The organism is [Clostridium] polysaccharolyticum (genome assembly GCF_900111595.1).
Lineage (GTDB): Bacteria > Bacillota > Clostridia > Lachnospirales > Lachnospiraceae > Clostridium_AI > Clostridium_AI polysaccharolyticum.
In genome coordinates this window covers 117,132-174,802 of the sequence record NZ_FOHN01000006.1, presented here as the reverse complement: position 1 = coordinate 174,802, position 57,671 = coordinate 117,132, and the positions used below count along the sequence as shown (strand labels likewise).

Sequence of the window (57,671 nt, the reverse complement as noted above, 5' to 3'; positions counted from 1 at the left end):
AGATCCTCATCTTGCTGTTTGAGTCCGATGTTATCCCAGATTACATATTCAGTCTGATACATGCTTGCATTTTTTAAGCGGGACTCGGATAAGCCTAATGTAGGAAGATGATCCCCATACAAAACTAAAACAGTAGGTTCGTCACTTTCCTGAAGCTGATCTACCAGATTTCCAATCATTTGGTCCATTTCGTGAATCTGGTTTACATAGTATTCAAAAGATATTTTTTTATAGTCATTGCCGCTTATTGTGATGGTTTGGGAAGGATCAATCTGTTCAGAAGGATAACGTCCGTGTCCTTGTACACTTACAGTAAAGACAAAATCACTTTCTTTTGTGGAATCGATACACTTAAAGATTTCATCGGGTAAGCCCTTATCCTTAGCCCAGCCCCTAGGATTTTTCTCTACGTCATACATATATTCAATTGGAGTAAAGGAGTCGAAGCCTAGATTGGCGTATACCTGGTTTCGGCTGTAAAATGTTCCGTCATTGTTGTGAATGGCATGTGACTGATACCCCTGTGAATCAAAAAGGTAAGCCATGCTTTCGCAGGTCTTTTTGGTAAGGATTGTTTTGAAGGGATATTCGCCAGCTCCAAAAAAGCTAGTACTCATACCTGTTAATACTTCAAATTCGGTGTTAGCTGTACCAGCACCCACAGAAGGAACATTAAGGAAACCACTTGTATAATGCTTTTTTAAATTCGTAAAGTATGGAATTGGATTTTCTGAAAATGTAACATCATTTACATAGTTTACATCAAAGAAAGATTCCAGTTGGATAAAGATTACATTAGGTGCTGTCTGCTTGTTTGGACGTTTGGCGGCAGGAGTTTCCAGCTTTCCTGTAATCATTGGTTCTGTAATTTCATTTACTGTTTTCTGGCTATAGTTGGATGGCTTGGAAATACCAACGTCTACAAGGCTGTTGGTAAAACAGTATACAAAACCGTAATTTTTATATGCATAGGATAAATTCTCAAAATTAGAGCTTAATAGTTTCATATTAATATTAATGCGGGTAAAAAGCAGTTCTGCTGCACATACAATTACAATCATGCATATATATTGAACAAAGTTTTTTCTCTTCTCCAGTACAGGAGCTTTACGCCATAGCATGACTAGTGCAAAAACAGCAAGTACAAATCCAATTACAAGAAGAATAACTTCGATTGGAGTAAAGTATAAATTAAATAGTTCCAGCGCATTTTTTATCATAATCGTATCAATTGCAGAAAACGGCGTAGAACGGAAACCTAAAATGATCCAGTTTGTAACACCAAGAATCATCCAGATTAAAAAAATAACGGTAGTTGCAAAAATTCGTCTTTTTACCAGCAAACCAAGTGACAACGTGATAAATACAATAATTGTGTTATACATAAATACAATTGGAGAGTGGAATAAAAACTGAAAACTTTTAAAAACTGAACGGCGGTTCATCATTTCAAGTATTATATTAATTACAAACGAAAGAATGGCATATTGGAATATGTCATTCCTGAATATTTTTTTAAAATTTATGTTTTGTTTCATATACTTACGCTCCTACTTTCAATTTCGTTTTTCATTATAGCAAAATGATTTCGGAATGCAATATGGGAAAAGTATTTTTAAGAAAATAATCATAATTTATTTGGAAAATAAATAAAAGTATGATAGAATGTTTTAGTAGTGTGAAGGAAGGATGGTTTTATGAAAAAGTCAAAGGATATGACTAAGGAAATCATCGGAAGTGGCTGCAGTTTTTCACAAAGTGACAATAAGGATAAGATTAGGACTATTAAGAGATGGGCTGTTTTGGGAGGATTTTTCTTCATACTGAATATCTGCTTTATCGTGGTAATCTGCTGGAATCATAGGATACAGGGATCAGAGGATACTGTGGTTATGGTGCAGGGGCCAGAGAATGAAGTGGAAAATGCCAAGTTAGATGAGACACAAGGGAATTCTCAAGAGAATAAGAAGAATAAGAAGGACAAGAATGACAGGCATTCGGAAAGCGACAATCGGAAAAAGGTATATTTGACTTTTGATGATGGTCCAAGCAAAAATACTGAGAAAATTCTGGATATACTAAAAAGACATAAGGTATCTGCAACTTTCTTTGTAGTAGGCAAAGAGGATGACTTTTCATTATCCATGTATAAACGGATTGTAGATGAGGGACATACTTTGGCAATGCATTCTTATTCTCATGATTATTCAGTAATATACAAATCTAAAAAGGCATTTTTTGAGGATTATAGAAAAATAAAGAAATTATTGTATGAGACAACTGGCGTAAAACCAGTATATTATCGTTTTCCGGGGGGAACTAGCAATACAATAAGCAAAGTTTCTATGAAATCCTTAGCACAGGGACTTATTAAGCGGGGTTCTGTCTACTTCGACTGGAATGCGATGAGCGGTGATGCAAGCGGAAAAAACTTGACAAAGAAGCAAATGATCAATAATGTATTAAAAGATGTAGAGATACATAATACATCCGTAGTGTTGATGCATGATGCTGCAGATAAAGATAAAACCGCGCAGATGTTACCGGAATTATTGAGAAAACTTAAGAAGAGTGATGTTTCTATTTTGGCAATAGATGAGGATACTCCTTTAGTTCAACATGTAAAGGTGGAGAACAGGCAAAACTAGTTGATTGAATTTGTGCACTGTAAGCGCATAATCGATGTATTTGAGGAGTGAAAAACACTTCTCTAAGAAAAATAAATAAAAGTAAGTTAAGGAGTTTTGAAAATGGCAGACTATAAAAGAGTACTATTAAAACTCAGTGGAGAAGCTTTAGCTGGTGAAAAAAGGCATGGTTTTGACGAAGCTACATGTGTAGAAGCAGCAAAACAGGTGAAAGCAGTTGTAGACAAAGGAATGGAAGTCGGGATTGTAATTGGAGGGGGAAACTTCTGGAGAGGAAGAACCAGTGAAACAATTGATAGAACAAAAGCAGATCAGATAGGTATGCTTGCAACAGTAATGAACTGTATTTATACATCTGAGATTTTACGTTCTGTAGGGTTAGAGACAGAGATTTTTACACCTTTTGCATGTGGCAGTATGACAAAACTGTTTTCAAAAGATGCAGTGAATGAAGCATTTAAATGCGGAAAAGCAGTTTTCTTTGCTGGAGGAACAGGACATCCATATTTCTCAACTGATACAGGAGCAGCGCTTCGTGCGATTGAGATAGAAGCAGATGCAATACTGCTTGCAAAAGCTATTGATGGCGTATATGATAGTGATCCAAAGGTTAATGCCAATGCAAAACGCTATGATGAAGTAACGATTCAGGAAGTGCTGGATAAAAAACTTCAGGTGATTGATTTAACTGCAACCATTATGTGCATGGAAAATAAAGTTCCATTATTAGTGTTTGCTTTAAATGATAAAGATAGTATCGTAAATACCTTATATGGTACATTCAACGGGACGAAAGTAACCGTTTAGTTTCAGGAGGAATTAGAAAATGGATGCAAAATTAGAACAATATGAAGGAAAAATGAAAAAAACATTACAGGCATTAAATGATGAGTTTGCTACAATTCGTGCAGGAAGAGCAAACCCTCATATTTTAGATAAACTAAAAGTGGATTATTATGGACAGCCTTCAGGACTTCAGTCTGTTGCAAATATTACTGTTCCAGAGCCACGTGTGATTCAGATTCAGCCTTGGGAAGCAAGCCTTATTAAAGACATTGAAAAAGCAATTCTTGCTTCTGATATTGGCTTGACTCCAAGCAATGATGGGAAAGCGGTTCGTCTTGTTTTCCCTGAATTGACAGAGGAAAGAAGAAAAGAATTAGTAAAGGATGTTAAGAAAAAAGGAGAGAATGCAAAAGTTGCACTACGTAATGTACGTCGAGATGCGAATGATTCTTTCAAGAAAGCAAACAAGGCAAATGAGATTACAGATGATGAATGCAAGTCTTATGAAGATAAAGTACAGAAATTAACAGATAAATATGTAGACCAAGTTGATAAAGCTATCGAAGCAAAATCTGATGAAATTCTTACTGTATAATGCAGTAGGACTGTTTTCGTATTCGCACAGTTGCAGTCACGTTTTGAGAAGCTGTCACGCAACTGTCGAAAAGCAAAGGACGTGTTTTGGTAACAAAATGCGTCTTTATTTTACTTTATGGGACAAAGTGGATTCTTGTAAAGCAAATGCTGGAGGTAAAGAATGGATGAACTGAAAATTCCACAGCATGTTGCTGTCATCTTAGATGGTAACGGCAGGTGGGCAAAGAAACGGCGGATGCCTAGAAAATATGGACATGCACAGGGTGCTAAGGCAGTGGAACAAGTTTGTGAAAATGCATGGAGAATGGGAATAAAATATCTTACAGTGTATGCCTTTTCCACAGAAAACTGGAAAAGGCCTGAAGATGAAATTGATGCTATTATGAAACTGTTTCGGGATTATTTAAAAAACTGTTTGGAAATCAGCAGAAAGAATGATATGCGCGTCCGTATTATTGGTGATAGAAGCTGTCTAAACGAAGATATTATAAAAGTAATAACTCAATTAGAGGAAGAGTCAAAGAACAATCAGGGGCTGAATTTCCAAGTAGCATTAAATTATGGAAGCCGAGATGAAATTACCCGGGCTGTGAAGAAAATTGCCCAAAAGATTGAGAATGGAACTTTACGGTCAGAAGAAATTAATGAAACGATTATATCTGATGAATTAGATACCTGTGATATTCCGGATCCAGATCTGATGATTCGTACAAGTGGTGAACAGAGGCTTTCTAATTATATGTTGTGGCAGCTGGCTTATGCAGAGTTTTATTTTACGGATGTTCTTTGGCCTGATTTTGATAAAAAAGAACTAGAAAAAGCAGTCGCTTTTTATAATAAAAGGGATAGGCGATTTGGCGGAGTTTAGGAGGTTTGCATGTTTGTAACTAGATTAATCAGCGGGGTTGTATTATTAGCAGTTATTCTTGCTGCCATTATCACAGGGGGAAATGTTTTGCTTCTTTTTATTACGGCAATTTCCTTAATCGGGCAGTATGAACTTTACAAAACAGTGAAACTGGAAAAGTCGCCACTTGCCATGATTGGATATTGTGCCAGTGCAGGTTATGAAATTCTGTTATGGTTCCAGTTAAGCGATTATATTATGATTTATAGTGCTGTTTTTCTGATTACAGTATTAGCATTGTATGTTATGTTCTATCCTAAATATGTAACAGAACAAATTAGTCTGGTTTTTTTCGGATTTATTTATGTGACTGTGCTGCTGTCTTATATTTATCAGGTCCGTATGCAGGCTTCAGGAACTTATACGGTATGGCTAATATTTATTGCCGCCTGGGGATCGGACACCTGTGCATATTGTGTAGGAATGCTGATTGGAAAACACAAGCTTCCTTCAAAGCTTAGTCCTAAAAAGACGATAGAAGGCTGTGCTGGTGGTGTGATTGGTGCGGGGCTGTTAGGCCTTTTATATGCAGCAGTCCTAAAAGAAAAACTTATGATGGATTTTACGAATCCCCACATTCTATTTGCTGTAATTGGCTGCTGTGGTTCTGTAATCGCACAATTTGGAGATTTGGCCGCATCGGCGATTAAGAGAAATCATGACATAAAGGATTACGGAAAACTGATCCCAGGTCATGGCGGCATATTAGATCGATTTGATAGTATTTTATTTACAGCACCAGTTGTATATTTATTAGTAGTATTATTTATTTAGATTTATAGTAGGCAAAACGGAGATTCAAAATGAAAAAGATAGCAATTTTAGGTTCAACTGGTTCTATAGGAACACAAACTTTGGATGTGGTTCGAAATAATAGCGATCTGGAAGCAGTTTCACTTGCAGCAGGAAGTAATATAGAGCTGCTCGAACAGCAGATCCTGGAGTTTCGTCCTAATGTAGTTTCAGTCTGGAAGGAAGATAAGGCAAAAGAACTAAAAGAGAAAGTAAAACATCTTAATGTAAAAGTATTAAGTGGTATGGATGGGCTCATTGCCTGTGCGGCAGAAAAAGAAGTTTCCACCGTTCTTACAGCTGTGGTAGGCATGATTGGGATCAGGCCTGTAATTGAAGCTATTAAAGCGGGAAAAGATATTGCGTTAGCCAATAAAGAAACTTTAGTAACAGCAGGTCATCTTATTATTCCTCTGGCAAAGGAATATGGTGTGTCATTACTGCCAGTAGATAGTGAGCATTCTGCTATTTTTCAGTGTTTACAAGGAGAAAGGCAGAATAAAATTGCAAAGATTCTGCTCACTGCGTCGGGTGGCCCTTTCAGGGGAAGAACAAGAGATGAGCTTAAAAATATCCAGGCAGAAGATGCACTAAAGCATCCTAACTGGTCTATGGGACAGAAGATAACCATTGATTCTTCTACAATGGTAAATAAGGGACTTGAAGTAATGGAAGCAAAATGGCTGTTTGATGTGGATTATTCTCAGATTCAGGTTGTGGTACAGCCGCAGAGTATCGTACACTCTATGGTGGAGTTTGAAGATGGAGGAGTGATGGCGCAGCTTGGTACACCAGATATGAGACTGCCAATACAATACGCATTGTACTATCCAGAAAGAAGAACACTTCCAGGGGAAAGGCTTGATTTCTATAAGCTTTCCCAGATAACATTTGAAGAGCCTGATATGGACACCTTTCGTGGTCTTCATCTTGCTTATGAAGCTGGAAAACAAGGGGGAAGTATTCCGACTGTGTACAATGCAGCCAATGAACTTGCTGTTTCCATGTTCTTGAAGAAAAAGATTTCTTATCTGGAAATCGTAGATAGTATCGAATATGCTATGGAGAAGCACAGATTTATTGAGAATCCTAGTGTGGAACAGATACTTGAAGCAGAACAGGAGACATATCATAATTTAGAAGAAAAATGGAAAAGGGAAGAGGAATAGTATGCAAATTATAATCGCTTTGATAGTGTTTAGTGTGATTATTATTATTCACGAACTGGGACACTTTTCATTAGCCAGGAAAAATGGCGTAACGGTAACTGAATTTTCGGTGGGAATGGGACCACGTCTGTTTACTATTGTAAAAGGGGATAACGGACTGTCTATTAAGTTTTTTGCATCCACAGACACCTGTCTTAACCGTGCAGACTGGAAGGAACACACCAAGTATTCATTAAAACTGCTTCCACTTGGCGGTTCCTGCATGATGCTTGGAGAAGATGAAGATGTGCCAGATGTAAATGCATTTAACAATAAAGGGGTATGGGCAAGAATATCCGTTATTTTTGCAGGTCCATTCTTTAATTTCCTGCTTGCTTTTGCATGTGCTTTGTTTATTATCGGAAAAGTTGGTTATGATAAGCCAACAGTGGATGTAGTAGCAAAGGATTTCTATACGGAAGGTGAAGGAATCCAAGTGGGAGATGTTTTGAAAGAAATTAACGGAAGTAAAATCCGTGTTTCTAGAGAAGTAGGTTATTATCTTGCTTTTGAAGGATGCCCAGGTGATAGTTTTACAGCAAAAGTAGACCGTAATGGAAAAATCGTAACGGTAAAATCACCTTACTATAAAAATAAAGAAGGCAAGATTACTTTGCCATTTGATGTTGCATATGGAAGAGTTGGAATTGGACCTTTAAATGTAATCAAATACAGTGCTTATGAGGTGAAGCTTTGGATTGAAATTACAATTAAGAGTGTAGGAAAAATGATTACGGGCCAGGTAAGCAAGGATGAGATATCAGGTCCAGTTGGAATTGTTGATATGATTGGAGATACTTATAAGGAAAGCAGATCAGAAGGGGTTATGCAGGTTATTTTGAATATGCTTTACGTTACGATCTTCCTTAGTGCCAACTTAGGTGTTATGAATCTGCTTCCACTTCCAGCGTTAGATGGGGGAAGGTTAGTATTTCTTTTCATTGAGGCAGTTCGGGGTAAGCCTATTAATAGAGAAAAAGAAGGCATGGTTCATTTAATTGGACTTATTATTTTAATGGGATTTATGTTCTTTATTATGTTTAATGATTTTGCAAAATTATTTCATAGATAAGATTGGAGAATGACATGATTCGAGAGAATACGAAAGTGGCTGTAATAGGAAATCGAGCAATTGGTGGGAAGAATCCTGTTTTGATTCAGTCTATGACCAATACTAAGACAGAGGATGTAGGGAACACTGTAGAACAGATAAAAAGACTTGAAGAAGCAGGCTGTGATATTATCCGTTGTGCAGTTCCAACGGAACAGGCGGCGTATGCATTAAAGGAGATAAAAAGACAAATTTCCATTCCATTAGTAGCAGATATTCATTTTGATTACCGTTTAGCAATACTAGCTATGGAAAATGGTGCAGATAAGATACGTATTAATCCTGGAAACATTGGTTCAGCAGAAAAAATCCAGGCTGTGGTTGATGTTGCCAAGTCTAGAAATATTCCGATTCGTGTTGGTGTAAATAGTGGTTCTTTAGAGAAGAATCTCATTGAAAAATACGGTGGCGTAACAGCAAAAGGAATTGTAGAAAGTGCTTTAGGTAAAGTGAAAATCATAGAAGATATGGGTTATGATAATCTGGTTATCAGTATCAAGTCGTCTGATGTCCGTATGTGCATAGAGGCACATGAACTGCTTGTTAAGGAAACAGATTATCCTTTACATGTAGGAATTACGGAGTCAGGAACCGTTTATTCAGGCAACATCAAATCAGCAGTAGGACTTGGTGCAATTCTTTCACAGGGAATTGGCAATACGATCCGGGTATCACTGACAGGAGATCCGTTAGAAGAAATTAAATCAGCAAAATTAATTTTAAAGACTTTAGGATTACGCAAAGGCGGTATTGAGGTTGTGTCCTGCCCTACCTGTGGCAGAACAAGAATTGACTTAATCCAGCTTGCTAATCAGGTGGAATCTATGGCCGCCAATTATGATCTGGATATAAAGGTGGCTGTAATGGGCTGTGCAGTGAATGGGCCAGGAGAAGCCAAAGAAGCAGATATAGGTGTTGCAGGCGGTGTGAACGAAGGACTTCTGATCAAAAAGGGTGAAATTATAAAAAAAGTTCCTGAAGGGGAATTGTTAGACACATTAAAATGGGAATTAGATCATTGGAAGGATTAGAGAGGGTGGAAAGTATGCTTTTTTTTGAAGCTTTTGACCAGCTAGATGTAAAAGATGACATAAAAGAGGTATTTAAGACTGTCCAAGTCAAGAGAATCTTAATGAGCAAATCCACATGTTCCGTCAGGGTATTTGTTGAAAGTGACCATATCCTGACTTATCAGGTAAGAAGAAAAGTGGAATACGAACTTAGAAAGCAGATATTAGGAGATGCGGTGCGAAATATTCGGATTATCGAATCTTATCAGCTTTCTAAGCAGTATACTCCAGAAAAAATAATGCCAATGTATTTTGACAGTATATTAGCAGAGCTTAAGGAAGAAAGCATTCTAGATTACAATATTGTAAAAGAAGCGAAAATGACTTTTATTCCAGAGGCTGTAAAACTTACGGTTGATGATACATTTATGGTGAAAAAACGTGCTGCATATATAAAAGAAAAGCTGGATGAAATTTATCGTGAACGCTTTTCTTTTTCTGTTGGTGTAATTTTTGAATATGTGGAACCAAAGAAAAAAGAGGTGAAAGAAAAAGAGTACGTAATGGCTCGGCCGGCTTCAATAAAAAAAGAAGAACCTGTCAAAAAGGAAGAAACACCAAAGAGAGAAGAAACGAAGAAACAGGAATACAGTTACCGTCCCAAACACCCAAAATTACCAGAAGATCCTTTTGTTATCTATGGACGCAATTTTGACGGTGATGTTCTTGAAATAAACGATATTCAGGATGAAATTGGAGAAGTTGTTGTACGAGGCAAAGTAATTTTTGTAGAACCAAGAGAACTGCGAAATGAGAAGACGCTTCTGATTTTTGGATTGACGGATTTTACCGATACCATTACCTGTAAGATATTTTTGAAAAATGAGCAGGTACCTGATGTGACTGGAAAGATTAAAAAGGGCAGCTTTCTGAAATTGAAAGGAATGGCACTTCTTGACCGGTACGACAAGGAAATTTCGATCAGCTCAATTGTGGGAGTAAAAGCCATAGAAGACTTTACAGTAACAAGAAAAGATGAGAGTCCTCGAAAGCGTGTGGAACTTCATGCACATACGTTAATGAGCGATATGGATGCGGTTGTAGACGTAAAAGATCTGGTAAAAAGAGCCATGAGATGGGGACATCCTGCTATTGCTATTACCGATCATGGCGTAGTTCAGTCCTTTCCAGAGGCGAACCATTGTATCCAAAAAGGAGACGATTTTAAGATTATCTACGGTATGGAAGCTTATCTGGTAGATGATTTAAAAGAAATCTGCGAGAATATCAAAGGACAGGCAATTTATGATACCTGTGTAGTATTTGATATAGAAACAACAGGGTTTGGACCAGTCAATGACCAGATTATTGAAATTGGTGCCGTGAAAGTGGTAAATGGGCAGATAGTGGACAAATACAGTACATTTATTAATCCAGATGTACCGATTCCGTATCACATTACCCAGCTTACTGGCATTACAGATGAAATGGTTATGGATTCACCAAAGATAGATGTGATTCTGCCAGAGTTTCTTGCGTTTTGTAAAGACGCTATATTAGTTGCTCATAATGCTTCTTTTGATGTTGGATTTCTTAATAAGAAGGCAGAATTTCTTGGAATAGAAACAGATTTTACTGTGGTGGATACAGTAGGAATTGCAAGACTGTTATTGCCACATCTTAGCCGTTTTAAATTAAATGTAGTGGCAAAAGAATTAGGCATTTCTCTGGAAAATCATCATCGTGCAGTTGATGATGCAGGGGCAACTGCTGAAATCTTTGTGAAGTTTATTGAAATGCTGGAAGAAAAAGGAATTCACACATTAGAAGAACTGGAAGCGTTAAATGTTATGACACCAGAAATGATTAAGAAGCTTCCGACATATCATGCCATTATTCTTGCCAAAAATGATACAGGCCGTGTGAATTTATATAAAATGGTGTCAATGTCCCATATAGATTATTATCAGAGAAGACCGAGAATTCCAAAGAGTCTCCTTCAGAAGAATCGAGAAGGCCTGCTTCTTGGAAGTGCTTGTGAAGCAGGTGAATTGTATCAGGCGATTTTAAGAGAGCGGCCACAAGAAGAGATTGACCGGCTTGCCAGATTTTATGATTATTTCGAAATCCAGCCACTTGGAAATAACCAGTTTATGATAGAGGATGACAAGTTTGATATAAAGTCAAAGGAAGATCTGATTGTTCTTAATAAGCGGATTATTGCTTTAGGCGAAGAATATAACAAACTTGTTGTAGGTACCTGTGATGTACATTTCCTTGATCCGGAAGATGAGGTGTTCCGCCGGATTATCATGGCAGGAAAAGGGTTTAAAGATGCAGACAGCCAGCCGCCTCTTTACCTTCGTACCACGGAGGAAATGGTGGAAGAGTTTATGTATTTAGGACGTGAAAAGGCTGAAGAAATAGTAATTGACAATACCAATAAGATTGCAGATATGATTGAAAGGATTTCACCTGTAAGACCAGATAAATGTCCGCCAGTTATTGAAAATTCTGACCAGCAGCTTCGTGATATCTGTTACAGCAAGGCTACTTCCATGTATGGAAAGGATCTTCCAGTACAGGTATCAGAGCGTCTGGAAAAAGAGCTGACTTCTATCATTGGTAATGGATTTGCCGTTATGTATATCATTGCCCAGAAACTAGTCTGGAAATCCAACGAAGATGGATATCTAGTTGGTTCCAGAGGTTCGGTTGGCTCATCTTTTGTTGCAACTATGTCTGGTATTACAGAAGTTAATCCATTGCCAGCTCACTATTACTGTACCAATTGCTTTTATTCGGATTTTGATTCTGAAGAAGTAAGAGCATTTGCAGGAAAATCAGGATGTGATATGCCAGATAAGGCATGCCCGGTTTGTGGAAAACCTTTAAGTAAGGATGGACATGAAATTCCATTTGAAACATTCCTTGGATTCTATGGAGATAAAGAACCGGATATAGACCTTAACTTCTCAGGAGAATATCAGGCAAAAGCCCATGATTATACGGAAGTTATTTTCGGAAAGGGACAGACTTTCCGTGCAGGAACGATTGGTACTCTTGCTGAAAAGACGGCATATGGATTTGTGTTAAAATACAATGAAGAACATGAAGTTCATAAACGGCGTTCTGAAGTAGAAAGAATTGCACAAGGCTGCGTTGGAGTAAGAAGAACTACGGGACAGCATCCAGGTGGTATTGTTGTTCTTCCATTAGGAGAAGAAATTTATTCATTTACACCAGTACAAAGACCAGCCAATGATATGACTACTAAGACGGTTACAACCCATTTTGATTACCATTCCATTGACCATAACTTATTAAAGCTTGATATACTGGGACACGACGATCCGACGATGATACGTTTGTTAGAGGATCTGACTGGGCTTAATGCACAGACCATTCGATTGGATGATGAAAAAGTATTATCGCTGTTTGAAAATTTAAGTGCCTTGAATATTACCAAAGAAGATCTTGGTGGCTGTGATCTTGGCTCATTGGGAATACCAGAGTTTGGTACGGATTTCGTTATGCAGATGCTTCGTGATACAAAGCCGAAGACATTTTCTGATCTGGTGCGAATTTCGGGACTTTCTCATGGAACGGATGTATGGTTAAATAATGCCCAGTACTATATTGCAAAAGGGGATTGTACACTTTCTACTGCTATCTGTACTCGTGATGACATTATGACTTACTTGATTCATACTGGTGTGGAAAATGGCCTTGCATTTAAGATTATGGAAAGTGTCCGTAAGGGAAAAGGCCTGACACCAGATATGGAGTCTGCTATGATAGAGGCAGGCGTGCCAGAGTGGTATATCGAATCCTGTAAGAAAATTAAGTATATGTTCCCGAAAGCTCATGCAGCTGCTTATGTCATGATGGCGTTTCGTATTGCTTATTTTAAAGTGTACTATCCGTTAGCTTATTATTGTGCTTTTTTTAGTATTCGTGCTTCGGCATTTAACTATGAACTGATGTGTCTTGGAAGAGAGCGTCTGGAATTTTATATTGCAGACTATAAAAAACGTTCCAGCGAACTGACAAAAAAGGAACAGGATACTTTAAAAGACATGCGAATTGTTCAGGAAATGTATGCCAGAGGGTTTGATTTTATGCCAATTAACTTGTATACAGCGAAGGCCCATCTGTTCCAGATTATTGATGGAAAGCTTATGCCATCCTTTAGTACCATTGATGGGTTAGGAGACAAAGCGGCAGAGGCTATTGTAGAAGCAGTAAAGCAGGGAAAATTCCTTTCTAGGGATGATTTTAAACAGCGCTGTAAAGTCAGTGGTACAGTTGTAGAGGTTATGGCAGATCTGGGAATTCTGGAGGATATGCCAATTTCCAATCAGATGTCTATTCTGGATTTTATGAATGCTTAAACAGGGTTTTGAAAAAGGTTCTTTTGCGTTTTTTGAGAAATTGCGAAAGAACCTTTGTTTGTTAAAAGAATAAAAGACTAAGACATAAAAATTCCGAACCGTTTTTTTATAGGATATAGCAGTGCTACTCCTTTGGAAAAGGGAGTCAGCATATCGAGTAAAATATGGCTTAGAATGCCACAAAAAACACCGATTCCTACCGAGGTATGCAATTGCATAAATAGGTACCCCATTAAAAAGCAGAAAAGCAGGCTATGGGTAAATGTTCTATGGCCAAATGCCTTGAAAAGAGTTTTTGACAGAAAACGAAAACGTCTTCCAAGGTGGCTTTTGGGATGATCAATATCAGGCAGTGCTGCAGCCAAAAAGCAAGGTACAGTAACCAGAACAGGAGAAAGATTATAGTGAAAACGTAAAGATGCATAAGAGATGCCAATGCCAGCGGCTGCGCCTGCCGTAACGTGTGCAGCATAATTCATTTTATTCCTCCTAGTAAGTTATGGTAAAAAATATCATAGCAGATAAAAATGAAAAAAGCAATACATATGTTCGGTTTGTGGCAAATTATCGAACTTGCGTTTGTGTCTTCTTTATGATACAATGTACCATTAAGAATGAAGAATGAGAGGTAACTAGTATGATTGCATACATAAAGGGTGAGTTAGCAGAAGTAAATGAGAATGGAATTGTTGTGGAAAGCAACATGACTGGCTATGCAATTAGTGTTCCTTCCTCTGTGCTTTCCCAATTACCAGCTATAGGAGAACAGATTAAGATTCATACGTATCTTCATGTCAGAGAAGATGCTATGTTATTATACGGATTTTTAACAAAAGAAGATTTAGCAATATTTAAACTGCTGATTATGGTAAATGGAATTGGTCCCAAAGCAGCCCTTGGCATTTTATCCGCAATCAGTCCGGATGAACTGCGTTTTGCAATTCTTTCCGATGATACAAAAACCATTTCAAAAGCTCCAGGAATTGGGGCAAAGACAGCAAGCAAGTTAATCTTAGAATTAAAAGATAAAGTACGAATGGAAGATGCATTTGAAATCCGTCTAAAACATGCAGAGGAAGCAATGCATGAAAGTAAGAAAGAAGCACAAGCATCCATTCAGAATGATGCTGCTGCAGCTTTAGTGGCATTAGGCTATAGCAGTACAGAAGCTCTAAAAGCAGTTCGCCAGGTTGAGATTACGGAAAATACAGATGTAGAAGATGTGTTAAAGAAAGCATTAAAGCATATCAGTTTGTTTTAATAGGAGTGGGATGTTATGGAAAAAAGAGTGATTACCACAGAGCTAATGGAAGAAGATTATAAAATAGAGAATTCTTTGCGTCCAAAGCTGTTATCAGACTACATTGGACAGAAAAAAATCAAAGATAACTTAAAAATCTACATTGAAGCGGCAAAAGCAAGAAACGAAGCACTTGACCATGTCCTCCTTTATGGACCACCGGGACTTGGAAAAACAACTCTTGCTGGAATCATTGCCAATGAAATGGATGTTAATGTGAAGATTACTTCAGGGCCTGCAATTGAAAAGCCAGGTGAGCTTGCTGCTATTCTTAATAATCTGCAAGAAGGAGATCTGCTGTTTATTGATGAGATTCACAGGCTGAACAGACAGGTGGAAGAGGTACTATATCCAGCTATGGAGGATTATGCCATTGATATCGTGATTGGTAAAGGTGCTTTGGCAAGGTCTATCCGTCTTGATTTACCAAAGTTTACCTTAGTAGGTGCAACTACAAGGGCGGGTATGTTGACAGCACCTTTGCGGGATCGTTTTGGGGTGGTGCATCGTTTGGAATTTTATACACCAGAAGAACTGGTAGACATTATTACACGTGCAGCAGGAGTGTTTAAAGTGGATATTGAGCCAGAAGGGGCTTGGGAGATTGCCAGACGTTCCAGAGGAACCCCTCGTTTGGCAAATCGTCTGCTAAAACGAGTTCGAGATTTTGCACAGGTAAAATATGATGGTAAAATTACCTTGAAAGTTGCGGTGTTTGCATTGGATCTGATGGAAGTGGATAAATTAGGATTAGATAATATGGACAGGCAGATTTTAATGACTATGTACGAAAAGTTTTCAGGTGGTCCAGTTGGCCTAGATACATTAGCAGCTGCAGTAGGAGAAGATTCAGGAACTTTGGAAGAGGTGTATGAACCATATTTTATCCAGAATGGGCTGATTCAAAGAACTCCAAGAGGAAGAATTCTGACAGAAACTGCATACAGGCATTTTGGATTAGATAGGATAAAAGAATAAGAGTCAGGGATTGACAGCAAAGTCTGGATTTCGATTTTCGTCTTGCTGTTTCTAGCCAGTTAGGATATAATGTGTATTGAAAAATACATTCTGGTAGGGGGCGATGAATATGGGGACGAAAAATGATGCACATGTTGTAATTAATAATAAAGAATTTGTTATTTGTGGTTATGAAAGTTCAGAGTATCTTCAGAAAGTGGCCGCTTATCTGAATAATAAGATAGCCGAGTGTAAAGAAATAGACGGGTATCAGAATTTAGAACGAGACATGAAAAATTTCATGCTGGAGATAAATATTGTAGATGATTATTTTAAGGCGCAGGCCAAAGCCGCTGAGTTAGAAGCTGAGAATTCCAGGAAAGAGAATGAACTTTATCAGCTGAAACACGAATTCATTGCTTTGAAAGAAAAGTTAGGAAAGACAAAAGAGGAATTAGAACAGGTTGGACCGGCATATGAAGCAGCAAAGCGCCAGATAAAGCGTCTGGAAGAGGAAAAGCGTTACCAGACGAAGAAGTAAGAAAGAGCTAATGAAAAGACTGCGAGAGCAGTCTTTTTTCGGTAAACTTTAACTTTGACATAATTTTATATTTTCAATTCAGAACAGTTTTGATCTTAAATTAAGAAGGGATATATATGACACGTAAAATAGAGATACTAGCACCAGCAGGTTCCATGGAGGGACTTGTAGCAGCCATTCAGGGAGGCTGTGATGCCGTTTATATTGGAGGGCAGAAATTTGGTGCTAGAGCATATGCCAATAACCTTGATCAGAAAGACATGATCTGGGCAATTGAATATGCACATCTTCATCATAAGAAACTATATTTAACCATTAATACTTTAGTAAAAGAATCAGAATTCGGAGCGTTATATGACTATCTGCTTCCATTTTATATTCATGGACTTGATGCAGTAATTGTACAGGACTTTGGAGTGCTTTCTTATGTTTCCCGTACATTTCCTGGCATGGAAATTCATGCGTCTACCCAGATGACACTTACTATGGCACAAGGAGCCAGCCAGTTAAAGGAATACGGTGTTACGAGACTTGTTGCTTCCAGAGAACTCCAGTTTGATGAAGTAAAAGAGATCCGTAATAACACGGATTTAGAAATAGAAGCATTTGTACATGGAGCCCTTTGCTATTCTTTTTCAGGACAATGTCTTATGAGCAGTATGATTGGTGGACGGAGCGGAAACAGGGGGCGTTGTGCACAGCCATGCAGAATGCAGTACCATATGGAAGAAATGAATGGAGAATCCTATAAAGGAAAGCAGGAATTTTTATTAAGTCCAAAAGATATGTGTACCATTTATGATATTCCAGAACTTGTAGAGAGTGGAATCGACAGTTTTAAAATTGAAGGACGGATGAAGCGTCCGGAGTATGCGGCTATGACAGCACATTTATATCGCAAATATGTGGATCTCTATCAGCAGATGGGTGCACAAGCATACAAAACACATATGAAGAAACACCCTGAACTTCTTGAAAATGATAGGAAACATCTGATGGATTTGTATAACCGTGGCGGATTTTCAGAAGGCTACTACCGCCAGCATAATGGAAAAACGTTAATGTCTATGGATAGGCCAAACCATAGCGGTGTTTTGGTTGGAACGGTAAAAGCGGTAAGGAAAAACCGTGCAGCCATTACATTAAGTGATACCATTTTTGCTCAGGATGTTTTAGAAATACGTTCGGATAAAGGAGAAAATGTGTATGATTTTACAGTAAAGGACAAAGTAGAAAAGGGGATTCCTTATGAAGCAAACTTTAAGCCTGGATCAAAAGTAAAAATCGGCCAGAAAGTATACCGTACCAAAAACCAGTCCCTTTTAACAGATATTCAGGAAAAAATTATAAAAAGAGACAATCGAGAGCCTGTGCAGGCATATTTCTTTGGAAAAGCCAATGAACCTGTGATGCTTACATTGACTTATGGAGACATAACGGTTACTGCTATTGGTGAGACTGCACAAGTTGCAAAAAATCAGCCCATTGGTAAAGAAAAGATAAGAAAACAGCTTGATAAGACAAAGGATACGCCATTTTATCTTGAGTCTGTACAGATAGATTCTGCCGAGGACTGGTTTATGCCACTGGGAAAATTAAATGAGTTTCGGAGAAATGCGTTTGAACAGTTAGAACAAGAGTTTCAAAATTCGTTTCTTAGAGAGAGCGTGCCACGTACCAAAGTGCATTTGGAAAGTGCATTGAAAAAGAAAAGGGAACCTGATATGACAGTGGGTGTAATGAACAGGGAACAGTTAGAAATAGCAGTAAAAGAGGATTCGGTATCACGTGTACTGCTGCATTTTTCAATGATAGAACAGGAACCTGAGATTCTGGATTCTGATTTGTCAGATAAGCAGAAGGAATTCTATATTGTGCTGCCAACGGTATTCCGCCATAAGACGTATATGCAGTATAAGAAGAAAACACATCCCATATATCAGGCTGCAAGTCATAAAAATATTGATGGTTTCGTTGTGAAGAATTTAGAAGAACTGGAGTATTTAAAGGAAGAAGGCTGTGAAAAAGAAAAACTGCTGGATTATAATTTGTATATGATGAATAAGGAAACACAGTATTTTTGGGAAAATCGCGGGATTACACAGTTTACTGCTTCCTTAGAACTGAATCATCAGGAATTAAAAGAACTGAATATAGAAGGGTATTCCATGATTGTTTATGGATACACACCTCTTATGACTTCAGCACAGTGTGTGGTGAAGAATACAAGAGGATGCACCAGCAAATCAGGTTATTTCTGCTTTGCAGATAAAAGTGGGAATCCGTTTTATGGAAAGAATTTCTGTACCTGCTGTTATAATGTAATTTACAATGGAAAACCATTGCATTTGATAGAGCATTTAGAAGATATTAAAAACTTAGGAGTGAGCGATGTCCGACTTGACTTTACAATGGAATCAGGTAAAGAAATGGAACGAGTTCTTTCTTGTTATACATCTTATCTTCGTGGAAAGAAAGAAAAAAGCAATTGTGTGGAAAATTACACAAAAGGACATTTTAAAAGAGGAATCGAATGATTATTATGAGAGAAGAAGATAGGAGGCTAAGGATTGAAAAATGTAATGGTTGAGATTTCGAGGTTTGTTATTATTTTTCTCATGACAGTTTATGTGTTATTGGGATTTACGGCTCTTCGAAAGAAAAATAAGAAGAAACAAAAGAGGTTATATAGATTGCAGCGTATATTAATATTTGGCAATCAGTTTATCTGCAATTTTATGTTGTATCTGAATGTGGGAAACCATAAGGTTATGCTTTTTTATTTAGCACAAGCAGGATTTTTAGTGGCATATTTTATATTGTATCCGCTATTGTATCCGAAAATATCCAGGGCAATTTTAAATCACATGATGATGCTGTTTTCTATTGGATTTGTGATGCTGGCAAGACTATCTTATGATTCTGCGTGGAGACAGTTTGGCATGGCGTTTGTGGCTATGGGCGGTTCTTTGGTGGTACCAGTAGTGATTCGCAAAATGAAAATACTGATGAAACTGCAGTTTATTTATCTTTTATCAGGTGTTGGTTTGCTGGCTTATGTGTATTTGTATGGGGTTGTTGTTTATGGTGCGAAAAACTGGATTTCCGTTGGTGGAGTTTTAATACAGCCCTCAGAATTTGTAAAGATACTGTTTGTATTTTTTGCAGCAGCCAGTTTGTCAAAGGTAAAAAGCTTTTTGGGAGTCGTGATGGTATCTGGAGCTGCGGCAGTTCATGTAATGATTCTTGTATTGGAAAAGGATTTAGGAGCGTCTTTAATATTGTTTATCACATATGTGATTATGCTCTATATTGCTACAGGAAAGTCGTTTTATCTGTTTGGTGGATTAGGGGCAGGTTCTGTGGCTTCTGTTTTTGCCTATCAATTGTTTCCACATGTTAAAGTAAGGGTCAGTGCATGGTTAAATCCATGGGGTACGATTGAAAACAGCGGTTATCAGGTGGCTCAGTCTTTATTCGCAATTGGTACAGGCGGATGGTTTGGAATGGGTATTGGAAAAGGCTTGCCAACTAGCATACCAGTAGGAAAAAGCGATTTTATTTTTGCTGCCATATCAGAAGAATTCGGAGGAATTTTTGCACTTTGGCTTATGCTTCTTTATATTACTTGTTTTGTTCTTTTTATTACCATTGCATTACGATGTAAAGAGATATTTTATAAGCTGGCTGCACTAGGCCTTAGTATAATGTTTATTGTCCAAGTGCTTTTATGTATCGGTGGGGTTACAAAGTTCATTCCATCTACAGGTGTAACCTTGCCATTAGTAAGTTATGGTGGAAGTTCTGTATTTGCAACCGTCATTGTATTTAGCATTTTACAGGGAATTTATATAATGAATCAGAGCGAGGAAGGTAAAATTGAAAGAAGAAAGAGAAAAAACAAAGGAATCCGTCAGAAAGAAAATATTCCAGCAGTCAGAGACGTGGAAGAATAACAATAAGAGAAAAAATGCAAATATTTTTAAAGTGGTTTATATTTTTATTGGGATTTTTGCTTTGATGGCAGGGAGATATATTTATTTTATGATAGCAGAGTCTCCAGTTCAGATTAATAACTCTTATAATAGAAGACAGGATTTGCTGGCAGAAAAGTATGTGCGAGGAAAAATTCTGGCATCAGATGGAACGGTTCTTGCTCAAACAGTAACAGGCAGTGATGGAAAGGAAAAGAGAGAATATCCATATGGGCAGGTGTTTTCCCATGTAGTAGGGAGCGTAGGAAGAGGAAAAACAGGACTGGAACTTGCAGAAAACTTTACAATGTTATCTTCTCATATCAATGTAATTAGTCAGGCTATTACCCAGATGCAAGGAAATAAAATTGTGGCAGACGACATTGTAACAACTTTAAATATAGAGTTACAGAAAGTGGCCTATGAAGCATTAGGGAATCGAAAGGGTGCAGCTGTGGCAATTGAACCGGCAACAGGACGTATTCTGGCAATGGTGTCTAAGCCTAGTTATGACCCAAATACTATTGCTGCTAATTGGGATTCGCTGGTATCTGATACAACTGGTAATTCCACCTTATTGAATCGTGCCACTCAGGGACTTTACGCTCCTGGTTCTACCTTCAAAATTGTAAGTCTTCTGGAATACTTGAAAGAACATCCAGATGACTATGAAAGTTACACCTATGAATGTAAAGGGAGTGCTATGTTTGGCGATAGGCGTATTTCCTGCTATAATGATCATGTGCATGGAAAACAGAATTTAAAAGAGTCTCTAGCGAATTCCTGTAATGATTCCTTTGCACATATAGGAACAGTACTGAATCTGAAAAGCTATAAGAATACAGCGGAAAAACTGATGTTTAACAAGTCGTTATCCTTACGTATTCCATATAATAAGAGCAGTTTTAGCTTGTCAAGCAAGGACAGTCTTAATGAAATTGCACAGACAGCCATGGGACAGGGAAAGACGCAGATAACGCCACTTCAGAGTGCTTTGATTTCTTCTGCCATAGCCAGTCAAGGGAAAATGATGCGGCCTTATATTGTGGAAAAAGTCCAGACTAGTACAGGTTATGTTGCCAGAAGTACAAAAGCAAAAGTACTTTCTAGGAGCATGACAAAAAAGCAGGCATCCATTGTAAAAGAGTATATGGAAGAGGTTGTTAATCACGGCACAGGAACTGCCTTAAAGAACAGGAAGTATCAGGTAGCGGGAAAAACAGGCTCAGCAGAGTATGATTCTACCGGTGCTTCTCATGCATGGTTTACAGGCTTTGCACCAGCAAATGACCCGAAAATAGCTGTAAGCATTATTGTAGAAAGCTCTGGTACTGGAAGTGAGTACGCAGTACCTATTGCAAAAAAAATGTTTGAGAGTTATTTAAATTAATCAAAATAGCGGAATATTATTGCAATGTTCTTGGAAAAGAGTTATACTTAACAACAGTTAGACACACCAAAAATGTGAGAAATCACAATAAACAGGGGGCATTGCAATGGTTGAAGCAACGAGCTGTGGCGGTGTGGTTATTTTCAGAGGAAAAATTTTGTTATTGTATAAGAATTATAAAAACAAGTATGAGGGATGGGTTTTGCCAAAAGGAACCGTAGAAGCTGGAGAAGAGTTTAAAGAGACTGCGTTACGTGAAGTAAAAGAAGAGACAGGGGTTTCTGCTTCTATTATCAAGTATGTAGGCAAAAGCCAGTATAATTTTAATACTCCTCAGGATACAGTAACAAAGGATGTTCATTGGTATTTAATGATGGCTGATAGTTACTATAGCAAACCACAACGTGAAGAATTTTTTATGGATTCTGGTTATTACAAGTTTCATGAGGCCTTTCATCTATTAAAATTTTCAAATGAAAAACAGATTCTTGAAAAGGCATACAATGAATATGTATATTTAAAGAAGAGTAATTTATGGGGATGTAAGAAATATTTTTAAGAGAGAATGCTTCTTTTGGAGCAGTTTGTGGGAGAAAACCCGCAAGTGTCCGGAAAGGAGCATTTTTTTTGCCTTTTTTGAAACACTAATATGTGAGAATATAGTGAAACTGGAGGCATCACATGTTAGATCAAATCAATTTAAGCCAAAGCTTAACAAAACATGAATATAAAAGAACGGCAGAAGAATTATTTCAGAAGCTTAGTCTGCTGCAAAGACAATTAAAGGATGTGAAGATACCTGTGGGAATTGTGTTTGAAGGATGGTCTGCATCTGGAAAGGGGACTTTGATAAATGAGGTAATACATGCACTGGATCCAAGAGGATTTAGAGTGATCTCCCTAGAGGATGAAACGGAAGAAGAGAAGAGGCATTCATTCTTTTGGCCGTTTTGGAATACAATTCCTCCAAAGGGCAGAATTCATCTGTTTAATAACTGCTGGTATTCCCGAGTGCTGGAGAAGAAACGAAATAACGAAAATGTGCATTTACAGGTACTGTATAATGAAATCAATTCTTTTGAAAGTCAGCTTACAAAAGATGGATGCCTTCTTGTGAAATTTTTTCTGCATATTAGTAAAGACGAGCAGAAGGAGCGGTTCGATAAGTTAGAAAGCTGTGCGGATACCAGATGGAGAGTAGAGAAGAAGGATTGGAAAGAAAACAAAAATTATAAAGAGCGAAAGGAAGAATTTGACCGGATGCTTGTAGAAACGGACACTCCTTGGGCACCTTGGAATCTGATAGAAGCAACCGATAAGCGGTATGCAGCTGCCAAAATACTTAGTATTTTAGTACGGGAAATGGAAAAGTCCTTATATAAAAAGCAGCAGAAAGCGAAAGAAAAAGCAGCAGAGCAGCAGAATGAAAAAGAAGAAATGCCATTCCAGACAAAGGTTCTAAAAGGAATTGATTTGTCAAAGGAGATGAAGAAAGAAAAATATAAAGAAAGAGTGGAAGAGTTACAGAACAGACTGGTGACACTTCACAACCGAATGTACCGGGAAAAAGTACCTGTTATCATTGCTTTGGAAGGATGGGATGCCGCTGGCAAAGGAGGTGCCATTAAACGAATTACAGAGAAGATAGACCCTAGAGGCTATGAAGTGGTACCAGTTTCATCACCAAATGATTTAGAAAGGCAATATCATTATTTATGGCGTTTCTGGTCTAAGTTCCCTAAGTCAGGCCATCTTGCCATCTTTGACCGTACCTGGTATGGAAGAGTTCTTGTAGAGCGTGTAGAAGGCTTTGCAACAAGAGAGGAATGGACAAGAGCTTATACAGAAATTAATGAAATGGAAGAAAGTTTATATCAGGATGGATATGTGCTGCTGAAATTCTGGCTGCAGATTGATAAGGAGGAACAGAAAAGACGTTTTGAAGAACGGCAGAATACACCAGGGAAACAATGGAAGATTACCGAAGAGGACTGGCGAAACCGTGCAAAATGGGATGAGTATGAAGTAGCAATAGATGAAATGCTTGTGAAAACTTCAGCCAGTTATGCACCTTGGCATGTAATTGAAGCCAATTCCAAGTATTATGCCAGAATCAAAATACTTGAGACTATTGTAAATGCTTTGGAAAAGAGAATGAAATAAAGCAACATGATAAAAGAGCAGGCTGAATGGAATCAGTTCTGCTCTTTCGCCATAGCATCAGAAATGCATTACATTTTTTCAGGTTCCTCATAAGTTTCGCCGAAAGTATCAACGGTAACTTTTTTCATTTTCTGTTCTTCAACTGGACGATCGGAATAATCTGTTTTAACCTCTGCGATTTTATTTACAACATCCATACCTTCTGTTATTTTGCCAAAAGCAGCATACTGTCCGTCAAGGTGTGGAGAGGTTTTATGCATGATAAAGAACTGGGAACCTGCAGAATTTGGCATCATGGAACGAGCCATGGAAAGAACGCCTTCTGTATGTTTTAAATTATTGTCAAAACCATTCTGGCTGAATTCGCCTTTGATCTGGTATCCAGGACCACCCATTCCGTTTCCGTCAGGGCATCCGCCTTGAATCATGAAACCATTGATTACTCTGTGGAAGATTAATCCGTCATAGTAACCTTTGCTGATAAGTGAAATGAAGTTTTTCACTGTATTTGGAGCGATTTGGGGATAAAGCTCCGCCTTCATCACATCGCCATTTTCCATTTCAATTGTAACAATAGGATTTTGCATATTGATTCCTCCATTAAAAGAATTTGTAATTAGTTTAATGGATCTCGCATGAAAAGTAAAGGGGGCAATCATAACCTTGGCTTATGGAATATCAGGCATGATTTCTCTTATCTTTTCTATCAGGCGTTTAGCATCCTTCTGGTGAGTCTTTAAACTTGGGTGTTCTGAGGCTTGTCCATCAAGCTCTACGTTATGGAAAGGAAGCTCTAAGGTGTCTATATTATCCCAGCCTTGTCTGGTTAAATAGTCACAGGCTTTTTTAATCAGAGGAAATGCTTCTGTACAGAGAGTTCCACAGATACAAAGGAATCTTGTGTCAGGGTATTTGGAGCGGATACATTTTAAAAAGTCAATATAGCAAGTGATAAATTTTTCTTGAGTAGATGGATCTCCAAGAAATCTGGAATCGTTGGTTCCTAAGTTGATTACAACCAGTTCTGGCGTAAAATCGTGAAAATCATAAAGAATGGCTGGATCTACCCAGTAATTTGTATAAGGATATACTTTAGGGAGCGTATTTTCTACATTGCCTGTGTATTCACAGTATACACCATAGCCAGATACTGCTGTATATCGGGCGTTTAAATTCAGCTCTTTTGCAGTGATGGCAGCATAAGAAAGCTCACCGTCCTCTTCACGGATGTGAAATTCTGAATGAGGTTCTCCTAAAACACCGTAACCACATGTAATGGAATCCCCAATAAACTCTACTTTGGTACGGGTATCAGGTGTGGAAGGCAAAGGCAGAATGGAACCATTTGCAATTGTAATATTATGAAACTCAGCATAAGACATCTGGGCTTCTGTTATTTTTATAATTTTTAATTTATGAATCCTGGAATCTTCGATTTGTGCGATTTCATAGGTCTTAATAGGCTGGTCCAATACAATAGGTTCTTTTGTGATAAGACTGTCATCTAAGTAAACCTTTAGACGGGTCCAGTCAACCTGGTTTACTACATCACTGCCAATGACTGCGGAAACAGTTGCTGGCAGATTTTCTTTTCCCTGTACATAAAATTCAACTGCTGAGTTGGTGTAGCCTAAATAAACTTTTTCTTCTTTCACGAGAGTACGTCCGTAATAACGAAAATAATTACGATCAAAAATATGTATCATAAAGTTTGGTCCTCCTTGCTGTATGTAAAAAATACTGATTGCAGCATTATTTCAACTGCAAAGTTTATTTAAGAAGATTATAGCAGAAAAAAATGGAATATCAATGTATTATTCCAAGGAAAAATGAGTTATGTTTGACAAAGGCAGCCATTAAACATATAATTATAATGATTGCAAATATTCAAAAAAAGCAACAATAAAAGCTGAGAAAGGATGTGGGTTTATGGAATCTGGACCGAGTTATAGCTGGATAGGAAAGAAAAAAGAAGATTCAATATCTGCATTTGAGAAATTCAGCTATGGAAATGAGGCTGGACTTACTCTATGATGCAGTGGAAGGAGTAAGTTATGATTGGAATTTTTAAAACATTTGATGACGGATTAAAGCAGATTAAGGATTATGAGGATGGATGCTGGGTTGCGCTGACCAGTCCATCTCCAACAGAATTATTAGAAGTTTCCGAACAGTTTGAAGTAGATATAGACCATTTAAGAGCACCACTGGATGAAGAAGAACGTTCACGTCTGGAGATTGAAGACGATTATTCGCTTGTTTTAGTAGACATTCCATGTGTAGAAGAAAAAAATGGAAGAGAGCGTTATGTAACAATGCCGTTAGGTGTTGTTCTGGTTAAAAATGCCATTATCACCGTATGTCTTGAGGAGACACCTATATTAAAAAGCTTTATGGAAGGCAGGGTCCGTGGATTTTATACATTTAAAAAGACAAGATTTATTCTGCAGATTCTTTATAAGAATGCATCGGTGTATTTACAATACTTAAAAATAATTGATCGTAAGAGTGGGGAAATAGAAGAAAAACTGCATATTTCTACGAAAAACAGAGAATTGATTGAGCTTCTGGAATTAGAAAAATGTTTAGTCTATTTTACTACGTCACTACGTTCCAATGAAGTTGTGTTAGAAAAACTGCTGCGGACAGAGAGTATCAAACAGTATCCAGAAGACAAGGAACTGCTAGAGGATGTTATCATAGAAAACAAGCAGGCTATTGAAATGGCTAACATTTATAGCGGTATTTTAAGTGGAATGATGGATGCGTTTGCCTCTGTTATTTCAAATAACTTAAATATTATTATGAAAACATTAGCAACGATCACTATCGTAATGAGCATTCCAACCATGATTTTTAGCATGTATGGTATGAATTTTACACATATTCCTTTAGGAGACTTTAAATATGGATTCCTGATTATTATATTGATTACGCTGCTGCTTACAGTATTTGTGGCACGGTTATTTGCAAAAAAAGATATGTTTTAAGTTTAAGAGAGTTAGGAAAGAGGAGCTATATGAAGTTTATTAATAAACTCGAACGTAAGTATCGTAAATATGCAGTACCAGATCTGATAAAATACTTTATGTTCGTCTGGGTTATAAGTACAGTTTTCTTTAATTTCATTCCGTATGCAGAATCGGCGTATTATTACTACTGCAGTCTGGATTTTGCTAAGATATTCAGAGGACAGGTCTGGAGGCTGGTTACATTTATTATTCTGCCATATCATATTGGTGGCGTATTAGATGTTGTGTTCTTTGCAATACAGGTAATGCTCTACACATTTATAGGACGTTCCCTGGAGAGAGCATGGGGAGCTTTTCGTTTCAATCTGTTTTTTATAAGTGGAGTTCTGTTTAATATACTAGGTGGATTGATTTATTATCTGTCATGTGCTATTACAAAGAATCCTGCTGGAAGCCTGTATTATGTGGGAATGGAATATTTGTTCCAGTCAATGTTTTTTGCGTTTGCGGTTTTATATCCAGATGTAGAACTTCTTTTGTACTATATTATACCAGTGAAGATGAAGTATCTTGCTATTCTGGATGGGGTATTTCTGTTAAGGCAGATCGTTATTTCATTTGCTGCAGGAGCTTATTATATTGGAATTGCTATCATTGTAGCAATGGCGAACTTTTTAATTTTTTATTTTGCTACAAGAAATTATAAGAAATATTCTCCGAGAGTACAGAAAAGAAAAGTACAGTTTAAAAGGGAAGTCAGTCAGGCAAGTACCATAACTCGCCATAAATGTGCTGTCTGTGGGAGAACAGAGAAAGATGGAGAAAATTTAGAATTTCGTTATTGCTCAAAGTGTAAGGGAAATCTGGAATATTGTCAGGAACATTTATTTACCCATGAGCATGTGAAATAATAAAATGGGGGCGAAAGAAAATGGAAGCAATGGTATTTTTATCTGTGGTTTTTTTGTGTCTTATGTATTACACATATTTTTATATGAGGCAGGACAGGAAAATTTCACAGGAACAGACAACAAAGGAATTACAGGCTAAATACTGGCTTGTGCTTCTTTTGGCAGCAGGTTTTATACTGCGGGTAATTGTTGGGGCAAGGCCAAATACGAAATCTGGAGATTTAAGTAATTTCAGATGGGCAATGCAGACATTAATGGACAATGGTTATAAAAGTGTATACCAGAGTGGCGTGAACATTAGTTTTCCGCCACTTCTGGTTCAGATAATTGGTGTAATCGGGCTGGTCTGCAGAGTATTCCGCATTAAGTATGAAACATTGGGATCGACAGCAGCTATTCTTATATTTAAGATGCCAGGTATCATAGCGGAATTAGTAACAGCGGCTATGATATATAAAGCAGCAAAAGCGAATTTTGCAAAGAGAAGCACTTTGATTCTGGCAGGATTATTTCTGATAAATCCAGTGGCTGTTTTTGATACAGGAATCTGGGGACAGATGGATTCAGTTGTATCTTTATGTGTGATCTTAATGTGCTGGTATCTTTATCAGAAAAAAACAGGAAAGGCAATCATAGCTTTTGTGGCAGCTGTTTTAATGCACCCGCTTATGATAATACTTGCACCAGTGCTATTCATTGGGGTTGTGGATGGATTGGTATTGGATGGTTTTGAAGCAAAGAAAACAGTTCAGGCGGCTGCATGTCTTGCAGGAAGTATCATGGCAGCAATTATGATGTGTCTGCCAATGGGGCTTTCCACTGTGTGGGATAATGTGAAGCAGACATATAACGGTTATCTTTACTGTTCTGTAAATGCTTATAATTTCTGGAACATGATTGGATACAACTGGACACCTGAAACAGCTACATATTTAGGAATTACATGCAGAGTATGGGGCTGTATCCTGATTGGCGTTTTATTATGTGCATCTATTGCATGGCACTACTTGAACAAAAGAAAAAAAGAAGATTATTTTTATTTAGCTGGTTTGGTGCTTGTTGGTGTATTTACATTTAGTACACGTATGCATGAGCGCTATTTGTATAATGCAATGGCTGTATTTTTAATGCTTTATGCAGTAAAACCATTTATAGAGAACTATATTTTCTACGGACTGTTTACTATGGTACAGTTTGGTAACATGGTTTTTGTCTATTACGTATATGATGCCAATAAGTTTAATCCACGTGAAACTGTGCCAATGTATGTATCAAGAATACTTTTCTTAGGTTTCATAGCACTTGTCGTAATGAGCATTTACCGTTTGAAATCCAAGGCTTTAAATGAGGAGAACGTTTCTTTACAGACTAAGGCAAATGAAAATGAAAGCAAGGAAGAAAAAGGATTTGTGATAGAAAGAACCAGCAAGGTTCCAAAATGGAGTAAATTTGATACCATTGCCTTGCTTGCAATCCTGATTGTGTATTCTGCCTTTGCTCTTCATGATATTGGTTATAGATATGCTCCTGAAACTTCATGGACGTATAATGTAAGCGGACAGGATGCTTCCAATCAGATCCTGCTGGATTTGGGGGATGTGAAACAGGTTCAGGCTTTAAAATATTATTTAGGAAACTATGAAAACCGTCAGATGAAAGTGGAATATGCACAGGATATAAATGGAGAATGGGTTAGCGCATTTGAAGGAGAATGGGTTAGCGTATTCTGCTGGGGGGAAAATGCCCTAAATGTTCCTGCACGGTATATCCGTATCACTTGTAACAGTGATAAAGCAGTAGTCTGGGAATTGGCAATTAAGGATGATGCAGGCAATTTGATTATGCCGGTAAATGCTAAGGAATATAAAAATCTGTTTGACGAGCAGAAAATGGTTCCTAAGAGAAGTACATTCCGTGACAGTACTTACTTTGATGAAATCTATCACGCACGTACAGCTTATGAATTTATTCATGGATTACCAACTTATGAATATACGCATCCACCGCTAGGCAAAGTGATTATGTCCATTGGCATTCGCCTGTTTGGGATGAATCCATTTGGATGGAGAATCATGGGTATCTTATTTGGTATTGGCATGGTGCCTGTTTTCTATGCATTTTCAAGAAGAATGTTCAAAGAAACCTGGATTGCATCCGTTTCCACGATTCTGTTTGCGTTCGACTTTATGCATTTTTCACAGACCCGTATTGCTACTATTGATGTATTCGTTACTTTCTTTATCATAGCATCGTACTACTTTATGTACAGATATTACAAAACAAGTTTTTATGATACATCTTTAAAACAGACTTTCGTGCTTCTGGGGTGCTGTGGGGTTCTGATGGGATGTCAGATGGCGGCTAAGTGGACTGGTGTATATGCAGCTTTTGGTTTAGCAGTAATTTTCTTTGTAACATTAGGAAAACGGTATCGTGAATTTTTATATGCGAAGAAAGATATGTATGGCAGTACCAATGGAATTGAACACCAGTATATTGTAAAGAACTTTGTGCCATATGCATGGAAGACAGTTTTATTCTGCTGTGTTGTATTTGTAATTATTCCAGCAGTTATTTATACCCTTTCCTATATTCCGTTCCAGGATTATGATGGAACAAAGGGACTTGTTGCAAGAATGTTAAAGAATCAGCAGAATATGCTTAACTATCATAAAGGGGTAACGGAATCCCATCCATTTGAATCCAGATGGTGGCAGTGGCCTATTATGTATCGTCCAATCTGGTATTTTAGTGGCAGTGTCAGTGGAACAGTTTCAGAAGGAATTAGTGCATTTGGTAATCCGGCAGTCTGGTGGGCTGGTATTCCGGCATTCTTTGTGCTGATACAGAGAGCATTCCGTAAGAAAGACAAGATGGCAGTGTTTCTTATCGCTGGTTACATGTCACAGTATCTGCCATGGGTATTTGTTGGCCGTACTACATTTATCTATCATTATTTTACAAGTGTTCCATTTGTAACATTAATGGTTGCATATTGCCTGTATCTTCTTGTGAAAGAGAAAAAATGGAATAAGGGAATTGTTTTCGCTTATGCTGCAGTGGCATGTGTACTATTTGTAATGTTTTATCCGGTACTGTCTGGCCAGCCAGTAAATAGGGAATATGTATTCCATTTCTTAAGATGGATGGACAGCTGGGTATTAGTAGGTTAATGGAATAAGAGAAAGTTTATGGTAAGCTGGCTTCTTATGAGGTCAGCTTATTAAAATAAAATTATATGATCATTATTGCAATAAAAAATATGAAACAGCCGGAGGGTTAGGGAATCTTGAGTGCAAATTTAAGACAATTGATTAAAAGTTTAAACAGTGGAAAGAATCTGGATAAGGACTTGCCAGCGTATCTTAAGGCTTTGGCAGATGAGTATCACAGCTATGCCATGCTGCAGACCATGCTGCAGTATTATGTCATGTGTGAACAGCATGAGGAAGGTTATTTTAAAGAAAAAGAAGTTCTGGATACAGTCCAGGTGATTCATGAACTTATATACGAGCTTTTTGTGTCAGAAGAGCCAGTACAAAGAGAAGCATGTATTCAGAAACTAGATAAAGAAAGAACAAAAGTGATTCGGAAAATGGAAGTGCTTACAAATTATACGGACCATTTGCTTATTAGTGAATATATATTAAACCGCATTGAGCATAAATATGATCAGGCAGATCCAGTATCAGAGGATGACACTGTATTTGCACAGAAGCTGCTCCAATATATTTTTGCACAAAAGGATAATGCCGTAATTGGAGAAAGAATAAAAGAAGTAATCGGCCAGCTTCCAGTTCGTATTGCAAGAAGCAAGTTTTATGAAATGGTGAAAAACAGTATTTCTTTGTTTAAAGGTGGAGAAAAAGATTCTCTGGATTCCTATCTGTATATGATACGAACTAGTGCAACCATGTATCATCCAGAAGGAGAGGGCATATATTTTAATAACTGGGGACAATTTGTAGAAAAAATGGACGGTATGGATTATGGAAAGCTGGAAATGCAGGAAATTAAAGCATTGCAGCAGGAATTACAGAAAATGAGTGAGGAATTTACAGCTGCATCGGAAGTGTTTGTTACCTTACAGGAATTGCTCAATAGTCTTTATGTGTACCTGCTTTCAGAGGCACATGGAAACGGTTTTGAGGAACGTTATTGGGAAAAAGAAGAAAAAATATGCAAGGATGTAATAATAACCATTGCAAAACAGGTAAAATCAGACGATAATTATGTTATTGGAGGAACATTAATTGAAAAACTTGAGCAGATTGAGGGTGTGCTGGAAAAAGTTATGATGCAGATTCAACAGCTTATGGGAAGTTTTGAGATGATAAAAGAAACGTATGCTGCTGAAAGGAAGGAACTTAAATTGGAAACTGGTTTTGCTGATTTTGATAAGGCAGAAAAGCTTCTTTCTACTAGTATTTTTGTGGAATTTAAAGAAAAATCCACAGAAGAAGTAACGGAGCAGATGGCAGAGAAAGAGGCGGTAAAACTTGCAGAGGAGTTTAGTGAATTATTTCATGGTGCCTCCATTCTTTTTGTCCGTGCTGTAATTGCCAATGTGATGGAAAGAATGCCTGTTCAGTTTGCCAGTGTAGACGAAGTGTCAGAATATATACAGGGAAGTTTACAGCAGTGTAAAGATGCTGCTGAAAAACAGGCAGTTTATGAAATACTTAATCGTATGATAACAGAAAATGCATAAATCCATGCTGAAAGAAATGGGTGTCAAGTAATTATGATTGAATGGTATCCGGCTTTATATTTAGATTCTGAAACGCTGAAAAAAGAGACCAGAATAAAGCGGCGAGTGGAAAAGCACAGATTGAACTTCAATGTGTATTGCATTGCTCTCGCTTCAAATAAGAAGAATTTGTTTGATATAATCAATGCAAATGAATTATTATTTCAATACTATAGAAAGCGGGGAATAAAGATTGTAGGACTGGCTTCTAGTAAAGAAAGTGCAGTAAAAATGGTTGCGGATATTGTCGGTGACGTGTATCACCAGACAGGCAAATTTGATGTAAGGGCTTTTTTTGGGCAGAATGAGTAAGTTTTAAAAGGATGGGATGTGAGAAGGATTGCATATTGTTTGGCTGATATTAAAAATAATAGGAGCAATCCTTGGCATGCTCCTAGGTTTTTTGTTAGTCCTTATTGTTTTGGTACTGATTGTACCTTTACGGTATCGGTTTCACTTGCAAGTCAATGGCAAGACAAATGTGGATTTGTGTGTTTCATGGCTTTTTCATCTGGTTCACATAACCATTCAGTATAAAGAGAAAAAGACAAAATACTGTTTGCGAATATTTGGACTGCCAGTAAGAAAGAATAAGGAAGAAAATGAGAATCAGAAAGTATCCCAGGCAAGGAAAAAGAAGAAACAGAAAAAAAGGAATAAGAGTAAAACCAAAACAAATATGTTAATGCAAAGAGATTCAAAGCAGCAATCCCAAAAACGGAATGTTAAGAGTGGGGCAAAAGAAGAGAAGCACATAGCGAAAGAAGAAAGTGCAGCAAAAGCCGAAAAGAGTGTTGCAAAGGAAGAAGAGTTAAATTTCTTTCGTAAAGTGAAAGACTGGCTAAAGAAAGCAGAGAAGATGCTCTTGCAAATTCCAGAGACATGGACTAAAATCAAAAACAAAATAAGCGGAATCATGAAAAAGAAGGATAAAATTCTTGAGTTCCTGAAAGATGAAGGGAATAGAAACTCTGTGAAAAAGTTAAAGAAAAGAAGTTTTGAAGTGTTACGTTATATAGGACCTAGAAAATTAAACGGTTATGTCCGGTTTGGAACAGGAGACCCTTCTAGTACAGGAAAAATTCTTGGCATTATAAGCATTTTACGGGCATACGTTAAAATGAATGTTTCAGTTTATCCTGATTTTGAAGAAAAAAGAATAGAAGCTGACATAACGGCACAAGGCAGAATGAGGGTAATACGCTTTATACGTGTAGGTGGCAGTTTGTATTTTGATAAAGAAGTCAAAAAATTTTTTGCTGATGGCAAGCAGTTAAAGGAGGAGCTCAATGGCTGATAAAACAAATTATGATGGAACATTAGAATCTTTGTTTAAAGGAATGGATAATTTTATCACAACAAAAACAGTAGTTGGCGATGCGATTACATTTCCGGATGGAACGATTATTTTACCGTTAGTGGATGTAAGTTTTGGAGTGGCTGCAGGAGCATTTGCTGAAGAAAGCAAGAAAAACAAAGGGGCTGGGGGAATGGGAGGTAAAATTACTCCAAGTTCTGTACTAGTGATTCAAAATGGAGTAACGAAGCTGGTAAATGTAAAGAATCAGGACAGTCTTACGAAAATATTGGACATGGTTCCTGACTTTGTCAATAAATTTACTGGTGGCAATAAGGAAAAAGACAGCAGCAGTGAGGATTCTGAAACAGAAGAATAGAAGCTGGATCTCAGGTAAATTTAAAAATTCATAAAATTTGCTTGCATTATTAAGATTATTTTGATAGAATGGTTTTGTTTGATGTATAGCGATTTTTAAGGCTATGTCTAAAAAGCGTAAGGAGGTGCTTTGGAATGGCTAAATGTGCAGTTTGTGGAAAAGGAGCTCATTTTGGTATCAAGGTGAGTCATTCACATAGAAGAAGTAATAAGATGTGGAAATCAAACGTGAAATCTGTTAAGGTTAAAGTTAACGGTGGAGCTAAGAAAATGTATGTATGTACATCTTGTTTAAGATCAGGATTAGTAGAACGTGCTTAATGCAGAGTTGGCGGAAGGTGTCATGAATGGCGATGGATATCACTATTGTGACACCTTCTTTTTGAGTTGTAAAATTAGCAGCAGAATAAATTATAACCTAATATTAGAAATAGAATGATGATGCAGATAGCAAGCAGGCCGTTGGTAATGAAAAGCATGATTGTCATGCCTATAGCAATCCAGAAAAGGATAAAACCGAGCATATGTCTCATAACAACCTCAAAATATATTTGTTAGATATACAATATAATATGTTTAAATTTAACAGTAATTACTAAAAATATAAAAACTGCACCATCCTGAAAGAAATTAGTTTTCAAATAGAGAAAAACAGGGTATAATTATAAAGATTCGTGAAAGAATGGAGGGTTTACTATGAAAGGTCATATGAATACTGAAATGGGCGAAATTATCATCGACAACGAAGTAGTGGCGAAGTATGCAGGATCGGCAGCTGTTGAGTGCTTTGGTATTGTGGGTATGGCTGCCGTTAATGTAAAAGACGGTTTGGTTAAACTTCTAAAGAGAGAAAGTATCAGTCGTGGTGTTAATGTAGAAATTGACAACGATAATATGAACATAGATATGCACATAATAGTAGCATATGGTGTTAGTATAACCGCAGTAACAGAGAACCTTATTTCCAATGTAAAGTATAAGGTGGAAGAGTTTACTGGCTTAAAAGCTGGAACAATTAATGTATACGTTGAAGGCGTTAGAATATTAGATTGACAATCAGAAGGATAACAACATTAAGGAGGATTAAAAAGTGGCAATTAAGTTAATAGATGCCCCGCTGCTTCAGAAAGCATTTTTAGCTGGAGCAAAAAGCATCGAATTGAAAAAGGACTATATTAATGAGTTAAATGTTTTTCCAGTGCCAGATGGTGATACTGGAACAAACATGACTTTGACGATTATGTCGGCTGCTAAGGAAGTTAATAATATTGATAATCCTACCATAGTAAATATTGCAAAAGCTATTTCCAGTGGTTCTCTGAGAGGAGCCAGAGGAAATTCCGGCGTTATTTTATCTCAGCTTTTTAGAGGCTTTACAAGAGAAATTATGGATAAGGATGCTGTTGATGTGCCAGCATTGGCAAAGGCATTGGAACGGGCAGTAGAAACTGCGTATAAAGCCGTTATGAAGCCAAAAGAAGGTACCATTCTCACTGTAGCAAAAGCAGGTGCTGCAAAGGCAGAAGAAATTGCTGGAAAGACAGACGATATTATATGCTTTTGTGAAGAAGTGCTAAAAGCAATGCAGGAAATGTTAGAACGTACTCCAGAGATGCTTCCGGTATTAAAAGAAGCTGGTGTAGTGGATTCTGGCGGGCAAGGTCTTGTTACGGTATTGAATGGTGCATTTGAAGTATTGAGTGGCAGGAAATCAGATTTTAAGTTTGAGTTAAGTACGCCAGTTAATACAGCGCCAGTTCAGAAAGTTGACAGTTCGAATATTTCCACTGCTGATATAAAATTTGGTTATTGTACAGAATTTATTATCATGCTGGAAAAAGAGTATAACATGGACACTGAAAAACAGTTTAAAGCATACTTAGAATCTATCGGGGATTCTTTAGTAGTAGTTTCTGATGATGAAATTGTTAAGGTTCATGTACATACTAATGATCCGGGACTAGCAATCCAAAAAGCATTGACTTATGGTTCCCTCACTAGTATGAAGATAGACAATATGCGTGAAGAGCATCATGAAAGAGTAATTCAGGATGCAGAAAAGAAAGCCAAAGAACAAGCAGATGGGAAGAAAGAAACGAAAGAGGCAAGTGGGCAGGAACAGCCTAGAAAAGAAGCAGGTTTTATTAGTGTTTCTGCTGGAGATGGTCTTAGCGAAGTATTCAGAGGTCTTGGTGTCGATTACTTAATTGAAGGTGGTCAGACAATGAATCCGAGTACGGAGGATATGCTTAATGCAATTGCAAAAGTAAATGCAGATACCATTTATATCCTGCCAAATAATAAAAACATTATTCTGGCAGCTAACCAGGCTCGTGATTTAACAGAAGATAAGAAGGTTATTGTAATACCTTCTAAAACAATCCCACAAGGTATCGCCGCTATCATAAACTTTGTTTATGATAAGATTCCAGAAGAAAATGCCAAAGCTATGGAAGAAGCTATGGGCAATGTAAAATCAGGACAGGTAACTTATGCAGTCCGTGATACTTCAATTGACGGCAAGACAATTAAACAGGGGAATATCATGGGAATTGATGATTCCAGAATTGCTGCTGTTGGGGAATCCATAAAAGATACTGCCAAAGAATTAATAGAATCCATGCTGGAGGAAGATAGTGAATTAGTAAGTCTTTATTATGGAGAAGAGGTAAAAGAAGAAGAAGCCAATGAACTTGCAGAAGAGTTAATGGAAGCACATTCTGACATTGAAGTTGAAGTCTTATATGGTGGACAGCCAATCTACTATTATGTGGTTTCGGTTGAATAAAAAACAAAGCATAGTAAGAGAAATGTGGGAATTGCCTGCATTTCTCTTATTGCTGTATATGGTTTTTTAAACAGAACATAAATCAGGGCAATGTGGCAGAACTGCTTCATTTGCTGGGAGGAAATATGAAATTTGAAGACGAGATTACATCCGTAAAGGGAATCGGAGAGAAAACACAAAAAGGGTTAGCAAAATTAGAAATCTTTACGGTACAGGACTTGATTGAACACTACCCAAGAGATTATGATGTATACGGGGACATTCGGGCCATCCAGTCACTTAGGGAAGAAGAAACTTCTGTTATTGAAGTGTCAGTAGTGGCGTTGCCACAAAAGAAAAAAGTACGGAATCTGACTATCGTACAATGTCGAGCAGGAGATGCAACAGGAACCATTCTCCTTACATGGTTTAATATGCCCTTTGTAATGAAGCAGTTAAAAATGGGAAGCCGTTATCTGCTAAGAGGAAAAGCGGTTAGGAAAAATGGATTACTTCAGATGGAGCAGCCAGTATTCTTGACAAAAGAAAATTACCACAACAACCGCTATGTCATGCAGCCTATATATGGATTGACATTTGGAATTACCAATCATGTAATCAAAAAAGCGGTAGTGCAGGCTATAAAAAATATAGAATTTCCAAAAGATTATCTTCCAGTGAAACTAAGAAAAGAATGCAATTTAATTGAATATAAAAGTGCAGTGTCAAAGATTCATTTTCCGAAGAATACACAGGAAATGCTAGAAGCAAGAAGAAGAATTGTATTTGATGAATTTTTCTTATTTAACCTTGCTCTGAATTACCTGAAAAAACAAAAGGGAATGAAAAAATCTGTTTTTCATATGAAACCAGCAAAAGAATGTGAAAATATGATAGAAAGGCTGCCATATGACCTGACCAATGCACAAAGGAAAGTCTGGAAGGCTATTGAGCAGGATTTATGCAGCTCCCAGCAGATGAACCGTCTGGTACAGGGGGATGTTGGTTCAGGCAAGACCGTTGTTGCAGCCCTAGCCTTGCTTCAGGCTGCCATGAATGGATATCAAGGCTGTTTAATGGTGCCTACGGAAGTTCTGGCAAAGCAGCATCTGGAGTCTTTGGAAGAAATGTTATCTCCTTATGGTATTCAAGTAGGTCTTCTTGCAGGTTCTATGACTGCCAAAGAAAAAAGGCTTATGTATGAAAAAATCAAAAACCAGGAAGTGCATATTGTGGTAGGAACACACGCTTTGATTCAGGAGAAAGCAGAATATGCCAATCTGGGATTAGTTGTTACAGACGAGCAGCATCGTTTTGGTGTAAAGCAGAGAGAGGCATTATCGAACAAAGGAAAAGAACCACATATCCTTGTAATGTCAGCAACGCCGATTCCAAGAACACTGGCACTAATTCTTTACGGAGACTTGGATGTATCTACAATTGATGAGCTTCCAGCAAACCGTTTGCCAATAAAAAACTGTGTGGTTAATACCAGTTACCGTCCAAAGGCATATGAATTCATTGCCAAGGAAATAGCTAGTGGCAGACAGGCATATGTGATTTGTCCAATGGTAGAAGAAAGCGAAAACATGGAAGCAGAAAATGTTATTGATTATACAGAAAAGCTTGCTCATGAACTTCCGCCAGCCTATGTGGTGGCGTATCTTCATGGAAAGATGAAGGCAAAAGAGAAAAATGAGATTATGGAACGTTTTGCAAATGGTGACATACATGTATTAGTATCAACAACCGTAATTGAAGTCGGTGTAAATGTGCCAAATGCCACTGTCATGATGATCGAAAATGCGGAACGTTTTGGGCTTGCACAGCTTCATCAGCTACGTGGACGTGTAGGACGTGGAGTCTGCCAGTCCTATTGTATTTTCATTAATGGTTCCAATAGTAAAGAAAGCCAAAAACGATTAGAGGTATTAAATCATTCCAACGATGGATTTCATATTGCCAATGAAGATCTTAAGCTTAGAGGACCTGGGGATATGTTTGGAATCAGACAGAGTGGAATGCTGGAATTTAAATTAGCAGATATCTATAAAGATGCAGAAATTCTGATGCTGGCAAATGAAGTAGCGAAACGGTTTGAAGACGCTCAGGTAAAACTGATGCTGAAAAAATATGAGGCCCTTCGCAAGAAAATGGAGCTGTATACAAACGAAATATTTTTGTAGAATCCGTTGTGTACTATATAAAAACCATCTATAATAATGCTGTGTTATGTGAATAAAAGGAAAGGAGGGTAACATGGTACAGCAATCCTTATCAAATGAGCGCTTACTGGAATTAGGAAAACGCAATTACCAGAAACTGAAAGAAATCTGTGGTTTGCTGGCTGGTGCAGGGTACTGGGACGAACCAGAAAAAATATTAAAGATGCCTATACAGGAAATGCTGGATACTTATCTTCAGGCTGTATTAGTGCAGATTGCATTGCAGGCAAATGGATGTCGTGAAGAAGAAAGCCAATACATTCTGAAAGTTATGGATACCAATCCGTATTATTTACAAGGCAATGGAATTGTAGAAGATACGGTATTGCGTGCAATGAAACGAGTTTTAAATTCACCACCAATTATTCTGCAGCTTTGTGGTGTGTATGATAGAGAACAGGAAGGGACTGTATCGGCAACAGCTTTTGACTGTTTTATTAATATTGTATTAGGAATAGTGTACTTAAATAATGGGAAGAACAATGAAACATTAAAGATTGCAGAAGAATTTTATAAGCAGATCAGTGTGTTTTTAAATAGCCATCAGGCACATATTATGTTAGACCAGAGGTACTGGTTTAAAAAAATCAGTTCTGACCAGCTGGATTTGGGCTTTCTAGAGGAATTAGACTGTGAAAATGGATTTCAGGATATGAAACGGAAACAGCAGGAACGTATTGAATCTATGAAACTGAATATGGAAAAGGAACAGCAGGAAGGAAAACTGGCAAAACGATCAGAATCGGGAATACGCTTAGACCAGTATTTAGATGAATTAAATAATTTAATTGGTTTAAAAGAGGTAAAGAAAGAGGTTACTTCATTAATTAACTTAATCAAAGTGAAAAAGATGCGTGAAAAATACAATATGGCTGTTACAGAAATGACTTATCATATGGTATTTACGGGAAATCCAGGAACAGGAAAAACAACCGTAGCGAGACTCATTGCAAAGATTTACAAAGAACTTGGGATCTTATCCAAAGGGCATCTTGTGGAGACAGACCGTTCAGGACTGGTGGCAGGTTATGTTGGACAGACTGCGTTAAAGGTGAAAGAAGTTGTAGAGAGTGCCATTGGAGGCATTTTATTTATTGATGAAGCGTATGCTTTAAGTAACCAGTTAAATGGAAATGATTTTGGTCAGGAAGCAATTGATACTCTTGTAAAGCTGATGGAAGATAACCGGAATGATCTGGTGGTAATCGTGGCGGGATATAAAGACGAAATGCAGACATTTTTAGAAGCCAACCCAGGTCTGATTTCCAGATTTAATAAATTTATCTGTTTTGATGATTATTCCAGTCAGGAACTAATGGATATAATGGAATTTATGTCTAAAAAGGATGACATATCTCTTGAAGAATCTGCAAAGGAAGATGTGCTTTTGCAGATTCAGGAAATGGAAGCGGATAAGCGGACTGCTTTTGGCAATGCCAGAGGTGTGAGAAACGTATTTGAGAAGATTTTAATTAATCAGGCAAACAGGCTTGTGCTGTTAGACGAACCGACAAAGGAACAGCTGCAGCAGGTGATGCTTTCGGATGTTTGTGATGTGATAAGATAAAGGATAACTCGGCAGGAGTTTTGGAAAACTCTTACTGGGTTATTTTAAATGGACGAATTTTTTAGGTATAAAAGAAATGAAAAACACATGGTAAATAGATAAAAGATATTATATAATGACTGAGAATGGGAAAAATATAATTATAGAGATAGATAATACATATTTTATTGGAGGGAGAAAGATTGAAGTTTGAATTTGGCAGTTTAGGACCAATTGAGCATGGCGAAGTGGATCTTGGAAAACTGACTGTTTTTTGTGGGAAGAATAATACGGGGAAAACGTATGTAAGTTATTTGATTTATGGATTTAATTATTATTTAAGTCGTGCAATAGAAAAAGAATATCTGTTAGAACAATTGTATGAAATTAGTGAAGATGAATTAACAATTAATTTGGGAGAATTATATCAAAATAAAGATAGAATTATAGGGAATTTAATAGAAAAATATATGAAATGTATTCCTAATTTTTTTAAGGTCAATAAAGAATTTTTTGATGGGTTTCAGTTAAAAGTTAGTGCAGAGGAAAAAATAGATGATGAGCGAAATTCAGAAATAAAAGAATGGATAATAGATTTGTTAAATCAAAGGAAAGAGGTAGAAAATATATATGAAGAAGGAAAAAATATAAAAGGAAGATTTACAAAGAATGTAAATGCAATGCAAAAGGATAGAATTATTTTTGTAGCCATTTTGTTTGCTGTTTATGTTGAGCAATTTAGCGAAGCGTTTATTCCAGCTTATATGTTGCCAGCAGAGAGAAATGGACTTAGCATGTTTTATAAAGAATTAAATGTAAATCGAAACAATGTGTTATTTGATCTGTCTGGTCAAGATGGAATCGAAACAATAGAGAAAAATATAGCAAAATATCCTTTGCCAATTTCAGAATATATTAATTTATTAAATTCTATGGATAATATAGAGACAAATGACATATCATATGCCAATATGGCAGCGACACTTGAAGACTGTATTGTAAAAGGAAAATTTGATATTGAAAAAAATGGAAATATTCGGTTTATTATGGATGAGGATCTAAAGCTTGATTTTCATTTATCTTCATCCACCGCAAAAAGCTTATTTGGATTGGATTACTTATTACGAAATAAATTGAAAAAAGGGTGTATACTCATCATTGATGAGCCAGAACAAAATCTTCATCCAGACAACCAGCGTTATATTGCAAGACTGTTATGTAAGTTAGCCAATGCAGGAGTCAATGTCATTATTTCAACTCACAGTGATTATATTGTTCGTGAAATCAATAATCTGATTATCTTAGCTAACAGATTTAAAGGTTATGAGAAATTAATGAAAGAATATGGTTATGAAGAAGAGGAGTTAATTGCTAAAGAGAATGTAAAAGGTTATATCTTTCAAGAGCATATGATAGATGAAGTTGAAGTTGATGGAGAAGGCATGAAAATGGATGTGTTTGACCAAGTTATTAATAAGATGAATGAAGCATCAGATGATATTTATTATACTTATCGAGAGGTATGTGATGACGACGAACAAGATAGTGATAGAGAAATTTGATAATGCAGTAAAGTCCATTGTTGATAAAAAAGTAATTGAAAAAAAGAAAGGCAATGAAATAGTCATAATTGAAGATCAAAAGATTGCAGCGAAAAATAGTAAAAATGTTCAAGTAAGAATAAGGCGTATTGGAAATAACAGTTTTGCTTTTAAGATGGACATTAGGCCACATAATGTTTATTTGCTGGATAGGCCCACTATGATCAATGATGAATTGGTTTTAAGAGTGGAAGAAGAAAAAATAACAGCGTTTATTTTGGAATTAAAATCAAAGGATCCGAAAAAAGCAAGAAAACAGATATGTTACGGAAAACAATATGCAGATTTTTTAATTGGAATATTGGAATTGGAAATGGATTACTTTTTTAAAGAAAAGGAATATCGAGGTTATGTTTTTACTACAAATACAAAATACAGAAGACCAGTAGTTCGTTCTGGATATCTAAGTAAGGAAAAGACGGATCAAGAGATTGGTGATATTTACATAAAATATTTAGGTGATGCTCCATCCTATGATTTTGGAGAATTAGGATTAGAGATTAGATAAATATAGCAGAAGGGGATAAGCAAATGAGTAAATTTACAGTAGCAAAGGTGTTTTCGGATTCCATGGTATTACAAAGACAGAAGAACATCTGTGTATTCGGCACTGGAGCAGATGGCAGCAAAGTTACAGTTGCATTAGGCTCAAACAAAGCGGAAACGGTTATAGAAAACGAATCATGGAAAGCGTATCTTCCGCCAATGGAAGCTGGAGAAGATTATGAAATGATAATTACCTGTAAGGAAGAACAGGTTGTTTTTAAAGATATTGCCATAGGAGAAGTATGGCTTGCAGGCGGACAATCCAATATGGAACTGGAGGCAAAAGACTGTGCTGAAAGCAAAGAAATCCTGGAACAAGACAAGGATATAAAAGTCCGTTTTTATTTTACAGAAAAAAACCAGTATAAAGATGAAGCATTTTATGAGGCAGAAAATAACTCTAGATGGCATAAGTCTGGATCAGATGACATGAAACGCTGGTCGGCAGTCGGGTATCTTTATGGAAGAAAACTTTCAAAAAAGTTAGGTGTAACAGTTGGTATCATCGGCTGTAACTGGGGTGGTACAAGTGCTTCCTGCTGGGTAGATAAAGAAAGTCTTAAAGCGGACAAAGACTTAAATGTTTATAACGAAGAATATGATAAAGCAGTAGAAGGCAAAACCGTAGAAGAGCAGATAAAAGAATTTGATGCATATCAAGAAAGGCAGATAGAATTTGATAAGCAAAGCCAGAAAGTATATGCACAAAGGCCAGAAGTGAGCTGGGCGGAGATTGAAGAAATCTGTGGAAAAAATCCTTGGCCTGGTCCTATGAACTTAAAAAGCCCATATAGACCAGGAGGTCTATATGAATGCATGCTTCAAAGAGTAATGCCATATTCCTTGCGAGGTTTTATTTATTATCAAGGAGAAAGTGATGATACGAAATCTGGCACATATTATAAATTATTAAGTCATTTAATCCGTGAGTGGAGAAAAGGCTGGGGGGATGATAGCCTTCCATTCTTAATGGTACAGCTTCCAATGCACCGTTACGAGCAGGATCCAGACTGGAAGAACTGGTGCATGATTCGTGAAAGTCAGATGAAAACTTACCAGATGATGAAACACACAGGGATAGCAGTTATTTTAGATAGTGGAGAATGGAATGAAATCCATCCAAAGAAAAAAACTCCTGTGGCAGATAGGCTGGCACTTCAGGCATTTTGCCACGTGTACCATATCATAGACGAAGAGGAAGCATTTGGACCTGTCTATCAAAGCTGTGTTTATCACAAAAAAGAACTGGAATTAAAAATACAGTATGCAAAAGATGGTCTGGATGTAAGAGAAGGAAAAGTAATGTTTGAAGTTGCTGGACGTGATAAGAAATATGTACCAGCAGATTTCAGAATTCAGGGAGACAGTATCTATGTATGGGCAGATGGGCTTGACAATCCTATGTACGCAAGGTATTGTTGGAGTAATTACTGCGATGTTGCCATTTTCGGAAAAAATGGTATTCCACTAGCACCATTTAGGACCAGTGAAGAAGATGGGTTTCATGTGCAGATGAATTTAGCTTAAACGGAAAGGATTCTTTAAATGATTACAGATCACAATTTGCCATTAAACTATATAAAAAAAGAAAATTTAACAGGCAGTTATCAGGGGATGCGTTTTATGTTTACGAAAGAGGAAGAAGGACTTCTGGTATATATCTGGCCAGAACCATACTGTTTTGAAAAGACGGAGGATGCAAAGAAAACTGCCAAGTTATTCGACTTTTCAGAAGAAGGAAAACTTGCAGCGATTGACTGGATGAATGAACAGTATCAGGCTAGAAAAAGCGAATGGCAGAGTGCTGTGGATTATTAAAAAAATGTAACCATTTTTTAAGAGAAAACAATAAAATTTCCAGTGTATTATTTCTGGTTCTTCACATACTAGGATTGTAACAAACAACATCACTAACTTATTTCATTCAATTGAAATAACGAAATGGAGGAGTTTATTATGTCATCAAGCAGAAGAAACAGAGTCGAGGTACCAGAAGCAAAAGCAGCATTAGACAGTTTCAAATACGAAGTAGCAAATGAAATTGGAGTGCCACTAAAACACGGATATAACGGAGATCTGACATCATATCAGAACGGAAGCGTAGGCGGATATATGGTCAAAAAAATGATCACCGATTATGAAAAGAGAATGGCAGGCCAGAATGGTCAGCAGTAACAAAAATGAATGGGCGATTGCAATCTGACAGGAATGTTAGAGGGCAATTGCCCTTTTTTCCTTTGTATAGGCTACATTTTTAATATAGATCATATACTTATCTGTAACCGTTTTTTAGGAGAAAAGGAGAGGACACGAACATGGAAAAGGATGATTTTAAGAGATATCTTTATTACGGCTTTGATAAAGTAGAAAATCCATATGCCAAGACACAGGAAATAAAACAAGTACCTATCCTTGATAAGGAAAAAATAACAGAATTAAGTGGAAAATCGTGGTATGAGTCTTTGCCAGGGATAAATCAGGTTGACTATAAAATTATTATTTCGCAGACGGAGTCTGAGCTGGAACAAAGAAGTGTGGCAGAGTGTGGGAGTGGTTACCAGGGAACGGAATCTGAATTTTGGATAAAACAATCTTTGGATTATTCCCAATGCAATTTTATTAGTGAGCTTTACGGAAAAGTAATTTCGAACTGCCTGCAGGCACAGATAGTAACAAAGCTGGATTTGGAGGCGTTAAAGAAGTGCACCACTGGTGATTTTATTGAGGCCGTACAAAAAGGAGATATGGAAAAGGTATTTGAAACATACGGGACTCATTTGATTTCTCACGTGTTAATTGGTGGACGTATGGTGATTCCGTTTTGTACCAAGAAAAACACCCAGAGAACGGTAAGAGAGATTAAAACCTTGGCTGAAGAAAGTTATAAAGCATTTGTGGCAAATGAAAATATTACATACAGCCATTCACAAGTTGAATTTTCACAGTTTTGTGAGTATTCCATATGGGCAATTGGAGGAAATGTATCGTATTTGCCAACCCAATTTGGGAAAAATAAAGAATATCATAAGTGGGTAGAAAGTCTGGAATTCCAGCCTGCTTTATATCAGGTTACAAACTGTATTCCAATTTGGGAACTGGTATCAGAGGAAGAGACAAAAAAAGCATTGAAAAAAGCCTATTTTCTTTATCTTTTTGCATACCGTGATCCTTTATACATGAAAATTGATAATCAGATTCAGGAAAATAAGGAAAAAATGCTTAAAATCTAGGCGTGTAGGATCAGGAACGGTTTTTCTTCTGTTCATATTTTCGAAAAAAGACTATAATAAGAACTAAGTTTGATGTTATAGAAAGGGAGAAACAGGTATGAAGTTAAAACAGATCCATAAAAAGAATGAAGGAAAATTTATAACCAGATATGATTTAGCATATGAAACCATAGACGAAAAAGAAAAAATTTATGAGATGATCAGCCGTAACAAAAACATCCAGACATTAGAGGAGCTGCAAAATAAACATCCGGATGCTGTTGTGCTGATTCTTCATAATGAAACAGGAGATAAAGTGCTGCTTAATAAAGAATTTCGAATGGCAGTTGGGAAATGGGTTTATAATTTTCCAGCAGGCCTAATTGATGAAGGAGAAGAACCAGAAGAGAGTGCTAGGCGAGAACTAAAAGAAGAAACAGGTCTTGATTTAATAAAAATTGACGAGATTCTGTTTAACAGTTATAGTGCTGTAGGCTTTTCCAACGAAGTAAATGTATGTGTAGTAGGTACAGCTAACGGAACATTTCAGGAAAGTTCTTCTGCTTTTGAGGAAATAGAAGCAGGCTGGTATACAAAAGAGGAAGTTCTTTCTCTCATGAAAGAGCAGGAATTTGCAGCTAGAACCCAGGCTTACTGCTATGCGTGGGCTAAGTACGCAAAATAGTGAATCTGTGTTTTGTCATAGATATCATTTCATGTAAAAAGTTCCCTGTTTAATACAATAAATTCTTCGCATACTACTACTGTAACAAACAAATCAATGAAATTTCAACAAAGTGTTACTATCTCGCATGGAGAAGAAATGGAGGCGGTTGTTATGTCAGGAAGAAACAGAGTAGAAGTACCAGAAGCTAGGGCAGCATTGGAAAACTTTAAATTTGAGGTAGCAAATGAAATTGGAGTACCATTAAGACATGGCTATAATGGAGATTTAACATCCTATGAAAACGGTAGCGTAGGTGGAATGATGGTGAAAAAAATGATTGCCGAGCAAGAGAAAAGAATGGCAGGAAAATAACCAAAGATAGAATATAACACAGAGGATATCAGATACGCTGATAATATCCAGAAAACCGCATTGCGAAAGTAATGCGGTTTATTTATAAAAAAGCGGAGGATATTGATTGGAAAGTACATATTGTGGAAAATTTAATAAAATTAGGTCTTTTGGCACATGGGAATACGATTTGTTTGATATTATAATGAATGAGAAAAAACTGGTGATGGATGTAAGTTTTTTATTGGGTTTAGAAGTAATAAGAGGTTTTTTTAGTTTTCTTATTAGTATTTCTTAAGTTGCTATTGAAAAGTATAGAATTATGCGATACACTATTAATATTGTAGAGATTTAGACACAGAGGAGAGCAGTATGCGTGTAATTGCAGGAAGGGCAAAAAGAATACCATTAATTGCACCAGATGGATTTGATACACGTCCTACACAGGATAGGACGAAAGAGACATTATTTAACATGATTCAGCCTTATCTGGCAGACAGTTCGTTTTTGGATTTGTTTAGCGGGAGTGGTGCAATTGGAATAGAGGCTTTAAGCAGAGGAGCCAGAGAAGCAGTATTTGTGGAATGTGGTAAAGAAGCCTGTGACTGTATCACATATAATTTGAAAAAAACAAAATTGGAATCTGATGCAGTCTTGCTTAGAATGAATGTAATAGAAGCATTAGGCAGATTAGCGGATAGTCAGAAGAGTTTTGATTGTGTATTTATGGATCCTCCATATAATCATCAATTGGAAAAAGAGGTACTCACTAAACTGGCAGGGTCAAGCCTGGTTCATGAAGATACAATAATTATAGTGGAAGCATCGCTAGAAACCGATTTTTCATATCTGGGCAGTTTAGGATATGAATTGGAAAAAGAAAAGAATTACAAGACCAATAAACATGTATTAATTACATTGAAATAACGAAAGTTAGGAGTTTTTTTATGAAAGTAGGGATCTATCCAGGTAGTTTTGATCCGATTACATTGGGACATTTAGATATTATTACCCGTTCATCTAAGGTAGTGGATAAGCTTATAATAGGCGTGCTTTATAATAGTGCAAAGAATGCACTGTTTAGTACGGAAGAAAGAGTAGGAATGATAAAGCAGGTTACCAGTCATATTCCGAATGTGGAAGTAGACAGTTTTTCGGGGCTGCTTGTGGACTATGCTAAAATGAAAAATGCGAATATTATTGTAAGAGGACTTCGTGCCATCACTGATTTTGAATACGAACTTCAGATTGCCCAGGCAAATCATAAGGCTAATCCAGAGGTTGATACCATTTTTTTCACAACCAATGTGGAGTATTCCTATGTAAGTTCCAGCATTGCTAAAGAATTTGCAAGGTATGGTTCCGATGTCAGTCAGATTGTATCTCCAATTGTAATAGAAAAACTGAATGAGAAATTTAACCATAGTGAAAAATAAAATAAAGGAGCGTTACCTATGGGAGTAAGTAAAATTGAACAGTTAATAGAAGAAATATATGAATTTGTAGAAAGCTGTAAAATGCAGCCTCTTTCCTCTACAAAAGTTGTAGTGCCAAAGGATCAGTTATACGATTTATTAGACGAATTAAGACTTAGGACTCCTGATGAGATTAAAAGGTATCAAAAAATAATTTCTAACCGTGATGTGATTCTGCAGGACGCACAGGAAAAAGCGAACAATATGTTAGCAGAAGCGGAAGCACAGACCAATGCATTAATTGATGAACATCAGATTATGCAGCAGGCATATTATCAGGCAAATGAGGTAGTAAATCAAGCCACAGAACAAGCAGACCGGATGTTGGAACAGGCAAGACAGGATGCAGATCAGATTCGTCTGGGTGCTCTTAATTATACCAGTGAACTGCTTTCTAATGCGGAAGGAATGTTATCTGCCGCGTATAATAATTCTAAAAACCAGTATGAAGGGTTATTAGAATCATTAAAAGGCAGTTTGAACGTAATTGCAAGCAACCGTAGCGAACTTGCACAAGATGAAGCCGCAGCTTCTGCACCAGCATCAGCTTATGAAGAAATCTCTCATGCACAAGGCAAAGCAGAAGAGGAAGAGTTCCAGTTTGATGAAAATACATTCTTAGATGGTGTAGACGAGGAGTAGCGAACATATGCCCGCAATGCAGGCGTTTATGCACTTGAAAATAAAATACTTTTTCATAGATAGTCCTGAGTGAATGATGACACTGAAGGTTTGGGCATGGCTAGACAGTCCGCCAAACGCAGTAAGAGCATTGGTCAGGACTGTTTTTTTTGCAAAGGAAAACGTGGATAAACTAATGGCAGCACTTCCTGTTGTGATTTCTAAAAAGCCAATGGAAAAATACCGTATCGTTGCGGGAAGGAAAGGCAAACGTAATACGGTTTCTGCTAAAATGGAAAATAGAATGATGTATCCTCCTGCCTTTACTAGAATTTCAAAAGCTTTCACAATAGTCTGGTCCAAGATGGCGAATGCAGGTGACGTCTGGAAAGTTTTGAGTTGAGTGGCAGTTTCCATAGCAGATATGCAGTTGGCATGAGAGGATAGTTTTTTTCTATACAAAATTCGATATAAAATACCAGTCAAAATGGCACTGCCATAGATAATAGCTAGAATAAGAAAAGGGTTTCTGTCCATGTGCAGACACTGAGTTCCGATAAAACTGATTACAAACATAGGGCTTGCATTGTTACAGAAGCAAAGCAGATATTGTCCTTCTTCTTTGGAAATCTTGTTTTTTTCGATTAAATCGGTACAGGCTTTGGCTCCAACAGGATAACCAGACAGCATGCCAATAATGAATGGATAGCATCCTTCCTTAGACAAGCCAAAGAGTTTCCCAAGGACTGGATAAAAGAAAGAAGTCAGACAGTCCGTAACATTTAACTGCATAATCAGGCTGGAGATTATCATAAAAGGCAATAAAGTGGGAAGGACTGTTTCGAACCATAGCATTAAGCCTGTTTTTGCCCCATGAAGCGATAAGGATGGGAAGGTTAAGAGCAGAAGTAAAAAACATACAATAAGTAAGGAAGTAAGAATTTTTTTCAAAAGGTTTCCTGCTTTCTGATAAAAACTATTGCTTGCATATATTTTATGATTTATAGTAATAGTGTATAACTAAAAATGTGGGGAAAACTACATGGTGTGAAAGAAAGGTGGTAAAAGAATGATAAAGCAGCTGAAGAAGAGAAGCGAAGTAAAAGAGGAATATAAATGGAAGATAGAGGATTTATATGAAAATATCCAGCAGTGGCAGAAGGAAGCAGACGAGATTCTTTCTATGGCAGAAGAATTGAAAGGCTATAAAGGAAAGCTAGGAGAGTCAGCGGATACTTTGTATTCTTATCTTTCCCTTAGAGATAAATTAAATTTGTTTATGGAGCGTGTTTATGTATATGCCAATCAAAAATTTCATGAGGACACAACCAATGGAATTTATCAGGATCTTTCCGATAAAGCAGCCAGCATTATGGCAAAGGTAAACAGTGCAATATCATTTGCAACGCCTGAAATACTTGAAATTCCAGAACAGAAAATAGAGGCATTTTACAAAGAAAAAACAGAACTGCTGCAGTATCAGCGTATGATTCAGGAAATTATGAAAGATAAACCACATACTTTATCCTCTGAGATGGAAGAACTGCTTGCACAGACAGCGGAATTGGCAGATGGGCCAGAAAATGCTTTTTCCATGTTTAATAATGCGGATATTAAGTTTCCAGTTATTGAAAATGAAGATGGAAAAGAGATAGAAATAACCCATGGCCGTTATAGCAAGCTGATGGAAAGCGGCAAAAGAAGCGTTCGCAAGGACGCATTTGAGGGCATGTATTCCTCTTATAAAAAGTTTAAAAATACATTAGCAAGCCTGTACAGTACCAATGTGAAAAAAGACATTTTCTATAGCAGGGCCAGAAACTATCCTTCTTCTTTGGAATGTGCCCTGGATGGCAGCCGCATACCAGTCGAAGTGTACTATAACCTGATTGATGCTGTGCATGAAAATCTTCCTGCTATGTATAAGTATATGAAATTGCGTAAAAAAGCATTAAAAGTAGATGAACTTCATATGTATGATATTTACACGCCGATAGTTTCGGATTTTAAAATGGAAGTGGCATTTGAAGAGGCAAAGCAGATTGTAAAAGAAGGACTAAAGCCATTAGGAGCAGAGTACCTGTCTATTTTACAGGAAGGATTTGATTCAGGCTGGATTGATGTATATGAAAATGAAGGAAAGAGAAGCGGTGCTTATTCATGGGGTGCTTATGGAACTCATCCATATGTGCTTTTGAATTTCCAGAATACATTAAATAATACATTTACGCTGGCACATGAGATGGGACATGCGATTCATTCTTATTATTCGGATAAAACACAGCCTATTACTTATGCAGGATACCGTATTTTTGTTGCAGAGGTAGCTTCTACTTGTAATGAGGCATTGCTAATGGCACATTTAATAGCCAATGCAAAAGACAGGAAGGAAAAAGCGTATTTGATTAATTATCATTTAGAGCAGTTCCGCAGTACTCTTTACCGTCAGACTATGTTTGCTGAATTTGAAATGCTGACACATCAGATGGCAGAAGAAGGTCAGGCACTTACTGCAGAAAATTTGTCTGCAGCATATTATGATTTAAATAAAAAATATTATGGAGATGAAGTTGTTATAGATGAAGATATTGCAATGGAATGGGCTAGAATCCCTCATTTTTACCGGAGTTTTTATGTATATCAGTATGCAACGGGATATTCAGCTGCGATTGCACTGTCTAAACGTATTTTAGAAAAAGGGGAACTGGCTGTAGAAGAATACATCCACAATTTTTTATGTGGAGGAAGCAGCAAGGATCCAATTGATCTGTTAAAAGGTGCAGGTGTTGATATGAGTTCCAAAGAGCCAGTGAAACAGGCTCTTATGGTATTTGCAGATTTGGTAGATCAGTTAGAAGGACTGATTGACTAGGCTATAGAATAACAGGTGAAGTCTGAATATCGTTTTTTTCCTTTTGGTGAAATGACTGGAAAACCAGACGCTGGTAAAGGCTAGTGGAAAAAACATCTTGGGACAGCATTTCATAGGAAGCAGTGGAAAGCATGTTTTTGGCGTCAGCCATTTTGGTTATCATAGGAATGGTGCAGTTTTGCTTTATTTCCTTTAGCAGCCTAGAAGCACAACGGCGGAAACCTAAGATTCTGGCATAAGGAGCTATTTCTTCAGAGGAAAGGCCTTTCAGGGAGTAAGCTGGCATTTTTAACAGAATATGCAAAAGGCTTCTGCTGATGCGGGTATAAGTAAATTGTTTTGATTTTAGTACAGAAATAAATTGTTCATAATCTTTAAATTGATTAAGAGATTTTTTTATGGTACGTGCTAAGTCGTAAGTGACATCCTGATAGGAAGCTAATTCTTCAATTGTGCTGGAGGCAATTGCGTAATAGAGCATGTCAGACAGCATTTTAGAAGTTACAGGATAACCTTTTTCGTTATTCAGTATCTGGTACACGCTTTCTGGAACACTTTGCTTAATGTTTGGAAGAAAGAAGTTTTTTTCCAAGGAAGCACGTATGGCAGAGGCGGAATGAATGGCACATTCTTTGGAGTTCTCTACGGAAAGACTAGGGTCATGGTATCCTGTCTGTTTTCGTTTTATAGTGAAAGGCTTTATGCTGCTCTTTAATAAGGAAAGTGCCTTTAAGTACTCAATGCCTAAAATATTGTTTGGTGAAGAAATTAATTCTTTTATCTGAACTTGAGATAATGAATCGCAATGGTTTATTAGTGTTTTTTCGCGGGCAGCAGGGTAGGAAAGGCCGCTTTTAAGGTGTTTTCCAATGGAATTATTAAAATCATCACAGTTTTTTTGTATAAGATCTGCAATTATTTTCATTTCAGAAGTGGCACCAGATTCACTTCCGAAGCATAAACAGTCAATGACACCTATATTTTCAAGTAAGGAGACTGCTCCTAAGGAAAAATATTCTGCACTTCCAGTTGCGTACCGGACTGGCAATTCTAAAACAAGATCTGCTCCATTTTCCAGAGCCATTCGGGTGCGGCTTGTTTTAGATAGAAATGCAGGTACACCACGCTGGACAAATGAACCACTCATAACAACCACTAAGAATTCAGCACCAGACAGGCGTTTGGCTTCATTAAGCTGATATAAGTGTCCGTTGTGGAATGGATTATACTCTGCGATAATTCCAACTGCCAAAGGTGAGGCAGAGGCGGTTTGAACGGTGTTAAAACTCATAGGTTTCCTCCAGATTTTTGATATAAAGTATTATAGCAGATTTAGAAATTGGTGCAAGTTCTTATGGAATTGGGAGACAATGAGCAAAAATGAGAAATATATATTCTGCTAAAATGCAGTATACCGTAAAGTGTCGTGGAGATGATTTATGTAAGAAGTAAAAAAATGTTGAAATGGGAATGGGAATAATTTATAATTTTGAGAATGAAACATAATAAAAAATTTATGGGGGAAAACTTTATGTTATTTGAAATTATTACAGACAGTTCTGCGAATCTGCCACAGGCATTTATTGAGGAAAATAATCTTCACATCTTGTCTTTGTCCTACTATATTGGCGATGAAGAGTTTTCTTCCTATGTTCCTGGACAGAAAAATGATCTGGATTATTTTTATGAGAAACTTAATAGTAAAGCCAATATTCGGACATCATTAGTTAATGTAGACAGTGCAATGTCCTATATAGGCCGATTGATGAAAGAAAAAAAGGATATTCTTTATATTGGTTTTTCGTCAGGATTAAGTGGATCATATCAGTCAGTGTCATTAGCGGTATCTGATTTACAGGATGTGTATAAGGATTCAGAAGTATTCTGCGTAGATTCCTTATCAGCTGCACTTGGAGAAGGGCTTCTTGTGTATTATGCTTGTAAACTTAGAAGTGAAGGGAAAAGCCTAAAAGAAACAAGAAACTGGCTAGAAGAAAACAAATTAAAAATGTTACACTGGTTTACAGTAGACGATTTGTTTTATCTAAAACGTGGTGGAAGAATTTCGGCTGCAGCAGCGGTATTTGGCTCAGCCTTAAGTATTAAGCCGATTATGAACATGGATAAGGGAGGACATTTGCAAGTATATGGAAAAGCCAGAGGCAGGAAAAAAGCTTTGAATGAACTCCTTATGCAAATGAAAGAAAGCGTAGAGAATCCAGAAGAACAGATATTTGGCATTGCACACGCAGACTGCGAAGAAGATGCAATGTACATGAAGGATAAAATGATGGAGCTAAATCCAAAGGATATATTTGTGGAACCTTTTGAACCGGTAATTGCTTCGCATACTGGTCCAGGCTGTATTGCGATCTTTTTCATGGGAAAAGAAAGGTAGAAAAACATATGCATAAAGCATGAATATTTATGCAGAAATTCAGATGCTTTTGAATAAAAAAATAAAAAGTATTAGAATTTTTTAACAAATGGATTGTATTGAATTTAGTACTAAAAAATAAGGGCAATTAGGCTTGTGTTACGCAAAACGTTGGTATATAATATACGACGGAAAGCGGCCATGCATACAAAGTTATGGAGAAAGTGTGTATTTACTTTCGGACGCAATGAATAAAAAAGAAGAAATTACAAGTGGAGAAAGGAGTCTTTATCGTGTCATTTATAGATGTTATCAAAGCTAGAGCGAAAAAAGACAAAAAGACAATCGTTTTACCAGAAACAAACGATATTAGAACTATTCAGGCAGCGGTAAAAGTTATGGAAGAAAATATTGCAGATTTAGTGCTGCTTGGAAATAAAGATAAAATTGTTCAGAAAGCAGAATCATATGGTTACGATTTATCTGGAGCAGATTTTATTGACCCAGACAGCAGCGATAAGCTTGAAGAATATGTTGCGATTTTATGCGAATGCAGAAAGAGCAAAGGAATGACTCCTGATGAAGCAAGAGAACTTCTTACTAAGGATTTCTTATATTTTGGTGTTACAATGGTAAAAGCGGGTGATGCAGATGGTATGGTAGCAGGTGCATGCCACGCTACAGCAGATGTATTAAGACCTTCTTTACAGATTTTAAAAACAAAACCAGGAACAAAATTAGTTTCCGCAATTTTCGTTATGGTTGTTCCAGACTGTGAATATGGTGCAAATGGCATTTTCGTATTTGGTGATTCTGGTCTTAACCAGAACCCTACAGCAGAAGAACTTGCGCACATTGCAGCAACAAGTGCCCATAGTTTTGAATTATTAGTTCAGGAAGATCCTAAGGTCGCAATGATTTCACATTCCACAAAAGGAAGTGCAAAGCATGCTGATGTAACAAAAGTAGTAGAAGCTACTAAAATTGCCAATGAATTATATCCGGATATTCCAATTGATGGGGAATATCAGGTAGATGCTGCTATCGTTCCAAGCATTGGTTCTTTCAAGGCTCCGGGAAGCGATATTGCCGGGCATGCCAATGTCCTTATTTTCCCAGATTTAGATGCAGGAAATAACGGTTACAAATTAGTCCAGCGTTTAGCAAAAGCAGAAGCATATGGTCCTTTGACCCAAGGTATTGCAAAACCGGTAAACGATTTATCCAGAGGATGTTCTGCAGAAGATATCGTTGGTGTTGTTGCAATTACAGCAGTTCAGGCACAGGCAAATTAATTTTTTATAGTGAGGTTTTGTAAAATGAATGTTTTAGTTATAAATTGTGGCAGTTCTTCATTAAAATACCAGCTAATTGATTCTGACAGTGAAAACGTATTAGCGTCAGGTCTTTGTGAAAGAATCGGCATTGATGGCCGTTTCACTTTTAAGCCGGAAAATGGTGAAAAATATACGATTGATTCAGAGATGAAAGATCATACAGATGCAATCAAAATCGTATTAGATGCACTTATAGATCCGAAAACAGGTGTAATCAGGGAATTAAGCCAGATTGGTGCAGTAGGACACAGAGTAGTTCATGGTGGGGAAAAATTTGCAAAATCTGTAGTAATTACCAAAGAAGTTATCAAAGCAATTGAAGAATGCAATGACTTAGCTCCACTACACAATCCAGCTAACTTAATTGGGATTGACGCATGTCAGAAAGCGTTGCCAGGGGTTCCTATGGCAGCAGTATTTGATACTGCTTTCCATCAGACAATGCCTAAAAAAGCTTACACCTATGGTGTACCTGACAGATATTATGAAGATTACAAAGTTAGAAGATACGGTTTCCACGGAACAAGCCACAGCTTTGTTTCTAAGAGGCTTATTGAACTTGCTGGTTTAGATAGGAACAATTCTAAAGTAATCGTTTGCCATTTAGGAAACGGTTCTAGTATTACGGCAGTGAAAAATGGGGAATCTGTTGATACAAGCATGGGATTAACTCCATTAGAAGGGGTACCAATGGGGACTCGATCTGGAAATCTTGATCCAGCTATCATTGAATTTATAGCAAACAAAGAAAACAGGACTATTTCAGAAGTAATGAATATTTTAAATAAAGAATCTGGTGTATTGGGTATATCTGGCGGCGTGTCCAGTGATTTTAGGGATTTGGATCAGGCTTCTAGTGAAGGAAATGAAAAAGCTGCCAATGCATTAGATGTATTTGCGTACAATGTTGCAAAAGTAGTGGGTGGTTATGTGGCAGCTATGAATGGTGTGGATGCTATTGCATTTACAGCAGGCGTAGGCGAAAACCATTTAGGCATTCGCAGAAGGATTATGAGTTATTTAGGCTACCTTGGAGTGGAGAGCAATGAAGAAACAATGGGTATTCGTGGGGAAGAAGTTGAAATTTCCACAAAAGACAGCAAAGTGAAAGTTTTTGTTGTTCCAACAAATGAAGAATTAGCAATTGCTCGTGAAACGTTAGCTTTGATTTAGCATGATTTTTTTCTATTTGCCACGCCAGACAAATACTGTCTGGCGTGTAGTTTTATGAATAACATATTGCAATTTTTGTTGACATTTGCAATGAGTTGTGGTATAAATAAGAAAGTGTGGAAAAATCCTAGTTTAATCCGTGGATAATACAGGATTAGGAGATAATTTATGTTAATTCATTTATCAGAGATTATGTCGGTGAAGGACAAGGTCCAACACGTTGTAGTTCCAATTGATATGGAATGCTTTAAGCTGGATGGAACAGAGTATGGCTTTGTGAAAAAGAATCCTATGGACTTGACAATTACCTGTACGGGTGAGAGGAAAGTGCTTGTGGAAGGTTCCACAATAGTGTCGCTTATGCTTCCATGTAGTAGATGCCTTGAAGATGTGGAAACTGCATTTGAGATAGCTGTGTCAAAAGAGTTAGATTTCCGTGAAACATCACAAGATAGAATAGATGACTTAGATGAGTTAAATTATATGGAAGAATATGATTTAAATGTCGACCGTTTAGTCTATAATGAGATTTTGCTGGACTTTCCAATGAAAGTTTTATGTAGTGAAGAATGCAAAGGAATTTGCAATGTATGTGGAACGAATCTTAACAAAGGAACTTGTCAATGTGATCGAACAGTAATGGATCCGAGAATGTCAGTATTTCGAGATGTCTTCGAGAAGTTTAAGGAGGTGTAAATATGTCAATCTGTCCAAAGAATAAACATTCTAAAGCAAGAAGAGATAAGCGTAGAGCTAACTGGAAAATGACTGCTCCAAATCTTGTGAAATGCAGCAAATGTGGAGAGTTAATGATGCCA

52 protein-coding genes (2 of these 52 cut by a window edge) are annotated in these 57,671 nt (G+C 37.1%); 46 read left to right on the top strand and 6 right to left on the bottom strand.

Annotated features, from left to right (window positions below; genetic code table 11):
- Positions 1-1,538: the 5' portion of an LTA synthase family protein gene (locus tag BMY85_RS05910; RefSeq protein WP_092477341.1), read on the bottom strand. 463 nt of this gene lie to the left of the window's left edge; only the first 1,538 of its 2,001 coding nucleotides appear in the window; the start codon lies at positions 1,536-1,538; the stop codon falls past the left edge of the window.
- Positions 1,539-1,697: 159 nt separating this feature from the next.
- Between BMY85_RS05910 and BMY85_RS05905 the strand changes: the two genes are divergently transcribed.
- The 9 genes from BMY85_RS05905 (at position 1,698) to BMY85_RS05865 (ending at position 13,453) form a co-directional block, all read left to right on the top strand.
- Positions 1,698-2,648: a polysaccharide deacetylase family protein gene (locus BMY85_RS05905; RefSeq protein ID WP_092477340.1), complete on the top strand. Its 951-nt coding sequence runs from the start codon at positions 1,698-1,700 to the stop codon at positions 2,646-2,648.
- Between the two features lie 102 nt (positions 2,649-2,750).
- Complete coding sequence (pyrH, locus tag BMY85_RS05900; protein WP_092477339.1) at positions 2,751-3,455, top strand: UMP kinase; 705 nt, start codon at positions 2,751-2,753, stop codon at positions 3,453-3,455.
- 19 nt (positions 3,456-3,474) lie between these two features.
- Positions 3,475-4,029, top strand: a complete 555-nt coding sequence (gene frr / locus BMY85_RS05895) for a ribosome recycling factor (protein ID WP_092477338.1) — start codon at positions 3,475-3,477, stop codon at positions 4,027-4,029.
- A 171-nt stretch (positions 4,030-4,200) separates the two neighbouring features.
- Positions 4,201-4,899: an isoprenyl transferase gene (locus BMY85_RS05890; protein WP_092477357.1), complete on the top strand. Its 699-nt coding sequence runs from the start codon at positions 4,201-4,203 to the stop codon at positions 4,897-4,899.
- Positions 4,900-4,908: 9 nt separating this feature from the next.
- Positions 4,909-5,712 carry a phosphatidate cytidylyltransferase gene (locus BMY85_RS05885; protein WP_092477337.1) on the top strand — a complete coding sequence of 268 codons (804 nt, stop codon included), beginning with the start codon at positions 4,909-4,911 and terminating at the stop codon, positions 5,710-5,712.
- Between the two features lie 29 nt (positions 5,713-5,741).
- Positions 5,742-6,899: a 1-deoxy-D-xylulose-5-phosphate reductoisomerase gene (gene dxr / locus BMY85_RS05880; protein WP_092477336.1), complete on the top strand. Its 1,158-nt coding sequence runs from the start codon at positions 5,742-5,744 to the stop codon at positions 6,897-6,899.
- 1 nt (position 6,900) lies between these two features.
- Complete coding sequence (gene rseP / locus BMY85_RS05875) at positions 6,901-8,010, top strand: RIP metalloprotease RseP (RefSeq protein WP_092477335.1); 1,110 nt, start codon at positions 6,901-6,903, stop codon at positions 8,008-8,010.
- A gap of 14 nt (positions 8,011-8,024) precedes the next feature.
- The gene (gene ispG / locus BMY85_RS05870) at positions 8,025-9,080 is read left to right on the top strand and encodes a flavodoxin-dependent (E)-4-hydroxy-3-methylbut-2-enyl-diphosphate synthase (protein ID WP_092477334.1); all 1,056 of its coding nucleotides are present in this window, start codon (positions 8,025-8,027) and stop codon (positions 9,078-9,080) included.
- 14 nt (positions 9,081-9,094) lie between these two features.
- Positions 9,095-13,453, top strand: a complete 4,359-nt coding sequence (locus BMY85_RS05865; protein ID WP_092477356.1) for a PolC-type DNA polymerase III — start codon at positions 9,095-9,097, stop codon at positions 13,451-13,453.
- 77 nt (positions 13,454-13,530) lie between these two features.
- Here BMY85_RS05865 and BMY85_RS05860 read toward each other — a convergent pair whose 3' ends face one another.
- Positions 13,531-13,932 carry a metal-dependent hydrolase gene (locus BMY85_RS05860; RefSeq protein ID WP_092477333.1) on the bottom strand — a complete coding sequence of 134 codons (402 nt, stop codon included), beginning with the start codon at positions 13,930-13,932 and terminating at the stop codon, positions 13,531-13,533.
- Positions 13,933-14,090: 158 nt separating this feature from the next.
- On the opposite strand from BMY85_RS05860, the gene ruvA reads away from it, so the two are divergent.
- The 8 genes from ruvA (at position 14,091) to pap (ending at position 23,778) form a co-directional block, all read left to right on the top strand.
- Complete coding sequence (gene ruvA, locus BMY85_RS05855) at positions 14,091-14,714, top strand: Holliday junction branch migration protein RuvA (protein ID WP_092477332.1); 624 nt, start codon at positions 14,091-14,093, stop codon at positions 14,712-14,714.
- Between the two features lie 15 nt (positions 14,715-14,729).
- The gene (gene ruvB / locus BMY85_RS05850; protein WP_092477331.1) at positions 14,730-15,731 is read left to right on the top strand and encodes a Holliday junction branch migration DNA helicase RuvB; all 1,002 of its coding nucleotides are present in this window, start codon (positions 14,730-14,732) and stop codon (positions 15,729-15,731) included.
- 109 nt (positions 15,732-15,840) lie between these two features.
- Complete coding sequence (locus tag BMY85_RS05845) at positions 15,841-16,251, top strand: cell division protein ZapA (RefSeq protein ID WP_177180659.1); 411 nt, start codon at positions 15,841-15,843, stop codon at positions 16,249-16,251.
- A 116-nt stretch (positions 16,252-16,367) separates the two neighbouring features.
- Positions 16,368-18,788 (top strand): U32 family peptidase, encoded by a 2,421-nt coding sequence (locus BMY85_RS05840; protein WP_092477329.1) that lies wholly within the window; start codon positions 16,368-16,370, stop codon positions 18,786-18,788.
- Between the two features lie 33 nt (positions 18,789-18,821).
- Entirely contained in the window at positions 18,822-20,207 is a 1,386-nt protein-coding gene (locus tag BMY85_RS05835) for an FtsW/RodA/SpoVE family cell cycle protein (protein WP_242939682.1), read from the top strand.
- Positions 20,131-21,615 (top strand): peptidoglycan D,D-transpeptidase FtsI family protein, encoded by a 1,485-nt coding sequence (locus BMY85_RS05830; protein ID WP_242939681.1) that lies wholly within the window; start codon positions 20,131-20,133, stop codon positions 21,613-21,615. The genes BMY85_RS05835 and BMY85_RS05830 overlap by 77 nt, the downstream gene beginning before the upstream one ends.
- Before the next feature lie 106 nt (positions 21,616-21,721).
- Entirely contained in the window at positions 21,722-22,174 is a 453-nt protein-coding gene (locus BMY85_RS05825; RefSeq protein ID WP_092477328.1) for an NUDIX hydrolase, read from the top strand.
- 122 nt (positions 22,175-22,296) lie between these two features.
- Positions 22,297-23,778: a polyphosphate:AMP phosphotransferase gene (gene pap, locus BMY85_RS05820; protein ID WP_092477327.1), complete on the top strand. Its 1,482-nt coding sequence runs from the start codon at positions 22,297-22,299 to the stop codon at positions 23,776-23,778.
- 68 nt (positions 23,779-23,846) lie between these two features.
- Here pap and BMY85_RS05815 read toward each other — a convergent pair whose 3' ends face one another.
- Both BMY85_RS05815 and BMY85_RS05810 read right to left on the bottom strand, forming a co-directional pair.
- Complete coding sequence (locus BMY85_RS05815) at positions 23,847-24,365, bottom strand: peptidylprolyl isomerase (RefSeq protein WP_092477326.1); 519 nt, start codon at positions 24,363-24,365, stop codon at positions 23,847-23,849.
- A gap of 81 nt (positions 24,366-24,446) precedes the next feature.
- Positions 24,447-25,484 carry an SGNH/GDSL hydrolase family protein gene (locus tag BMY85_RS05810; RefSeq protein WP_092477325.1) on the bottom strand — a complete coding sequence of 346 codons (1,038 nt, stop codon included), beginning with the start codon at positions 25,482-25,484 and terminating at the stop codon, positions 24,447-24,449.
- 348 nt (positions 25,485-25,832) lie between these two features.
- Between BMY85_RS05810 and BMY85_RS05805 the strand changes: the two genes are divergently transcribed.
- The 23 genes from BMY85_RS05805 to BMY85_RS05695 all read left to right on the top strand — a co-directional run bounded on the left by BMY85_RS05805 (position 25,833) and on the right by BMY85_RS05695 (position 49,115).
- Positions 25,833-26,768, top strand: coding sequence for a magnesium transporter CorA family protein (locus BMY85_RS05805; protein ID WP_092477324.1), 936 nt, complete (start codon positions 25,833-25,835; stop codon positions 26,766-26,768).
- A gap of 29 nt (positions 26,769-26,797) precedes the next feature.
- Positions 26,798-27,661 carry a rhomboid family protein gene (locus BMY85_RS05800; RefSeq protein ID WP_092477323.1) on the top strand — a complete coding sequence of 288 codons (864 nt, stop codon included), beginning with the start codon at positions 26,798-26,800 and terminating at the stop codon, positions 27,659-27,661.
- 20 nt (positions 27,662-27,681) lie between these two features.
- Complete coding sequence (locus tag BMY85_RS05795) at positions 27,682-30,834, top strand: phospholipid carrier-dependent glycosyltransferase (RefSeq protein WP_092477322.1); 3,153 nt, start codon at positions 27,682-27,684, stop codon at positions 30,832-30,834.
- A gap of 116 nt (positions 30,835-30,950) precedes the next feature.
- Positions 30,951-32,372, top strand: coding sequence for a hypothetical protein (locus tag BMY85_RS05790; RefSeq protein WP_092477321.1), 1,422 nt, complete (start codon positions 30,951-30,953; stop codon positions 32,370-32,372).
- A 33-nt stretch (positions 32,373-32,405) separates the two neighbouring features.
- Positions 32,406-32,723, top strand: coding sequence for a hypothetical protein (locus tag BMY85_RS05785; RefSeq protein ID WP_092477320.1), 318 nt, complete (start codon positions 32,406-32,408; stop codon positions 32,721-32,723).
- Positions 32,724-32,799: 76 nt separating this feature from the next.
- Positions 32,800-33,708 carry a DUF2953 domain-containing protein gene (locus BMY85_RS05780; protein ID WP_092477319.1) on the top strand — a complete coding sequence of 303 codons (909 nt, stop codon included), beginning with the start codon at positions 32,800-32,802 and terminating at the stop codon, positions 33,706-33,708.
- On the top strand, positions 33,701-34,087 hold the full coding sequence (locus tag BMY85_RS05775; protein ID WP_092477318.1) for a GerW family sporulation protein: 387 nt from the start codon (positions 33,701-33,703) through the stop codon (positions 34,085-34,087). The genes BMY85_RS05780 and BMY85_RS05775 overlap by 8 nt, the downstream gene beginning before the upstream one ends.
- Positions 34,088-34,221: 134 nt before the next feature.
- Positions 34,222-34,407 carry a 50S ribosomal protein L28 gene (gene rpmB, locus BMY85_RS05770; protein ID WP_092477317.1) on the top strand — a complete coding sequence of 62 codons (186 nt, stop codon included), beginning with the start codon at positions 34,222-34,224 and terminating at the stop codon, positions 34,405-34,407.
- A gap of 375 nt (positions 34,408-34,782) precedes the next feature.
- The gene (locus BMY85_RS05765; protein ID WP_092477316.1) at positions 34,783-35,139 is read left to right on the top strand and encodes an Asp23/Gls24 family envelope stress response protein; all 357 of its coding nucleotides are present in this window, start codon (positions 34,783-34,785) and stop codon (positions 35,137-35,139) included.
- Positions 35,140-35,176: 37 nt separating this feature from the next.
- Positions 35,177-36,874, top strand: coding sequence for a DAK2 domain-containing protein (locus tag BMY85_RS05760; protein ID WP_092477315.1), 1,698 nt, complete (start codon positions 35,177-35,179; stop codon positions 36,872-36,874).
- Between the two features lie 125 nt (positions 36,875-36,999).
- A complete protein-coding gene (recG, locus tag BMY85_RS05755; RefSeq protein WP_092477314.1) occupies positions 37,000-39,039 on the top strand; it encodes an ATP-dependent DNA helicase RecG in 2,040 nt (679 codons plus the stop codon).
- A 73-nt stretch (positions 39,040-39,112) separates the two neighbouring features.
- Positions 39,113-40,645 carry an AAA family ATPase gene (locus BMY85_RS05750; RefSeq protein ID WP_092477313.1) on the top strand — a complete coding sequence of 511 codons (1,533 nt, stop codon included), beginning with the start codon at positions 39,113-39,115 and terminating at the stop codon, positions 40,643-40,645.
- Between the two features lie 182 nt (positions 40,646-40,827).
- A complete protein-coding gene (locus BMY85_RS05745; protein WP_177180658.1) occupies positions 40,828-42,186 on the top strand; it encodes an AAA family ATPase in 1,359 nt (452 codons plus the stop codon).
- Positions 42,170-42,733, top strand: a complete 564-nt coding sequence (locus tag BMY85_RS05740) for a hypothetical protein (RefSeq protein WP_143066331.1) — start codon at positions 42,170-42,172, stop codon at positions 42,731-42,733. Before BMY85_RS05745 ends, BMY85_RS05740 begins: the two co-directional genes overlap by 17 nt.
- Positions 42,734-42,756: 23 nt before the next feature.
- Positions 42,757-44,298, top strand: coding sequence for a sialate O-acetylesterase (locus tag BMY85_RS05735; RefSeq protein WP_092477310.1), 1,542 nt, complete (start codon positions 42,757-42,759; stop codon positions 44,296-44,298).
- Positions 44,299-44,316: 18 nt separating this feature from the next.
- Positions 44,317-44,589: a hypothetical protein gene (locus BMY85_RS05730; RefSeq protein ID WP_092477309.1), complete on the top strand. Its 273-nt coding sequence runs from the start codon at positions 44,317-44,319 to the stop codon at positions 44,587-44,589.
- Between the two features lie 138 nt (positions 44,590-44,727).
- Positions 44,728-44,946, top strand: coding sequence for an alpha/beta-type small acid-soluble spore protein (locus BMY85_RS05725; RefSeq protein WP_092477308.1), 219 nt, complete (start codon positions 44,728-44,730; stop codon positions 44,944-44,946).
- Positions 44,947-45,086: 140 nt separating this feature from the next.
- Complete coding sequence (locus BMY85_RS05720) at positions 45,087-46,001, top strand: MAC/perforin domain-containing protein (RefSeq protein WP_092477307.1); 915 nt, start codon at positions 45,087-45,089, stop codon at positions 45,999-46,001.
- A 97-nt stretch (positions 46,002-46,098) separates the two neighbouring features.
- Positions 46,099-46,665 (top strand): NUDIX hydrolase, encoded by a 567-nt coding sequence (locus BMY85_RS05715; RefSeq protein WP_092477306.1) that lies wholly within the window; start codon positions 46,099-46,101, stop codon positions 46,663-46,665.
- Positions 46,666-46,818: 153 nt separating this feature from the next.
- Positions 46,819-47,019, top strand: coding sequence for an alpha/beta-type small acid-soluble spore protein (locus BMY85_RS05710; protein ID WP_092477305.1), 201 nt, complete (start codon positions 46,819-46,821; stop codon positions 47,017-47,019).
- Between the two features lie 351 nt (positions 47,020-47,370).
- On the top strand, positions 47,371-47,925 hold the full coding sequence (rsmD, locus tag BMY85_RS05705; protein ID WP_092477304.1) for a 16S rRNA (guanine(966)-N(2))-methyltransferase RsmD: 555 nt from the start codon (positions 47,371-47,373) through the stop codon (positions 47,923-47,925).
- 20 nt (positions 47,926-47,945) lie between these two features.
- Positions 47,946-48,434 (top strand): pantetheine-phosphate adenylyltransferase, encoded by a 489-nt coding sequence (gene coaD / locus BMY85_RS05700; RefSeq protein WP_092477303.1) that lies wholly within the window; start codon positions 47,946-47,948, stop codon positions 48,432-48,434.
- 18 nt (positions 48,435-48,452) lie between these two features.
- Complete coding sequence (locus BMY85_RS05695) at positions 48,453-49,115, top strand: ATPase (RefSeq protein WP_092477302.1); 663 nt, start codon at positions 48,453-48,455, stop codon at positions 49,113-49,115.
- On the opposite strand, the gene BMY85_RS05690 is transcribed toward BMY85_RS05695, so the two are convergent.
- The gene (locus tag BMY85_RS05690; RefSeq protein WP_092477301.1) at positions 49,092-50,045 is read right to left on the bottom strand and encodes a hypothetical protein; all 954 of its coding nucleotides are present in this window, start codon (positions 50,043-50,045) and stop codon (positions 49,092-49,094) included. The genes BMY85_RS05695 and BMY85_RS05690 overlap by 24 nt on opposite strands.
- A 118-nt stretch (positions 50,046-50,163) precedes the next feature.
- Between BMY85_RS05690 and pepF the strand changes: the two genes are divergently transcribed.
- The gene (gene pepF / locus BMY85_RS05685; RefSeq protein ID WP_092477300.1) at positions 50,164-51,966 is read left to right on the top strand and encodes an oligoendopeptidase F; all 1,803 of its coding nucleotides are present in this window, start codon (positions 50,164-50,166) and stop codon (positions 51,964-51,966) included.
- 1 nt (position 51,967) lies between these two features.
- Here pepF and BMY85_RS05680 read toward each other — a convergent pair whose 3' ends face one another.
- Positions 51,968-53,257, bottom strand: a complete 1,290-nt coding sequence (locus tag BMY85_RS05680) for a nucleotidyltransferase (protein ID WP_092477299.1) — start codon at positions 53,255-53,257, stop codon at positions 51,968-51,970.
- A 240-nt stretch (positions 53,258-53,497) separates the two neighbouring features.
- On the opposite strand from BMY85_RS05680, the gene BMY85_RS05675 reads away from it, so the two are divergent.
- The 5 genes from BMY85_RS05675 to rpmF form a co-directional block, all read left to right on the top strand.
- The gene (locus BMY85_RS05675; protein WP_177180657.1) at positions 53,498-54,364 is read left to right on the top strand and encodes a DegV family protein; all 867 of its coding nucleotides are present in this window, start codon (positions 53,498-53,500) and stop codon (positions 54,362-54,364) included.
- Between the two features lie 272 nt (positions 54,365-54,636).
- The gene (gene pta / locus BMY85_RS05670; RefSeq protein ID WP_092477297.1) at positions 54,637-55,638 is read left to right on the top strand and encodes a phosphate acetyltransferase; all 1,002 of its coding nucleotides are present in this window, start codon (positions 54,637-54,639) and stop codon (positions 55,636-55,638) included.
- Between the two features lie 24 nt (positions 55,639-55,662).
- Positions 55,663-56,853: an acetate/propionate family kinase gene (locus tag BMY85_RS05665; protein WP_092477296.1), complete on the top strand. Its 1,191-nt coding sequence runs from the start codon at positions 55,663-55,665 to the stop codon at positions 56,851-56,853.
- 168 nt (positions 56,854-57,021) lie between these two features.
- The gene (locus tag BMY85_RS05660) at positions 57,022-57,549 is read left to right on the top strand and encodes a YceD family protein (protein WP_092477295.1); all 528 of its coding nucleotides are present in this window, start codon (positions 57,022-57,024) and stop codon (positions 57,547-57,549) included.
- A 2-nt stretch (positions 57,550-57,551) separates the two neighbouring features.
- Positions 57,552-57,671 carry the 5' portion of a 50S ribosomal protein L32 gene (gene rpmF / locus BMY85_RS05655; RefSeq protein ID WP_092477294.1) on the top strand. Its footprint extends 60 nt past the window's final position, so only the first 120 of its 180 coding nucleotides appear in the window; its start codon is at positions 57,552-57,554; the stop codon falls past the right edge of the window.

Coding starts and splice junctions, on each gene's coding strand:
- BMY85_RS05905 (WP_092477340.1), top strand. CDS start 1,698: ATGAAAAAGTCAAAGGATATGACTAAGGAAATCATCGGAAGTGGCTGC.
- pyrH (WP_092477339.1), top strand. CDS start 2,751: ATGGCAGACTATAAAAGAGTACTATTAAAACTCAGTGGAGAAGCTTTA.
- frr (WP_092477338.1), top strand. CDS start 3,475: ATGGATGCAAAATTAGAACAATATGAAGGAAAAATGAAAAAAACATTA.
- BMY85_RS05885 (WP_092477337.1), top strand. CDS start 4,909: ATGTTTGTAACTAGATTAATCAGCGGGGTTGTATTATTAGCAGTTATT.
- dxr (WP_092477336.1), top strand. CDS start 5,742: ATGAAAAAGATAGCAATTTTAGGTTCAACTGGTTCTATAGGAACACAA.
- rseP (WP_092477335.1), top strand. CDS start 6,901: ATGCAAATTATAATCGCTTTGATAGTGTTTAGTGTGATTATTATTATT.
- ispG (WP_092477334.1), top strand. CDS start 8,025: ATGATTCGAGAGAATACGAAAGTGGCTGTAATAGGAAATCGAGCAATT.
- BMY85_RS05865 (WP_092477356.1), top strand. CDS start 9,095: ATGCTTTTTTTTGAAGCTTTTGACCAGCTAGATGTAAAAGATGACATA.
- BMY85_RS05860 (WP_092477333.1), bottom strand. CDS start 13,932: ATGAATTATGCTGCACACGTTACGGCAGGCGCAGCCGCTGGCATTGGC.
- ruvA (WP_092477332.1), top strand. CDS start 14,091: ATGATTGCATACATAAAGGGTGAGTTAGCAGAAGTAAATGAGAATGGA.
- ruvB (WP_092477331.1), top strand. CDS start 14,730: ATGGAAAAAAGAGTGATTACCACAGAGCTAATGGAAGAAGATTATAAA.
- BMY85_RS05845 (WP_177180659.1), top strand. CDS start 15,841: ATGGGGACGAAAAATGATGCACATGTTGTAATTAATAATAAAGAATTT.
- BMY85_RS05840 (WP_092477329.1), top strand. CDS start 16,368: ATGACACGTAAAATAGAGATACTAGCACCAGCAGGTTCCATGGAGGGA.
- BMY85_RS05825 (WP_092477328.1), top strand. CDS start 21,722: ATGGTTGAAGCAACGAGCTGTGGCGGTGTGGTTATTTTCAGAGGAAAA.
- pap (WP_092477327.1), top strand. CDS start 22,297: ATGTTAGATCAAATCAATTTAAGCCAAAGCTTAACAAAACATGAATAT.
- BMY85_RS05815 (WP_092477326.1), bottom strand. CDS start 24,365: ATGCAAAATCCTATTGTTACAATTGAAATGGAAAATGGCGATGTGATG.
- BMY85_RS05810 (WP_092477325.1), bottom strand. CDS start 25,484: ATGATACATATTTTTGATCGTAATTATTTTCGTTATTACGGACGTACT.
- BMY85_RS05805 (WP_092477324.1), top strand. CDS start 25,833: ATGATTGGAATTTTTAAAACATTTGATGACGGATTAAAGCAGATTAAG.
- BMY85_RS05800 (WP_092477323.1), top strand. CDS start 26,798: ATGAAGTTTATTAATAAACTCGAACGTAAGTATCGTAAATATGCAGTA.
- BMY85_RS05795 (WP_092477322.1), top strand. CDS start 27,682: ATGGAAGCAATGGTATTTTTATCTGTGGTTTTTTTGTGTCTTATGTAT.
- BMY85_RS05785 (WP_092477320.1), top strand. CDS start 32,406: ATGATTGAATGGTATCCGGCTTTATATTTAGATTCTGAAACGCTGAAA.
- BMY85_RS05780 (WP_092477319.1), top strand. CDS start 32,800: ATGCTCCTAGGTTTTTTGTTAGTCCTTATTGTTTTGGTACTGATTGTA.
- BMY85_RS05775 (WP_092477318.1), top strand. CDS start 33,701: ATGGCTGATAAAACAAATTATGATGGAACATTAGAATCTTTGTTTAAA.
- rpmB (WP_092477317.1), top strand. CDS start 34,222: ATGGCTAAATGTGCAGTTTGTGGAAAAGGAGCTCATTTTGGTATCAAG.
- BMY85_RS05765 (WP_092477316.1), top strand. CDS start 34,783: ATGAAAGGTCATATGAATACTGAAATGGGCGAAATTATCATCGACAAC.
- recG (WP_092477314.1), top strand. CDS start 37,000: ATGAAATTTGAAGACGAGATTACATCCGTAAAGGGAATCGGAGAGAAA.
- BMY85_RS05750 (WP_092477313.1), top strand. CDS start 39,113: ATGGTACAGCAATCCTTATCAAATGAGCGCTTACTGGAATTAGGAAAA.
- BMY85_RS05735 (WP_092477310.1), top strand. CDS start 42,757: ATGAGTAAATTTACAGTAGCAAAGGTGTTTTCGGATTCCATGGTATTA.
- BMY85_RS05730 (WP_092477309.1), top strand. CDS start 44,317: ATGATTACAGATCACAATTTGCCATTAAACTATATAAAAAAAGAAAAT.
- BMY85_RS05725 (WP_092477308.1), top strand. CDS start 44,728: ATGTCATCAAGCAGAAGAAACAGAGTCGAGGTACCAGAAGCAAAAGCA.
- BMY85_RS05720 (WP_092477307.1), top strand. CDS start 45,087: ATGGAAAAGGATGATTTTAAGAGATATCTTTATTACGGCTTTGATAAA.
- BMY85_RS05715 (WP_092477306.1), top strand. CDS start 46,099: ATGAAGTTAAAACAGATCCATAAAAAGAATGAAGGAAAATTTATAACC.
- BMY85_RS05710 (WP_092477305.1), top strand. CDS start 46,819: ATGTCAGGAAGAAACAGAGTAGAAGTACCAGAAGCTAGGGCAGCATTG.
- rsmD (WP_092477304.1), top strand. CDS start 47,371: ATGCGTGTAATTGCAGGAAGGGCAAAAAGAATACCATTAATTGCACCA.
- coaD (WP_092477303.1), top strand. CDS start 47,946: ATGAAAGTAGGGATCTATCCAGGTAGTTTTGATCCGATTACATTGGGA.
- BMY85_RS05695 (WP_092477302.1), top strand. CDS start 48,453: ATGGGAGTAAGTAAAATTGAACAGTTAATAGAAGAAATATATGAATTT.
- pepF (WP_092477300.1), top strand. CDS start 50,164: ATGATAAAGCAGCTGAAGAAGAGAAGCGAAGTAAAAGAGGAATATAAA.
- BMY85_RS05680 (WP_092477299.1), bottom strand. CDS start 53,257: ATGAGTTTTAACACCGTTCAAACCGCCTCTGCCTCACCTTTGGCAGTT.
- BMY85_RS05675 (WP_177180657.1), top strand. CDS start 53,498: ATGTTATTTGAAATTATTACAGACAGTTCTGCGAATCTGCCACAGGCA.
- BMY85_RS05665 (WP_092477296.1), top strand. CDS start 55,663: ATGAATGTTTTAGTTATAAATTGTGGCAGTTCTTCATTAAAATACCAG.
- BMY85_RS05660 (WP_092477295.1), top strand. CDS start 57,022: ATGTTAATTCATTTATCAGAGATTATGTCGGTGAAGGACAAGGTCCAA.